This is a genomic window from Pseudomonas oryzae (assembly GCF_900104805.1).
GTDB lineage: Bacteria > Pseudomonadota > Gammaproteobacteria > Pseudomonadales > Pseudomonadaceae > Geopseudomonas > Geopseudomonas oryzae.
In genome coordinates, this window is the sequence record NZ_LT629751.1 from 4,559,345 (window position 1) to 4,614,763 (window position 55,419).

The 55,419-nt window shown below is 62.0% G+C and carries 55 protein-coding genes and 2 pseudogenes (1 of these 57 running past the window's edge); 36 read left to right on the forward strand and 21 right to left on the reverse strand.

Annotated features, from left to right (window positions below; all coding sequences use genetic code 11):
• Positions 1-15: 15 nt before the first annotated feature.
• The gene (locus BLT78_RS20810) at positions 16-342 is read left to right on the forward strand and encodes a DUF1820 family protein (protein WP_090351923.1); all 327 of its coding nucleotides are present in this window, start codon (positions 16-18) and stop codon (positions 340-342) included.
• 212 nt (positions 343-554) lie between these two features.
• Here BLT78_RS20810 and BLT78_RS20815 read toward each other — a convergent pair whose 3' ends face one another.
• The 4 genes from BLT78_RS20815 to BLT78_RS20830 form a co-directional block, all read right to left on the reverse strand.
• The gene (locus tag BLT78_RS20815) at positions 555-1,103 is read right to left on the reverse strand and encodes a tetratricopeptide repeat protein (protein WP_090351926.1); all 549 of its coding nucleotides are present in this window, start codon (positions 1,101-1,103) and stop codon (positions 555-557) included.
• A gap of 199 nt (positions 1,104-1,302) precedes the next feature.
• Positions 1,303-2,592 carry a glutamate-1-semialdehyde 2,1-aminomutase gene (gene hemL / locus BLT78_RS20820; RefSeq protein ID WP_090351928.1) on the reverse strand — a complete coding sequence of 430 codons (1,290 nt, stop codon included), beginning with the start codon at positions 2,590-2,592 and terminating at the stop codon, positions 1,303-1,305.
• A gap of 23 nt (positions 2,593-2,615) precedes the next feature.
• Positions 2,616-3,248: a thiamine phosphate synthase gene (gene thiE, locus BLT78_RS20825; protein ID WP_090351930.1), complete on the reverse strand. Its 633-nt coding sequence runs from the start codon at positions 3,246-3,248 to the stop codon at positions 2,616-2,618.
• Between the two features lie 26 nt (positions 3,249-3,274).
• Entirely contained in the window at positions 3,275-4,072 is a 798-nt protein-coding gene (locus tag BLT78_RS20830; protein ID WP_090351931.1) for a hydroxymethylpyrimidine/phosphomethylpyrimidine kinase, read from the reverse strand.
• Positions 4,073-4,177: 105 nt separating this feature from the next.
• On the opposite strand from BLT78_RS20830, the gene BLT78_RS20835 reads away from it, so the two are divergent.
• From BLT78_RS20835 to BLT78_RS20845, 3 genes are all read left to right on the forward strand, one after another.
• Entirely contained in the window at positions 4,178-5,830 is a 1,653-nt protein-coding gene (locus BLT78_RS20835) for an acyl-CoA dehydrogenase family protein (protein WP_090351932.1), read from the forward strand.
• Between the two features lie 105 nt (positions 5,831-5,935).
• Complete coding sequence (locus BLT78_RS20840; RefSeq protein WP_090351934.1) at positions 5,936-6,502, forward strand: SEC-C domain-containing protein; 567 nt, start codon at positions 5,936-5,938, stop codon at positions 6,500-6,502.
• On the forward strand, positions 6,502-7,161 hold the full coding sequence (locus BLT78_RS20845; protein ID WP_090351935.1) for a pseudouridine synthase: 660 nt from the start codon (positions 6,502-6,504) through the stop codon (positions 7,159-7,161). Before BLT78_RS20840 ends, BLT78_RS20845 begins: the two co-directional genes overlap by 1 nt.
• A 56-nt stretch (positions 7,162-7,217) precedes the next feature.
• Here the strand turns inward: BLT78_RS20845 and BLT78_RS20850 are convergent, their stop codons facing one another.
• The 5 genes from BLT78_RS20850 to BLT78_RS20870 form a co-directional block, all read right to left on the reverse strand.
• Positions 7,218-7,610: a globin gene (locus BLT78_RS20850; RefSeq protein WP_090351937.1), complete on the reverse strand. Its 393-nt coding sequence runs from the start codon at positions 7,608-7,610 to the stop codon at positions 7,218-7,220.
• A gap of 73 nt (positions 7,611-7,683) precedes the next feature.
• Positions 7,684-7,887, reverse strand: coding sequence for a DUF2788 domain-containing protein (locus tag BLT78_RS20855; protein ID WP_090351939.1), 204 nt, complete (start codon positions 7,885-7,887; stop codon positions 7,684-7,686).
• 161 nt (positions 7,888-8,048) lie between these two features.
• Complete coding sequence (locus BLT78_RS20860; protein WP_090351941.1) at positions 8,049-8,525, reverse strand: Lrp/AsnC family transcriptional regulator; 477 nt, start codon at positions 8,523-8,525, stop codon at positions 8,049-8,051.
• 329 nt (positions 8,526-8,854) lie between these two features.
• Complete coding sequence (locus BLT78_RS20865) at positions 8,855-9,727, reverse strand: cation diffusion facilitator family transporter (protein ID WP_090351943.1); 873 nt, start codon at positions 9,725-9,727, stop codon at positions 8,855-8,857.
• Positions 9,728-9,738: 11 nt separating this feature from the next.
• A complete protein-coding gene (locus BLT78_RS20870; RefSeq protein WP_090351945.1) occupies positions 9,739-10,155 on the reverse strand; it encodes a polyribonucleotide nucleotidyltransferase in 417 nt (138 codons plus the stop codon).
• Positions 10,156-10,597: 442 nt separating this feature from the next.
• On the opposite strand from BLT78_RS20870, the pseudogene BLT78_RS20875 reads away from it, so the two are divergent.
• A pseudogene (locus tag BLT78_RS20875) lies at positions 10,598-10,987 on the forward strand (DEAD/DEAH box helicase); the annotation flags it as partial.
• Between the two features lie 519 nt (positions 10,988-11,506).
• Complete coding sequence (locus BLT78_RS21490; RefSeq protein ID WP_157719560.1) at positions 11,507-12,112, forward strand: hypothetical protein; 606 nt, start codon at positions 11,507-11,509, stop codon at positions 12,110-12,112.
• Between the two features lie 92 nt (positions 12,113-12,204).
• Here the strand turns inward: BLT78_RS21490 and BLT78_RS20880 are convergent.
• Both BLT78_RS20880 and cadR read right to left on the reverse strand, forming a co-directional pair.
• Positions 12,205-13,361, reverse strand: a protein-coding gene (locus BLT78_RS20880) for an IS3 family transposase (RefSeq protein ID WP_090351948.1) whose coding sequence is annotated in 2 segments (ribosomal slippage) — positions 12,205-13,103 and positions 13,103-13,361 — 1,158 coding nt in all. Because the reading frame shifts where the segments join, the coding sequence is not laid out codon by codon here.
• Between the two features lie 223 nt (positions 13,362-13,584).
• The gene (cadR, locus tag BLT78_RS20885) at positions 13,585-14,049 is read right to left on the reverse strand and encodes a Cd(II)/Pb(II)-responsive transcriptional regulator (RefSeq protein ID WP_090351949.1); all 465 of its coding nucleotides are present in this window, start codon (positions 14,047-14,049) and stop codon (positions 13,585-13,587) included.
• Positions 14,050-14,160: 111 nt separating this feature from the next.
• Here cadR and BLT78_RS20890 point away from each other — a divergent pair, with 111 nt between their 5' ends.
• The 9 genes from BLT78_RS20890 to BLT78_RS20930 all read left to right on the forward strand — a co-directional run bounded on the left by BLT78_RS20890 (position 14,161) and on the right by BLT78_RS20930 (position 25,158).
• Positions 14,161-16,551 (forward strand): heavy metal translocating P-type ATPase, encoded by a 2,391-nt coding sequence (locus BLT78_RS20890; RefSeq protein WP_090351951.1) that lies wholly within the window; start codon positions 14,161-14,163, stop codon positions 16,549-16,551.
• Positions 16,552-16,699: 148 nt separating this feature from the next.
• Complete coding sequence (locus BLT78_RS20895) at positions 16,700-17,059, forward strand: DUF2946 domain-containing protein (protein WP_090351953.1); 360 nt, start codon at positions 16,700-16,702, stop codon at positions 17,057-17,059.
• Between the two features lie 133 nt (positions 17,060-17,192).
• A complete protein-coding gene (locus BLT78_RS20900) occupies positions 17,193-18,482 on the forward strand; it encodes a TolC family protein (protein ID WP_090351954.1) in 1,290 nt (429 codons plus the stop codon).
• 29 nt (positions 18,483-18,511) lie between these two features.
• Positions 18,512-19,057, forward strand: coding sequence for a hypothetical protein (locus BLT78_RS20905; protein WP_090351956.1), 546 nt, complete (start codon positions 18,512-18,514; stop codon positions 19,055-19,057).
• A gap of 9 nt (positions 19,058-19,066) precedes the next feature.
• Entirely contained in the window at positions 19,067-20,176 is a 1,110-nt protein-coding gene (locus tag BLT78_RS20910) for an efflux RND transporter periplasmic adaptor subunit (protein WP_090351958.1), read from the forward strand.
• A gap of 14 nt (positions 20,177-20,190) precedes the next feature.
• The gene (locus BLT78_RS20915; protein WP_090351959.1) at positions 20,191-23,310 is read left to right on the forward strand and encodes an efflux RND transporter permease subunit; all 3,120 of its coding nucleotides are present in this window, start codon (positions 20,191-20,193) and stop codon (positions 23,308-23,310) included.
• 146 nt (positions 23,311-23,456) lie between these two features.
• Positions 23,457-23,783, forward strand: coding sequence for a DUF2790 domain-containing protein (locus tag BLT78_RS20920; RefSeq protein ID WP_090351961.1), 327 nt, complete (start codon positions 23,457-23,459; stop codon positions 23,781-23,783).
• Positions 23,784-24,052: 269 nt separating this feature from the next.
• Positions 24,053-24,487 (forward strand): disulfide bond formation protein B, encoded by a 435-nt coding sequence (locus BLT78_RS20925; RefSeq protein WP_090351962.1) that lies wholly within the window; start codon positions 24,053-24,055, stop codon positions 24,485-24,487.
• On the forward strand, positions 24,484-25,158 hold the full coding sequence (locus tag BLT78_RS20930; protein ID WP_090351964.1) for a DsbA family protein: 675 nt from the start codon (positions 24,484-24,486) through the stop codon (positions 25,156-25,158). The genes BLT78_RS20925 and BLT78_RS20930 overlap by 4 nt, the downstream gene beginning before the upstream one ends.
• 143 nt (positions 25,159-25,301) lie before the next feature.
• Here BLT78_RS20930 and BLT78_RS20935 read toward each other — a convergent pair whose 3' ends face one another.
• Positions 25,302-26,261 (reverse strand): arsenic resistance protein, encoded by a 960-nt coding sequence (locus tag BLT78_RS20935; protein ID WP_090351965.1) that lies wholly within the window; start codon positions 26,259-26,261, stop codon positions 25,302-25,304.
• Positions 26,262-26,880: 619 nt separating this feature from the next.
• On the opposite strand from BLT78_RS20935, the gene BLT78_RS20945 reads away from it, so the two are divergent.
• A complete protein-coding gene (locus BLT78_RS20945) occupies positions 26,881-27,495 on the forward strand; it encodes a recombinase family protein (RefSeq protein ID WP_090351969.1) in 615 nt (204 codons plus the stop codon).
• Between the two features lie 32 nt (positions 27,496-27,527).
• Here BLT78_RS20945 and BLT78_RS20950 read toward each other — a convergent pair whose 3' ends face one another.
• Positions 27,528-28,310: a sulfite exporter TauE/SafE family protein gene (locus BLT78_RS20950; protein WP_090351971.1), complete on the reverse strand. Its 783-nt coding sequence runs from the start codon at positions 28,308-28,310 to the stop codon at positions 27,528-27,530.
• 81 nt (positions 28,311-28,391) lie between these two features.
• On the opposite strand from BLT78_RS20950, the gene chrA reads away from it, so the two are divergent.
• The 4 genes and pseudogenes from chrA to BLT78_RS20970 all read left to right on the forward strand — a co-directional run bounded on the left by chrA (position 28,392) and on the right by BLT78_RS20970 (position 30,620).
• Positions 28,392-29,597, forward strand: a complete 1,206-nt coding sequence (chrA, locus tag BLT78_RS20955; RefSeq protein WP_090351972.1) for a chromate efflux transporter — start codon at positions 28,392-28,394, stop codon at positions 29,595-29,597.
• 10 nt (positions 29,598-29,607) lie between these two features.
• A complete protein-coding gene (locus BLT78_RS20960) occupies positions 29,608-29,913 on the forward strand; it encodes a PadR family transcriptional regulator (RefSeq protein ID WP_090351974.1) in 306 nt (101 codons plus the stop codon).
• 59 nt (positions 29,914-29,972) lie between these two features.
• Positions 29,973-30,209, forward strand: a pseudogene (locus BLT78_RS20965) (recombinase family protein); the annotation flags it as partial.
• Positions 30,210-30,254: 45 nt separating this feature from the next.
• Positions 30,255-30,620, forward strand: coding sequence for a histone-like nucleoid-structuring protein, MvaT/MvaU family (locus BLT78_RS20970; protein ID WP_090351975.1), 366 nt, complete (start codon positions 30,255-30,257; stop codon positions 30,618-30,620).
• On the opposite strand, the gene BLT78_RS21845 is transcribed toward BLT78_RS20970, so the two are convergent.
• The 3 genes from BLT78_RS21845 to BLT78_RS20985 all read right to left on the reverse strand — a co-directional run bounded on the left by BLT78_RS21845 (position 30,611) and on the right by BLT78_RS20985 (position 33,814).
• Entirely contained in the window at positions 30,611-31,339 is a 729-nt protein-coding gene (locus tag BLT78_RS21845; RefSeq protein WP_331715154.1) for a type I restriction endonuclease, read from the reverse strand. The two genes, BLT78_RS20970 and BLT78_RS21845, sit on opposite strands and share 10 nt — an antisense overlap.
• A gap of 409 nt (positions 31,340-31,748) precedes the next feature.
• The gene (locus BLT78_RS20980) at positions 31,749-33,134 is read right to left on the reverse strand and encodes a heavy metal sensor histidine kinase (RefSeq protein WP_090351977.1); all 1,386 of its coding nucleotides are present in this window, start codon (positions 33,132-33,134) and stop codon (positions 31,749-31,751) included.
• Positions 33,131-33,814, reverse strand: coding sequence for a heavy metal response regulator transcription factor (locus tag BLT78_RS20985; RefSeq protein ID WP_090351979.1), 684 nt, complete (start codon positions 33,812-33,814; stop codon positions 33,131-33,133). Before BLT78_RS20985 ends, BLT78_RS20980 begins: the two co-directional genes overlap by 4 nt.
• A 202-nt stretch (positions 33,815-34,016) precedes the next feature.
• On the opposite strand from BLT78_RS20985, the gene BLT78_RS20990 reads away from it, so the two are divergent.
• The 9 genes from BLT78_RS20990 to tatA all read left to right on the forward strand — a co-directional run bounded on the left by BLT78_RS20990 (position 34,017) and on the right by tatA (position 40,838).
• The gene (locus BLT78_RS20990; RefSeq protein WP_090351981.1) at positions 34,017-34,376 is read left to right on the forward strand and encodes a co-regulatory protein PtrA N-terminal domain-containing protein; all 360 of its coding nucleotides are present in this window, start codon (positions 34,017-34,019) and stop codon (positions 34,374-34,376) included.
• A gap of 164 nt (positions 34,377-34,540) precedes the next feature.
• A complete protein-coding gene (locus BLT78_RS20995; RefSeq protein WP_157719561.1) occupies positions 34,541-35,104 on the forward strand; it encodes a cupredoxin domain-containing protein in 564 nt (187 codons plus the stop codon).
• Positions 35,105-35,251: 147 nt separating this feature from the next.
• Positions 35,252-35,758, forward strand: coding sequence for a cupredoxin domain-containing protein (locus BLT78_RS21000; RefSeq protein ID WP_090351983.1), 507 nt, complete (start codon positions 35,252-35,254; stop codon positions 35,756-35,758).
• A 341-nt stretch (positions 35,759-36,099) separates the two neighbouring features.
• Complete coding sequence (locus BLT78_RS21005) at positions 36,100-36,306, forward strand: co-regulatory protein PtrA N-terminal domain-containing protein (protein ID WP_090351985.1); 207 nt, start codon at positions 36,100-36,102, stop codon at positions 36,304-36,306.
• Positions 36,307-36,503: 197 nt separating this feature from the next.
• Entirely contained in the window at positions 36,504-38,360 is a 1,857-nt protein-coding gene (locus tag BLT78_RS21010) for a copper resistance system multicopper oxidase (protein WP_090351987.1), read from the forward strand.
• An 11-nt stretch (positions 38,361-38,371) separates the two neighbouring features.
• Positions 38,372-38,749 (forward strand): hypothetical protein, encoded by a 378-nt coding sequence (locus BLT78_RS21015; protein WP_090351989.1) that lies wholly within the window; start codon positions 38,372-38,374, stop codon positions 38,747-38,749.
• A complete protein-coding gene (locus tag BLT78_RS21020) occupies positions 38,739-39,788 on the forward strand; it encodes a copper resistance protein B (RefSeq protein WP_231975660.1) in 1,050 nt (349 codons plus the stop codon). The genes BLT78_RS21015 and BLT78_RS21020 overlap by 11 nt, the downstream gene beginning before the upstream one ends.
• 13 nt (positions 39,789-39,801) lie before the next feature.
• Complete coding sequence (locus tag BLT78_RS21025) at positions 39,802-40,539, forward strand: c-type cytochrome (protein WP_090351991.1); 738 nt, start codon at positions 39,802-39,804, stop codon at positions 40,537-40,539.
• Between the two features lie 80 nt (positions 40,540-40,619).
• Positions 40,620-40,838: a twin-arginine translocase TatA/TatE family subunit gene (gene tatA / locus BLT78_RS21030; RefSeq protein ID WP_090351993.1), complete on the forward strand. Its 219-nt coding sequence runs from the start codon at positions 40,620-40,622 to the stop codon at positions 40,836-40,838.
• Positions 40,839-40,916: 78 nt separating this feature from the next.
• On the opposite strand, the gene BLT78_RS21035 is transcribed toward tatA, so the two are convergent.
• Entirely contained in the window at positions 40,917-41,249 is a 333-nt protein-coding gene (locus BLT78_RS21035) for a DUF2790 domain-containing protein (protein ID WP_090351995.1), read from the reverse strand.
• Positions 41,250-41,560: 311 nt separating this feature from the next.
• Between BLT78_RS21035 and BLT78_RS21040 the strand changes: the two genes are divergently transcribed.
• Complete coding sequence (locus BLT78_RS21040) at positions 41,561-42,901, forward strand: type II restriction endonuclease (RefSeq protein ID WP_231975661.1); 1,341 nt, start codon at positions 41,561-41,563, stop codon at positions 42,899-42,901.
• Positions 42,902-42,946: 45 nt separating this feature from the next.
• On the opposite strand, the gene BLT78_RS21045 is transcribed toward BLT78_RS21040, so the two are convergent.
• The 4 genes from BLT78_RS21045 to BLT78_RS21060 all read right to left on the reverse strand — a co-directional run bounded on the left by BLT78_RS21045 (position 42,947) and on the right by BLT78_RS21060 (position 49,284).
• Positions 42,947-43,306 carry a copper-binding protein gene (locus BLT78_RS21045; RefSeq protein WP_090351997.1) on the reverse strand — a complete coding sequence of 120 codons (360 nt, stop codon included), beginning with the start codon at positions 43,304-43,306 and terminating at the stop codon, positions 42,947-42,949.
• A 133-nt stretch (positions 43,307-43,439) separates the two neighbouring features.
• A complete protein-coding gene (locus tag BLT78_RS21050) occupies positions 43,440-46,562 on the reverse strand; it encodes an efflux RND transporter permease subunit (protein WP_090351999.1) in 3,123 nt (1,040 codons plus the stop codon).
• Positions 46,559-48,025, reverse strand: a complete 1,467-nt coding sequence (locus BLT78_RS21055; RefSeq protein ID WP_090352001.1) for an efflux RND transporter periplasmic adaptor subunit — start codon at positions 48,023-48,025, stop codon at positions 46,559-46,561. The genes BLT78_RS21050 and BLT78_RS21055 overlap by 4 nt, the downstream gene beginning before the upstream one ends.
• Complete coding sequence (locus BLT78_RS21060; RefSeq protein ID WP_090352003.1) at positions 48,022-49,284, reverse strand: TolC family protein; 1,263 nt, start codon at positions 49,282-49,284, stop codon at positions 48,022-48,024. Before BLT78_RS21060 ends, BLT78_RS21055 begins: the two co-directional genes overlap by 4 nt.
• A 905-nt stretch (positions 49,285-50,189) precedes the next feature.
• On the opposite strand from BLT78_RS21060, the gene BLT78_RS21070 reads away from it, so the two are divergent.
• The 6 genes in view from BLT78_RS21070 to BLT78_RS21095 are tightly spaced (at most 29 nt apart) and all read left to right on the forward strand, a layout consistent with a single transcriptional unit that may run on beyond the window.
• Positions 50,190-50,846: a methyltransferase family protein gene (locus BLT78_RS21070; protein ID WP_090352005.1), complete on the forward strand. Its 657-nt coding sequence runs from the start codon at positions 50,190-50,192 to the stop codon at positions 50,844-50,846.
• 29 nt (positions 50,847-50,875) lie between these two features.
• Complete coding sequence (locus tag BLT78_RS21075; protein ID WP_090352007.1) at positions 50,876-53,293, forward strand: heavy metal translocating P-type ATPase; 2,418 nt, start codon at positions 50,876-50,878, stop codon at positions 53,291-53,293.
• 10 nt (positions 53,294-53,303) lie between these two features.
• Entirely contained in the window at positions 53,304-53,522 is a 219-nt protein-coding gene (locus BLT78_RS21080) for a hypothetical protein (protein WP_090352009.1), read from the forward strand.
• The gene (locus tag BLT78_RS21085; protein WP_090352011.1) at positions 53,519-54,028 is read left to right on the forward strand and encodes a hypothetical protein; all 510 of its coding nucleotides are present in this window, start codon (positions 53,519-53,521) and stop codon (positions 54,026-54,028) included. The genes BLT78_RS21080 and BLT78_RS21085 overlap by 4 nt, the downstream gene beginning before the upstream one ends.
• A gap of 19 nt (positions 54,029-54,047) precedes the next feature.
• The gene (locus BLT78_RS22000; RefSeq protein WP_090352013.1) at positions 54,048-54,413 is read left to right on the forward strand and encodes a DUF2933 domain-containing protein; all 366 of its coding nucleotides are present in this window, start codon (positions 54,048-54,050) and stop codon (positions 54,411-54,413) included.
• Positions 54,410-55,419: the 5' portion of an MBL fold metallo-hydrolase RNA specificity domain-containing protein gene (locus BLT78_RS21095; RefSeq protein WP_090352015.1), read on the forward strand. It continues 346 nt past the right edge of the window; 1,010 of the gene's 1,356 nt are visible here — the first part of the coding sequence; it begins with the start codon at positions 54,410-54,412; the stop codon falls past the right edge of the window. Before BLT78_RS22000 ends, BLT78_RS21095 begins: the two co-directional genes overlap by 4 nt.

The following is a 55,419-nucleotide window of genomic DNA, read 5'->3' on the forward strand; positions in this document are numbered from 1 at the left end:
TCGGACTGTCGAGTCATGAACAAGCCCGCCCCCATCTTCAAGGTGATCTTCCAGAACCAGGGCCAGGTGTACGAGATGTACGCCAAGGCCATCTACCAGAGCGACCTGTGGGGCTTCCTGGAGATCGAGGAGTTCATCTTCGGCGAGCGCACCCAGGTGGTGGTCGATCCCAGCGAGGAGAAGCTCAAGGCGCAGTTCGAGGGCGTGGTGCGCAGCTTCGTGCCGATGCACGCGATCATCCGCATCGACGAGGTGGAGCGCCTGGGCACGGCGAAGATCAGCGAGGCCAAGGGTGGCGGCAACGTCATGCCGTTCCCCATGCCGCCCATGCCGGAGCGCTGAGCTCCGGCAAGCCCGTAGGGTAGAAAACTCGCGCAGCGATTTTCTACCGGTTCTATGCCGTGCCACGGCTGGTGGACAATCGCTGGCGCGAGTTGTCCACCCTGCGCCCGTGCAGCCAGCAGCCAGTCCGTAGCGGCGAATTCATTCGCCCAACGCGCACCCACTGAGGCGAGTGAACTCGCCCCTACGCGATTGATCCTGCCACGCAGGACTCAGGGCAGTGGCGCGAAGGGCGAGCGCAGATCGCTGGCCTGCAGCTCCTGCAGGTAGTTGCGGAAGATCTCGCCGAGCACCCGGTTGGCCTGCTCCATCTGCTCGCGACTCATGCCCTCGGCCACCTCGTCGGCGCTGTCCAGCGCATCCTCGGCACCGTTGACCGCCGCCATCTTCAGCACGATGTAGGCCTGCACCTGATTGGCCGGCACGCCCTCGCCATGCCAGAACAGGGTGCCCAGGCGCAGCTGGGCCTCGGCATGGCCCTGCAGCGAGGCTTGCTCGTACCAGTGCACCGCCTGCGGCAGATCCTTAGCACGGCCCTGGCCGGCGTAGAAGAATTCGCCGAGCTCGAACTGTGCCTGCGCGTCGCCGCCGTCGGCCAGGTCGCGGCACTGGGCGAGCGCCTGCTCCAGATCTTCCGGGCGGGTATCGAGGACGCAGCGGCTGGTGGCCGGGATCAGCAGGGAGTTGCCACCGGCTAGGCCCGGCAGCGGGGTGGTCAGCAACAGGCAGCCCATCAGCAGGGTGCGGCCAGCACGGTTCATGGCGATCGGACATCTCCCGGGAAACGCGGGTAAACGACTACCCGTCCGGCGCACAGCGCCGGCGTCCACATTATGGGATAAGCCGCCGGGTCATGACAGGGGGAAAGCGGTTTTTCCTGCTGGCCTGGCGCCAGCATCCGGGGCTGGGTGCCGCCGGCGGGCGCATGCGGCCGGCGGACGGCCACATGCGCCGGGGCGGTCAGGCCTGCTTGAGGGCGGCGAAGGCGCGCTCGGCGGCGTCGAGGGTGATCGCCAGCTCGGCCTCGCCATGGGCGATCGAGGTGAAGCCGGCCTCGTAGGCGGACGGCGCCAGGTACACGCCGCCGTCGAGCATCAGGTGGAAGAACTTGTTGAAGCGCCCCGCATCGCTGGCCATCACGTCGGCGAAGGTGACGATGTCTGCGGCTGCGCTGAAGTACAGGCCGAACATGCCGCCCGCCTGGGTGGTGACGAACGGGATACCGGCGGCATCGGCGCGCTCCTGCAGGCCCTGCAGCATGCGGCTGGTGTAGTCGGTCAGCTCGGCGTGGAAGCCCGGACGGCTGATCAGGCGCAGGGTGGTCAGGCCGGCGGCCATCGCCAGCGGGTTGCCGGACAGGGTGCCGGCCTGGTAGACCGGGCCGAGCGGGGCGATGCACTCCATGATCGCGCGCTTGCCGCCGAAGGCGCCGACCGGCATGCCGCCGCCGACGATCTTGCCGAAGGTCGACAGGTCCGGGGTGATGCCGTAGTGGGCCTGGGCGCCGCCGAGGGCGACGCGGAAGCCGGTCATCACCTCGTCGAAGATCAGCACCACGCCGTGCTGGTCGCACAGCGCGCGCAGGCCCTCGAGGAAGCCCGGCGCCGGCGGCACGCAGTTCATGTTGCCGGCCACCGGCTCGACGATGATGCATGCCACGCTCTGGCCGACCTCGGCGAGGGTCTGCTCCACCGCGGCGATGTCGTTGTACGGCAGGGTCAGGGTGTGCTTGGCGAAGTCCGCCGGCACGCCGGCCGAGCTGGGTACGCCCTGGGTCAGCGCGCCGGAGCCGGCCTTGACCAGCAGGCTGTCGGAGTGGCCGTGGTAGCAGCCCTCGAACTTGATGATCGCGTCGCGCCCGGTGTAGCCACGGGCCAGGCGGATGGCGCTCATGGTCGCCTCGGTGCCGGAGCTGACCATGCGCACCAGCTCCATCGACGGCACCAGCTGGCAGACCAGCTCGGCCATCTCCACTTCCAGCGCGGTCGGCGCGCCGTAGGACAGACCGTGCTCGAGCTGCTTGCGCACCGCATCGAGCACCTCGGGGTGGCCGTGGCCGAGGATCATCGGGCCCCAGGAGCCGACGTAGTCGACGTAGCTCCGGTCGTCCTCGTCGATGACGTAGGCGCCTGCGGCGTGCTTGAAGAACAGCGGGGTGCCGCCGACGCTCTTGAAGGCGCGCACCGGCGAGTTGACGCCGCCGGGGATGTGCTTCTGGGCATTGCTGAAGAGGATTTCGGAGCGGGACATGGAGGGGTCTCTCGAAAGAAAGGTCAGATGTCGGCGAACAGTTGGCTGAAGGCGTGCGCGCGGCGCTCGACTTCGGCGGCATTCGGGGCGGCGAACAGGGCGTGGATCACGGCGACCATGCTGGCGCCGCGGGCGATCAGCCCGGGAGCGTTGTCGAGGGTCACGCCGCCGATGGCGACGATCGGCAGACGCAGGCGCGCGCGCGCCTCGTCGAGCAGCTCGGGGGTGGCGGCCGGGGCGCCGGGCTTGGTCTGCGAGTTGAAGAAGCGGCCAAAGGCGACATAGCTGGCGCCTTCGTTGCGCGCCTGCTCGGCCAGCTCCAGACGGGCGTGGCAGGTGGCGCCGATGATCGCGTGGCGGCCGAGCAGGGCACGGGCGGCGGACAGCGAACCGTCCTCCTGGCCCAGGTGCAGGCCGACGCCCAGCCGTGCGGCCAGCTCCAGGTCGTCGTTGATGATCAGCTGCGCGCCGTGGCGCAGGCACAGCTCGGCCAGCGCTTCGGCCTGGCGCAGGCGCAGCGCGGCGTCCGTGGACTTGTCACGGTACTGCAGCAGCTTGGCGCCGCCCTTGAGCGCGGCCTCGACGTAAGGCAGCAGGCGGCCGTCGGCCAGCAGCTGGCTGTCGGTAATGGCATAGAGTCCGCGCAGCGGCTTCATCGACAGGCTTCCTCGGCAACAGAATGTCAGGAACGGAAATCCAGCGGCAGGCGGCGCGGCACGTACTGGCCGTGGCCGGGCTGCTCGGCGTCGCGCAGGGTGCGCCAGGTGTAGTCGAGCGCCGAGCGCACCGCGCTGACCAGCTCCTCGCCCAGCGCCAGGCGGCCGGCCAGGGTGCTGGCCAGGGTGCAGCCGGAGCCGTGATAGCTGCCCGGCAGGCGCGCGCAGGTGAAGTCGTGGCGACTGCCGTCGCGCGAGTACAGGCGATTGTGCACCTCGCGCTCGTCGCCGTGGCCGCCGGTGATCAACAGGTGCTCGCACAGCGGCAGCAGCTTCGCGGCGCAGGCGTCGGCACTGCCCTCGGGCAGCTCGGCGAGGATGCGCGCCTCCGGCAGGTTGGGGGTGGCGATGCGGCACAGCGGCAGCAGGCGCTCGCGGATCGCGTAGCCGACCTCGTCCTTGCCCAGCGCGCCGCCACCGCCGGCGCGCAGTACCGGGTCGCAGACCAGCGGCACGCCGGGCAGGCGGGCCATGATCTCGACCACGGTGTCGACCATCTCCAGCGAGCCGAGCATGCCGAGCTTGACCGCGGCGACCGGCAGGTCGCGGATCACCGCATCGGCCTGGGCCAGTACCCAGGCGCGGTCGAGGACGCGGAAGTCGCTGACGTTGACGGTGTCCTGCACGGTCAGCGCGGTGACCGCCGGCGCGGCGTGGCAGCCCTGGGCGAGCAGGGCTTCGATGTCCGCCTGCAGGCCGGCGCCGCCACTGGGATCGTGGCCGGACAGACAGAGGACGACGGGACGGGAAGGGTATCGGTTCATGGCTGCCGAGCTTACCACCAAAGTCGGGTGGCTGCCTGCGTATGGCCGGGCAGCGCGCCGCGCTTCTGCTTCACTGCAAGAAATGCAGCGAACAGGAGGTGGACGATGAGCCTGGAGCAGTATGCGGAAACCCACCTAGTGACCAACCAGCCCGCGCCGCTGGACGGCGCCAACCTGTACCGCGGCGACCGCCCGCTGCAGGAGTGGCTGCTGCGCTTCGGCGCCGCCTGGGGCGAGGCGCGCCTGGTCGAGTACGGCGAACTGGCCGGTGGTCCGCTGCTGGCGGCGGGGTTCGCCGCCAACCGCCATGTCCCCGAGCTGCGCAGCCACGACCGCTACGGCTACCGCATCGATCAGGTCGAGTTCCATCCGGCTTGGCACCGGCTGCTGCAGGCCGGCATCGCGCACGGGCTGCACGCGCTGCCCTGGCGCGAGCCGCGCCCCGGCGCCCAGGTGCTGCGCGCCGGGCTGTTCTACCTGCACAACCAGGCCGAGGCCGGCAGCGCCTGCCCGCTGACCATGACTCACGCCGGCGTCGCCGTGCTGCGCCGCCAGGGCGAGCTGGCCGAGACCTGGCTGCCGAAGGTGCTCAGCCTCGACTACGACCCGCAGCCCTTGCCGATCGGCGACAAGCGCGGCCTGACCCTGGGCATGGCGCTGACCGAGAAGCAGGGCGGCACCGACCTGCGCGCCAACAGCACGCGCGCCTTCGCCGTCGGCGCGCGCGGGCCGGGCCAGCTGTACGAGCTGCTCGGGCACAAGTGGTTCTGCTCGGCGCCGATGTCCGACGGTTTCCTCACCCTGGCGCACAGCGAGGGTGGTCTGAGCTGCTTCCTGCTGCCGCGCCTGCGCCCGGACGGCGCGCATAACCGCATCCATATCCAGCGCCTCAAGGACAAGCTGGGCAACCGCAGCAACGCTTCGGCGGAACTCGAGTATCGCGGCGCGCTGGCCTGGATGGTCGGCGAGGAGGGCCGCGGCATCGCCACCGTGCTGGAGATGGTCGCGCTGACCCGCTTCGACTGCATGACCGGTTCGGCGGCGCTGATGCGCCAGGCGCTCAGCCAGGCCCTGCACCACTGCGCGCAGCGCCGCGTCGGCGACCGGGTGCTGGAGGCGCAGCCGCTGATGCAGAACGTGCTGGCCGACCTGGCGCTGGAGTCCGAGGCGGCGCTGGCCCTGAGCCTGCGCCTGGGCCACGCCCTGGAGCGCCCGGAGGACGAGCAGGAGCGCCATTTCGCCCGCCTGCTCACCGCGGTCGGCAAGTACTGGGTGTGCAAGCGCGCGCCGGCCTTCGTCAACGAGGCGCAGGAGTGCCTGGGCGGCGCCGGCTACGTCGAGGAGAGCATCCTGCCGCGGCTGTACCGCGAGGCGCCGGTCAACTCGATCTGGGAAGGCTCGGGCAACGTGCAGTGTCTCGACGTGCTGCGTGCGCTGGACAAGACGCCGGCGGTGGCGGAGGCGCTGTGTGCCGAACTGGCCGACGGCCACGGCGAGGCGCGCCTCAGGGCGCTGGTGCTGCGGATCAAGCACGCCCTGCGCGATCGCGACGGCCTCGAGTACCGCGCCCGCCAGCTGAGCGGCGAGATCGCCGTGGCGCTGCAGGCCAGCCTGCTGCTGCAGGGCGCGCCGCAGGTGGTCAGCGACGCCTTCCTCGCTGCGCGCCTGGATGCGCCGGCCAGGGGCTACGGCTGCCTGCCGCGCGGCGTGGAAGTGGCGGCGCTGCTGGCGCGCAGTCGCCTGCATGGGTTCGACTGAGCGGGCGCAGCGCAGGCGGGCGGCCTGCTAGAATGGCCGCCCCTGCCCATCGCGCTGTCGCGGCGGCTCCGGCGAGCCGCACGGGCGCCGTTCTGCGAAATCATCATGGCCTTTGTCGATCCCTCCCGCTTCAGCAACCCCCTGCGCCGTTTCGCCCGCACCCTGGTGGCCGATGCCAGTCCCGAGGTGGCGGCGCCCCTGCCGTTGCCGGAGAGCCTGGCCGACGAGCCCTGGTTTTCGGTGGGGCGCGCGCAGGCCAGCCTGGGCGGTGCGCGGGTGGATGGCTGGTGCCTGCAGGAGTGGCCGGGGCAGGCGCTGCGCGCCACCTTCAGCGCCTGCTGGCGGGACGGCGACGGCAGGCTGTGGAACGTGTTGCCCGGTGGCCGCACCTGGCTGTTCCTGCCCGATCCGCGCCGCCGCTACGCGGGCGTGCCGATCGCGCCGCGCTACCAGGCGCTGAGCCGCGACGTGCTGCTCGCCGACTTCCTCAGGGTCAGTGCCGAGCTGGCGCGCCTGGCGCCCGACAGCGTGGCGCGGCAGACCCTGCAGCAGACCGCAGAGCGCCTCGAGGGCTGGCTGGCGCTGGGCGGCAAGGGCGACGCCCCGTGTCCGTGCCAGAGCGGCAAGCGTTACCAGAACTGCTGCAGCCGCCGGCTGCGTGACAGCCTGTGATGGCTCGTCCGCCGCGTCCGTCGTCGCCCGCCCCGCGTGCCCGCAAGGGCGCGCGGGGGCCATCCGCCGCCCGCCCGCAGCCGCCGCGCCGCCAGGCCAAGGCACCGCCGGCCGAGCCGCGGCTGATCCTGCTCAACAAACCGTTCGACGTGCTGACCCAGTTCGCCGACGCTGATGGCCGCGCCACCCTCAAGGACTACGTGCCGGTGCCCGGCGTCTATCCGGCCGGGCGTCTGGATCGCGACAGCGAGGGCCTGCTGCTGCTGACCAACGACGGCCGCCTGCAGGCACGCATCGCCGATCCGAAGCACAAGCTGGCCAAGACCTACTGGGTGCAGGTGGAGGGAGAGGCGAGCGAGGAGCAACTGGCGCGTCTGCGCGCCGGGGTGGAGCTCAACGACGGACCGACCCTGCCGGCCGAGGCGCGGCGCATCGCGACGCCGGCGCTGTGGGAGCGCGATCCACCGGTGCGTTTTCGCAAGAACGTGCCGACCTGCTGGCTGGAGCTGGTGATCCGTGAGGGGCGCAACCGCCAGGTGCGCCGGATGACGGCGGCGGTGGGCTTGCCGACCCTGCGCCTGGTGCGGGTACGCATCGGGCCGTGGGGGCTGGACGGGCTGGCGCCCGGAGAGTGGCGGGACGTGCCGGCGCGGCTGTGAGCCGCCGTGTGCAATGAGGTTGCCCGGCGGGCTGGAGCAGCCCGCCGGGCACATGATCAGTAGAACGACTTGATCAGGTTGATGCCCTTGCCCAGCACTTCGCGCCAGGCGGCGAGGTCTTCGCCGTTGGCCTCCGGGTCGTGCTGCTTGACCGACAGCAGCAGCGAGTCCAGCCACAGGTCGTACAGTTCCGGGCGGATGTCGAAGCCTTCGCGGGAGTGGCTCTGGCCGAGCGCGCGCAGCTTGGTGTCGGACATGCCGCGGGCGTACAGCACCAGATTGAGGATGCCGGCGCGCAGCAGGTGTTTCTGCGCGGTCATGTCGGTCTTGACGAACTTCTCGCGAATCGCCGGCGAACTGGAGAGGAAGTGCTGGTAGAAGGTATCGAAAAAGCTCGGGCTGGCGCAGCAGCGGCCATAGCTTTGCATCACGCGGTTGGCGGGAGTCATGATTTTCCTTGGTTGGGCCAATAGCTGCGCGCTCCACCCTATCCTGCGGCAGAGTCTCGTGCAGCTTTGCGGATTACATGCCTTCGAGGCTACCGATCACCAGTGTCTTGATGACGAAGCCGAGTACGCCCAAACCGAGGGCAAAGAAGAGAACCATGGTGCCGAACTTGCCGGCATTGGATTTTTTCGCCAGATCCCAGACGATGAATGCCATGAAGCCGACCAGGGCAACGATCAGGCTGTTCATCATCCAGTGCTCGAAAACTTCGGGATCCATCATCCCTCCTGCAGGATAGAAAAAAGACGGTCAGGGGGCGGCGATATGTAGTTGTAGAGCGGCCACGCAGGCATGCGTCAAAACGCCGGCGATTATAGTCGCTACCTCTGGGTAAAAAAATGTTTGAGCGCGAAAACGTTAGACATTTGTCGCATAAATGTTCAGCGCAGATGTTCTAACGGCAGCTCGGTGCCGGCCAGCACTTGGTTGAGCACGAAACTGGAGCGCACGCTGGACACGCCGTCGATGCGGGTCAGGGTGCCGAGCAGGAACTGCTGGTAGTGGTCCATGTCCGGCACCACCACCTTGAGCTGGTAGTCCGCCTCCATGCCGGTGACCAGGCTGCACTCCAGCACCTGCGGGCACTGGCGGATCACCGATTCGAAGTGGGCGAAGCGCTCCGGGGTGTGGCGGTCCATGCCGACCAGCACATACACGGTGAGGGTCAGGCCGAGCTTCTTGCGGTCGAGCAGCGCCACTTGGCGCAGGATATAGCCGTCGTCCTCCAGTTGCCTGACTCGCCGCGAACAGGGCGAGGGCGACAGGCCGATGCGCTCGGCCAGCTCCTGGTTGGAGATCCGCGCATCGCGCTGCAGTTCGGCCAGGATACGAAGGTCGTAGCGGTCGAGTTTGCTCATGGTTGCCGGCTCTTCTGGTTGGATTGCGCTTCTTGCTTGTCGATTAGTGAATTATTGCGCAAGGGTGGCTTTGGTGGGCAATTTTCGCAAGCACCTGCTGCGCCGGTGAGCGTACAGTTTGAATCAGTTTCACGGCCCGGACGCTCTCCCGCGCGCAGCCCAATCAGGCAGCGCGCTGCCGACGACCCACAAGGTTACGGCCCCAGGCCCGCATCGCCCACGAGGCCGTGCGCACGAGCAAGCCGCCATCGCGGCTACAGTCCGGACGAAACAACTTGAAAGGGGCCGCGAGGCCCCTTTTTCTTGCCCGCAGGAAACCTGGCCGGCAGTCACTGCTGCGGGTCGGCGTGCACCAGCACCTCGGCGCGCGGGAACTCGGCAAGGATGGCGAATTCGACGGCCTCGCACAGGTCATGCGCCTCGTGCAGGGTCATGCTGGCCGGCAGGTCGAGGTGCAGCTGGACGAACCAGCGGGTGCCGGACATCCGCGTGCGCAGATCGTGGGCGCCGAGCACGCCGGGCACGCCGAGGGCCAGCTGCTGCATGCGTTCGCTGATCTCCAGCGGCAGCTCCTTGTCCATCAGCACCGCCGCCGACTCGCGCACGATGGTCAGCGCGCTCCACAGGATGTACAGGGCGATGGCGACGCCGAACAGCGCATCGGCGCGCGTCCAGCCCCAGGCGGCGAGCAGCAGGGCGGCGAGGATGCTGGTGTTGAGCAGCAGGTCCGAGGCGTAGTGCAGCGAGTCGGCGCGGATCGCCGTGGAGCCGGTGACCCTGACCACGTGGCGCTGGAACATCAGCAACAGCCCGGTGAGCGCCAGCGACAGCAGCATCACCGCCACGCCGATGTGGGTGGCGGCGATCGGCTGCGGGTCCTGCAGGCGTTCGAAGCCGCGGATGCCCACCAGTACCGCGCTGATGGCGATGAATACCGCCTGGCCGAGCCCGGCCAGTGCCTCGGCCTTGCCGTGGCCGTAGCGGTGGTCGGCGTCGGCCGGGCGCAGGGCGTAGTGCACCGCGATCAGGTTGATCAGCGAGGCGGCGCCGTCCAGCAGCGAGTCGGTCAGGCCGGCGAGCAGGCTCACCGAGCCGCTCAGCCACCAGGCGAAGGCCTTGGCGGCCACCAGGGTCAGTGCGGTGGCCAGGGCGGCAGCCGAGGCCAGACGCATCAGGCGGCCGTGTTCGCGGCTCAGGCTCATCGTGGTTCTCCTCAGGCAGCCGGGTGCAGGCCGAAGGCGGCGAGCTGCTCGAGGTTGCCGCCGTGGCGGATCAGGCGCGGATCGTCGAGCTGCAGGTCGCGAGCCAGCTCCTCGCGCAGGATGGCGCGCAGGCGGGCATGGTCGATGTGACCGTCGCTGCCGACCGCCTCCTGCAGACGTTCGGGGGCGACCGAGTAGCGGCCTTCGGGCAGGTAGATGGCGCCGGTGGCGAAATCGATGGCGAAGGCGATCAGGCCCGGCACCACGTAGAACAGGATACCGATGGCATTCAGGGCGGCGACGGCCGGATCGATCTGGCCGTTGAGCTGGCCGCGGCGCTCCGGATAGAACAGGGTGCCGCAGCCGGCGAGCTGGGCGAGCAGGGAGGCGGCGAGCACGCCGCCGACGATCCGCTGTGAGGTACGCATGCTTGTTCTCCTTGAGAGTGAGGGCGGGGCAGTTGCTTAGGCCCGCTCCGGCTGGCCGAGGTTCCGGCCGGCGGCGCGGCTCGCCATGACGGCAAGCGGCAGCGCCGCGGCCGGACTCCGTCGCCGCAGCCGATAAGGCGAGCCAGCCGATGGCCCGCTCGTGGCCTGTGCGGTTGGTTGGTCAGCTCAAGTGCGGATGGCCATGGTGCCGCGACAAGGCGCCGCGACGGGGCATAGCAGGGCTATGACGAGGCACGGCAACCCCGTATCGGGGCCACGGGCACCGAAATTGACTCACTGAACCAACCAGACAGGCCACTCGGTGCCGCAGCCCGGCTCCAGACAGTGGCGCACAGTTTAAGCGTTCGGCCATGACGGCCGGAAGGCGCCAGTGCTTCGCCGCTATAATCGCTGGCTTTGCCGTCAGCCGTTGCGAGTGCCCATGAGCCTGTCGTCCGCCCTGCCCATCGATGCCGTCCTGCCCGCACTGCGCGCGGCGCTCGCCGAGCGCCACGAGGTGGTGCTGGAGGCGCCGCCCGGCGCCGGCAAGACCACCCGCGTGCCGCTGGCGCTGCTCGACGAACCCTGGCTGGCCGGGCAGACCATCGTCATGCTCGAGCCGCGCCGCCTGGCCGCGCGCGCCGCCGCCGAGCGGCTGGCCAGCGAGCTGGGCGAGCAGGTCGGCGAGACGGTCGGCTACCGCATCCGCCTGGACAGCAGGGTCGGCCCGCGCACGCGCATCGAGGTGGTCACCGAGGGCATCCTCGCCCGCCGCCTGCAGGACGATCCGGGCCTCGAGGGCGTCGGCCTGGTGATCTTCGACGAATACCACGTTTTGCCATTTGCACGATAAATCACATTTCTTGTCAAAAATCATGAGGTGAGGAGTGACCCAGGCATGCCCTTCGATGTGTAGCTCCCGAAGCCTCAGCTTCCGCAGGCTAGAGATATCGCGTCCGGCTCACCACTCACCATGGTCATGCGGGGACTGATGCATAACGCATGTTCCTACGGGTCGTTGCCAGAGGGCAGTAGAACTCTTCATCCCTGAGGGAACCTGCGCCTACTCGTTGACGAGTTCGCGCCCCGTTGGGCTTCCAGGGCGTCGACCCAGCAAGGGGGCTGCGGCGTTTTCGTCGGGAGGAGACGCGCCCCGTCGCCGCCCCAGTCCTCGGCCAAATGACGGCATTCGGCCAAAAGCGGCCTGTTCCGCAGGACGCGGCAGACCTCCATTTAGGCCTGGAGGCGTCTACAAAACTAGGGGCGATTCAGTTATTACTAGCCAAAATCCGCGAGGTGCCTTAAAACTGCAGCCTCTGCTGAGTCGCCATGTTCAAAGGAGGAACTTGATTTGGTTGAGCCTGCGGTTGTTGAGCGCGTTCTCTGCGTAGTGGACAGATGTCTGAGAAGCCAGTTTCCTGACGACTACTACAAGCGCTGTTTGTACGCGTCGTTCGGGGTGCACAGGCTGCTGCAGGCCCAGGGTTACAGCCCTGTAATCGTGGGAGGTAATTTTGGGGCCTTTGTTGTATCACGAGATCAACGAACTGCTTCGATCCAAGGGTACGCATCCGGCTCTGGCGAGCATTCCCACTATTGGGTCGAGCTAGATGGCTCCATCATTGACCTGGCAACCTACTACTTGCCAATCGAGTCCAGCTTCCAGGCCTGCGAGGTGCCAGCGGTGTTTTGGAATGCGAGCTACCCGTTACCTAAGGGGCTGATCTATAACCCGGCTTTCCGCTCACCATCGTCGGATATCTCGCATCTGGCGCCGCATATCATCGAAAAGATGGAGCCTTTCCTTGCCGCCTGCCACGCCCGAATGGCGAAACCGCTGGCCAAGCCAAAAATTGGGAAGTGGCTCGTTACTACGCCCTCATCCATCCTAAAAGCGGCCAGCAAAGGTGATCCATGGGCACGAGCGGTGATTCGATATGAATCCATGCCTGCATAGCACCTCACCATAGGATGAGCGGATTATCCCGACGAGCTCAGCTTCGACCTGCCGGTGTATAGTGATCTTGCCCAGCAGCCGTGGACACGGGCTTAAGCACTCATCCGGGCCTCGAAGGCCTCCGGGCTGATGTGCCCCAGCGTGCTGTGCCGCCGCTGGCGGTTGTAGTCGATTTCGATGTATTCAAACACGGTTTCACGCATCTGGGAGCGGGTCACGAAGCGCTCGCCGTGGATGCATTCCACCTTCAGGCTGTGGAAGAAGCTCTCCGCGCAGGCATTGTCGTAGCAGTTGCCCTTCGCGCTCATGCTGCATTGCAAGTGATAGGTACGGATCAGCTCCTGATAGGCCGCCGAGCAGTACTGGCTGCCGCGGTCGCTGTGCACAATCACGCCCGTGGGCTGCTTGCGTCGCCACAGCGCCATGCGCAAAGCATCGCCGGCCAAGTCGGCCGTCATGCGCTCGCCCATGGCCCAGCCGATCACCATCCGTGAGTACAGATCGATAACCACCGCCAGATACAGCCAGCCTTCCTCTGTGTGCAGATAGGTGATGTCACCTACCCATTTCTGGTTCGGTGCCGATGCCGTGAAATCCTGCTTGAGCAGGTTCTCTGCCACCGGCAGCGAGTGTCGGGAGTTTGTCGTGGCCTTGAACTTCCTGGCGGCCCTGGCGCGCAGTCCTTGCCGTTGCATCGAGGCAGCAACCGTCTTGCGATTGCAGGACAGCCCAGCCTCCCGCAGATCGTGGCACAACCGTGGAGCTCCGCTGCGCCCCTTGCGTGTGCTGTATGCCTGCGCGACCTGCCGATCCAGTTCGGCCCTTCGCTGGTCGCGCATTGATGTTTTGCGTGAGCACCAAGCGTAGAAGCCACTGCGAGCGACGCCCAGCACTCGGCTCATGGTTTTCACCGGGAACTGCAAGACGTGCGCTCTCATGAAGGCGTACTTCACTTGAGGCTCTTGGCAAAGTACGCGGCGGCCTTTTTTACGATGGCCAGCTCCTCAGCTTGTTCAGCCAGCAGCCGCTTGAGCCGGGCGTTCTCGTCGGCCAGTGACTGCTCGCGCTCGCTGCTGGTCTGGGTATGCTGCTTCTTGCTCCGCCAGCCGTAGAGCTGGGAGGCATGGAGGCCAAGCTGTTCGGCAGCTTTACTGACACCGATTCGCTCGGCCAAAGCCAGCGCTTCGTCCTTGTAGGCTTGAGAATGGCGGGTGCGGGTTTGTTTCATTGAGCTTGCTTGTCTTGCCATGGTTCACCTCGTGCAGTGTATCGCTTAACGGGGTGTCCACTGGGGCTGGGCAAGATCACTGAGGCAGCGACCCCATGCGCAGCCAGCCTTGCAGGGTATCGGTATCAGAAGGGGTTAAAACAAAAGGAGCTGCTGGCCGGGGCATCTGCGCGCTCAATCCATGAGGAGAAAGCAGGCAGTATACCCACCTCATCGTAGATAAACGAACTATCAAGACACTCCACTAGCTCTGATGGGGGATACCTCTTGAATGCGTGCAGCGCATGTGATTGCTCTCGCTCGTTTCGTCTTCGCATAACGGCTGCGACAATTCGTGGAGGATGCCGCAGTGGGCAGCGGTACTCGGCTCGTTGCAGCATTCACGCAAGCTCTTGAGCTGTTGCTCCAGCTGGCGAAGCTCCTCGATGCGTGCGGTGACATGGCCGATGTGCGCGTCCAGCAGGGTGTTCACATCGGCGCAGTGTTCGCTGGGAGCATCCTTGAAGTGGAGCAGTCCCCGAATCTCGGCGTGTGTCATGTCCAACATGCGGCAACGGCGAATGAAGGACAGCCTTTCGACATGCGCTTCGGTGTAGATGCGAAAGTTGCCGTCGCTGCGGGCGGGCGAGGCGAGTAGCCCCTCGCGCTCGTAGTAGCGGATGGTTTCGACCTGGGTGCCCGTGGTTCTGGCCAGCTCACCGATTTTCACGTTGTTCTCCGATAGCCGGGTCTGGTGACTCCTGCTTGCAGCATAGGCTCTTGACTCTGTAGTCGCTACAGGTTGTTTACTCGTGCCCAACGTCAGGCTTGGGGGTACAGCATGGGTGAGTGCAACGCTGTTGGGTGCGGTTGTTCCACTACGTCGTTAGCGGAACCGAAGCACCTTGCCACCGGAGCGGGAAAGGTCGTGCAGTACCGCATCGACAACATGGACTGTCCCTCCGAGGAACGGCTGATTCGCGACAGGCTGGAGCCGCTCGCCGGAGTGACAGGGTTGGAGTTCAACCTGATGCAGCGCACGCTGACGGTGAACCATCAGCTCGATTCGTTGGAACCGGTCGAAGCTGGATTGCGCGCCATCGGCATGCAGGCCCAGCGTCTTGCCCTTCCAGCCGAGCAGGTGTGCACGATGTTGAGCATCGCGAAGATGGATTGCCCCACCGAGGAACGGCTGATTCGCGACAAGCTGACCGGAATGCCTGGCGTCGAGTCCCTGGACTTCAATCTGCTGCAACGCCGTTTGACGGTCACGCACAGTCCCGAGAGCCTGAATGCCATCTTGGGCGCGCTGACAGCCATCGGCCTCGAAGGCAGTGTCGAACCGAGCGTTGCCGCCGAGCCGTCTCCCGGCACCCACCATTGGTGGCCACTGGCCATGGCGGGCGTGAGTGCGACCCTGGCCGAGGTCGTGCACTGGTTGAACGGTGGCAATCACTGGCTGGTCGTGGCGCTTGCCGTGCTGGCGATTGGTGTAGGCGGACTCTCGACCTACAAGAAAGGCTGGATTGCCCTCAGGAACCGCAACCTGAACATCAACGCGCTGATGTCGATTGCCGTTACCGGAGCGATGCTCATCGGCGAGTGGCCGGAGGCGGCCATGGTGATGTTCCTGTTCGCCCTGGCCGAGGTGATCGAGGCCAGATCGCTCGACCGTGCGCGCAACGCGATTCGCGGCCTGATGGAACTCGCTCCGGAAACGGCCACCGTTCAGCAGCCGGATGGCAGTTGGCTGGGTGTGCCCGCCAGACAGGTGGCGGTGGGAGCCATGGTGCGTCTGCGTCCGGGCGAGCGAATCGCGCTGGATGGCGTGGTGACTCAGGGGCACTCGACCGTGAACCAGGCACCGATCACCGGCGAGAGTTTGCCGGTGGACAAGACCGTGGGTGACAGCGTGTTTGCCGGTACGATCAACGAGACGGGGTCGTTCGAATTTCGAGTGACGGCCGAAGCCAGTCACTCGACGTTATCCCTGATCATTCATGCCGTCGAATCCGCCCAAGGGAGTCGGGCGCCGACCCAGCGCTTCGTCGACCGCTTCGCACGGATCTATACGCCGGTAGTGTTCCTGATCGCCTTGCTGACAGCGGTGATACCGCCGTTGTTCTTGTCCGGCGAGTGGATGGACTGGATCTACAAGGCGCTGGTGCTGCTGGTGATTGCCTGCCCCTGTGCGCTGGTGATCTCCACGCCAGTATCCATCGTCAGCGGCCTGGCTGCGGCCGCCCGCAAGGGCATTCTCATCAAGGGCGGTGTGTACCTTGAGGAGGGGCGCAAGCTAGCCACGCTGGCACTCGACAAGACCGGCACCATCACCCATGGCAAACCGGTGCAGACGGACTTCATGTCTTTGCGCGGAGACGAGGCTCGGGTTCACTCCCTGGCGGCCAGCCTCGCTGCGCGCTCGGATCATCCGGTGTCGCAAGCCGTCGCCCGCGCGGCAAACGAAGCCGGCTTGACGTTATACCCGGTGGCCGATCTGGCTGCCATTCTGGGGCGTGGTGTGCGTGGTCGTATCGACGATCATCTGTACCAGCTGGGCAACCACCGACTGATCGAGGAGCTTGGGCTGTGCTCGGAAGCTATCGAGGCGCAGCTTTTTGCCCTGGAGCGTCAAGGCAAGTCGGTGGTGCTGCTGGTCAACCAGCACGAAGTCCTGGGCATGTTCGCGGTGGCCGACACGGTGCGAGAAACCAGTCGCGAAGCGATCAGCGAGCTGCACGCCCTCGGGGTGAAAACCCTGATGCTCAGCGGCGACAACATCCATACCGCCGAAACCATTGCCCGCTCGGTCGGCATCGACGAGGCTCGCGGTGGGCTGCTGCCGGAAGACAAGCTCAAGACCATCGAAGGGCTGATGACGAGCGACAAGGCCGGTGCGGTCGGCATGGTGGGGGACGGGATCAACGATGCGCCCGCGCTGGCCCGGGCGAGCATTGGCTTCGCCATGGGGGCGGCGGGTACGGATACCGCCATCGAGACGGCAGACGTTGCGCTGATGGACGACGACCTGCGCAAGATTCCCGCATTCATCCGGATTTCGCGGGCGACCACAACGGTGCTGCGTCAGAACATCGCTTTAGCCCTCGGAATCAAGGCGGTCTTCCTGCTGCTGACGTTCACCGGGCAGGCTACTCTGTGGATGGCGGTGTTTGCCGACATGGGGGCGAGTTTGCTGGTGGTAGCCAACGGGCTTCGGTTGCTGCGCAAGTAGAGGGTTTGCGTGCTCCTGCGCTCCACGAGTGCCGATCCATGGGTGCAAGCCAGGCTGGAAAATGCGGGCCGTCGGTCCCGTCAGGTTTTCTTGCCAGACTGCAGCTGTTAAGATTTCACATAACCAATCCATCTACGATCAAGTACTTATGCGCCGTTGGCTAACGATTCTCCTGCTGGTGATGTTGCCGCTGCAGCTCGGTTGGGCTGCATTGGGCAGCTATTGCCAGCACGAATCGGGTGACCAGACGAAGCATTTCGGCCACCACAGTCATCAGCACAAAAGCCAGGCGGGAAGCGAGGACGACGACGGCCCCGATCCCCAAGGCGGCAAGAACCCGCATGGCGATTGCAACGCCTGCGTTTCCGCTGGCGTCACGCCGATCTTTTCCGATGCCGCCCTGTTTGATGTGAACAGCTCGTCATCTGGCAAAACAGGGTTCCAGGCTCATCCGCTGTCCCGGCCATCCTCTCCGCCTGAGCGCCCTGCCTGGGCCCGCCTCGCCTGATCGGCGAGGCGACTCCTCTCTCCCTGCCCCGTCCAACGACCATCGTCACCGACGATGAGCGTTGGCGTGCCGCGAGCCAGCTGATGGCGTCTCGCCGATTCCCCGTGAGCTTTTTCATCACTGGAGAATCGGGATGTTCCCAAGCAAAACCAGAAAATGGCTGCCCTGTGCCTTGCTCGTGCTGGCCACCGGCAGTTCGTTGGCGCAGACAGCGCCAAGTGCTTCCAGCCTGCAGTCGGTCACTGCCGGCCCGTTATCGCTGAAGCAAGCCTTCGATACCGCGTGGGCGCGTCAGCCCGAAGCGGAGTCCTCGTCTGCGCGTCGTGAGGCGGCCACTGCCCGTCGAGCTGTCGCCGACAGCTGGACCGCCGAGCCCATGGCCCTGGAGCTGTCGAGCAAAGGCGACCAGCTCAATGGCAACGATGGCAGCCGCGAGCACAATGTCGGCCTCGCCATCCCCCTGTGGCTGCCTGGCGAGCGCTCGCGTACGGGAGCCGTGGCCGAGGCCGAGGCCCAGTCCACCGCCAGTCGCGCCTCGGCTGCGCAGCTGCGCACTGCGGCTGAAGTGCGCGAGGCGTACTGGCAGTGGCAACGCAGCCGGGTCGAAGCAAGCCTGGCCAGCGAGCGCGAGGGCAATGCCCGACAGCTCGCGGCCGATGTTGCCAAGCGGGTCAAGTCGGGCGAGCTGGCCCTGGCCGATCAGCACCAGGCCGAGGGGGCTGCGGCCTTGGCCGAGATCGAAGCGGCGCGAGCCAAGAGTGCGCTGGCGACGGCTGCGCAGCAGTTGCGCAGCCTGATTGGCACCCTGCCAAGTGGTCGCGAAGAGGCTGCACCTGGCGTAGTTACCGGTGAGCCGGTACCCGCGTTGCCCGCCGACTTCGCTGTGCTGGATGCCCAGCATCCGGCGGTGTCCGCACTGCTGGATCAGGCCGAGGTCGCTCGCCGCTCGGCCGAGCTGGCTCGCGTGCAGACCCGAGCCAATCCCGAGTTGACCTTGTCTACCAGCCGCGAACGCGAGCCGGGGGAGTCCTATGACGAAAGCCTCACCCTAGGCATTCGCATCCCCTTCGGTTCGGGCAGCCGCAATCGCGCCAAGCAAGCCACGGCCGAGGCCGAGGCCATCGAGGCCGAGGTGCAGGCGCGTCTGGCGCGTGAGCGCCTGCTCGGCGAGCTGGAGGCCGCCCGGCTGGCGTTCGAATCCGCCCGCGCCCAAATGACGGCTGCCGAGAAGCGTGCCCGGCTCGCCCAGGAGTCGCGTGGTTTCTTCGAAAAATCCTTCCGTCTCGGCGAAACCGATCTGCCGACGCGCCTGCGTATCGAACTCGAGGCGACCGACGCCAAGCGTCAGGCCGCCCTGGCCCGACTCGATCAGGCGGCGGCGATCTCCTCGCTGCGTCAGGCACTGGGTCTGCTGCCCGAATAAGGCCGGAACGAACCTACAGGACTGCAAAGATGACACTGTTTCCAAGGCTGACAGCCTTCACTGTAGCGATCTTGATCGCTGCCGCCCCCCTGGCCACTCAAGCCGGCGAGGGGCATGACCATGGCGAAGCACCGGCCACTCCGACAGGGTCGGCCCTGCCGCGTTTCGCAGCGACTTCCGACACCTTCGAGCTGGTCGGCGTGCTCGATGGCCACGACCTCACCCTGTGGCTCGACCATGCAGCCGACAACAGTCCGGTCGAGGGCGCAAGCCTCGAACTGGAGATTGGCGGCGTCAAGGTCGAGGCCGAGCAGCACGAAGCCGGCGAATTCGAGGCCGAGCTGGCGGAAGAGCCTGAGGAGGGCGAGATCGCCATCAAGGCCAAGGTCGTCGTCGGCCAGCGCACGGAGCTGCTGAGCGGTGATCTGGATATCCATCACGAAGAGCACGCCGAAGAGTCTGCATCTGGCGCGTCCTGGGGCACCTACGGTGCCTGGGGTGCCGGCGGGCTGGTTCTGCTCGCCCTGCTGGGTTGGGCTATGCGCCGCGCCCGTGTCGCTCCTCGTCATTCGTGAAGGTGTTCCATGAAAGCTAATTTTCTGATTTCCACGATGTGCCTGGCCCTGCTGTCCCTGAGCTCGCCCGCCTGGGCTGGCGAAGGGCATGACCATGGTGAAGAAGCGCCTGCAACCAACAGCAACGGCCCCCAGCGACTGCCCGACGGCAGCGTATTCCTGCCCAAGCCGGCGCAACGCCAGATCGGGGTGCGCACCTTGCCGCTCGAGACGGCCGAGTTGCCGCGCTCGCTGGAGTTGGCCGGCAAGGTGGTGATGGACCCCAATGCCGGCGGCATGGTGCAGGCCGTGCTGGCTGGGCGCCTCGTGGCCGGGCCGCGCGGCTTTCCCAGCGTCGGGCAGGCGGTGAAAAAAGGTGAGGTGCTGGCCTATGTCGTAGCGACCGGCGATGTCCTCGAACGGGCCAATCAGGCCGCGCAGCTGGCCCAACTGCGGGCGGCTAAGGGCCTTGCCGACCAGCGCCTGGCGCGCTTGCGCGAGCTGGCCGATACGGTGCCGCGCAAGGATATCGAGGCAGCGGCCAGCGAGGCCGCGAGTCTGGGGGCGCAAATCGCTGCGCTGAATTCGGGCGTCAATGCGCGGGACGCACTGGTTGCGCCGGTTTCCGGGGTGATTGCCTCGACCAATGCCGTTGCCGGCCAAGTGGTCGATGCCCGAGAACTGGTGTTCGAAGTGGTCGATCCCTCCCGTCTGCGTATCGAAGCGCTGGCCTACGACCTGAACCAGACCGCCGATGTGGCGGGAGCCACTCTGGCGGTGGGTAGTGAACGTGTGCCGCTGACCTTCATCGGCGCGGCCCGTAGCCTGCGCGAACAGGCCCTGCCGATGCTGTTCCAGGGTGAGGGCAGCGCCTTGTCCCGCCTTGCCGTGGGGCAGCCGGTGAAAGTCTTCGTGCAGACCGCCAGTCGTACCCAGGGCATCCGGGTTCCGGCAGCGTCGCTGATGAAGAATGCCGCCAACCAGAATGTCGTCTGGGTCAAGACCGCTCCGGAGCACTTCGTGCCGCGCCCGGTCACCTTTGCCGCGCTGGACGGGGTATCCGTGGTGGTGACCAGTGGGCTTGCCGCTGGGGATCGTGTCGTGACTCAGGCCGCCAGCCTGATCAACCAAATTCGCTGAAGGGAGCCTGACCCATGTTCAAGTGGCTCCTCGACAACAGCCTCGGCAACCGCCTGCTGGTGATCATCGCCAGCCTGGTGCTGATGGCTTACGGCGCATTCACGCTGTCACGCATGCCCGTGGACGTCTTTCCCGATCTGAACAAGCCCACGGTCACCATCATGACCGAGGCTGGCGGCATGGCCGCCGAAGAGGTCGAGCAACTGATCACCTTCCCGCTGGAGACCACGATGAACGGTCTACCCGGCGTGGAGAGCGTGCGCTCGGTCTCCAGCAGCGGGCTGTCGTTCATTTACGTCACCTTCGACTGGAGCACGGAGATTTTTCGGGCCCGACAGATGGTGTCGGAGCGGCTCTCCGCGATGGAGGAGGGCTTGCCACCGGGCGTGATCCCGCGCATGGGACCGATCAGCTCCATCATGGGCGAGATCATGCAGATCGCGATTCCCATCGATGCGGACAAGACCACCCCGATGCAGGTGCGCGAGTTCGCCGACTGGGTGCTGCGTCCGCGCCTGATGGCGATCCCCGGTGTGGCCCAGGTGATCCCGATTGGCGGTGAGGTCCGCCAGTTCCAGGTCCAGCCCGACACGGCGCGCATGGCCGAGCTGGGTATCAGTCATACGCAACTGGAGGAGGCGCTCAAGGGCTATTCGTCGAATACCTCCGGGGGCTTCCTCGAGCTCAATGGGCGCGAGTACCTGATTCGCAACCTGGGGCGGACGTCGAGTCTGGAGGATCTGTCGAACCTGGCCATCACGGCTCGTAACGGCCAGCCGATCCTGCTGCGGCAGATCGCCGAAGTGACCTTTGCCGCAGCCCTGAAGCGCGGCGATGCCGGCTTCGAAGGCAAGGCCGCGGTGATCCTCGGCATCCAGAAACAACCGACGGCCGATACCATCCAGCTGACCCGCTCCATCGAGGCGGCGCTGGGGGCAATGCGCAAGTCGCTGCCGACTGGCATGGAGGCCCCCCAGGTCACCTTCCGTCAGGCCAGTTTCATTGAGGCCTCGATCAGCACCCTGCAGGGCAAGCTGATCGGTGCCTCGGTGTTCGTCGCGGCGATCCTGTTCTTCTTCCTCGGCACGCTGCGGCCCACCATCATCGCGCTGACGGCCATTCCGGTGTCGATCTTCATCACCGGTCTGGTGTTCAAGTACTTCGGCCTGTCGATCAACACCATGACCCTCGGTGGCCTGGCCATCGCCATCGGTGGCTTGGTCGACGATGCCGTGGTGGGCGTGGAGAACGTGCTGCGCCGGCTGAAGGTGGAGCGGACCAAGCACCCCGAGCACCGCCTGCACCCGCTGGAACTGGTGGGGCACGCGACCATGGAGGTGCGTTCGGCCATCCTCTACGCCACCATCATCATCGTGTTGGTGTTCCTGCCGCTGTTCGCCCTGCCGGGTATGGAAGGGCGGCTGTTCGTACCGCTGGGGATCGCCTTCATCGTCTCGACCCTGGCCTCGCTGGTGGTTTCGGTGACCGTCACCCCGGTGCTGTCCTTCTATCTGCTGCCGCGGATGAAGTCGCTGGAGCATGGCGACACCAAACTGCTGGCCTGGCTGAAAAGCCGCTATCGCAGCAGCTTGCAAGCCGTCCTGCAGCGTCCTAAGGCAGCTGTAGTCGTAGCTGGCATTGCCGTGTTGGTCGCGGCTGCGAGCGTGCCGTTCTTCCCGAAGACCTTCCTGCCGCCGTTCAACGAGGGCACCTTGCTGATCGGCCTGCGTCTGAACCCCGGTGTGACTCTGGCGGAGTCCTCGGAGCTGGCCCAGCAGGCCGAGCAGCTGGTCATGCAGGTGCCGGAAGTGACCCACGTCGGCCGCCGCAGCGGCCGCGCGGAGCTGGATGAGCACGCCGAGGGTGTGCACGTCAGCGAGCTGGATGTCGGCCTCAAGCCGGCCGCCGAGCTGACCCGCTCGATGGATGAGATCACCGGCGACATCCGTTCGCGGCTGGTCAATCTGCCAGCGGCCATCGGCATCGGCCAGCCGATCTCGCACCGCATCGACCACATGCTGTCCGGCGTACGCTCGCAGATCGCCATCAAGATCTTCGGCGAGGATCTGGACACCCTGCGCGGCCAGGCGGATGCCCTGCGCAGCAGGCTGGCGGATATTCCCGGCATCGCCGACCTGGAAATCGAGAAGCAGGTGCTGGCTCCGCAGATCAAGGTGCGCATCGACTACGCCGCCGCCGCCCAGTACGGCGTGCCCGCGCCGCAGATCCTGTCGACGCTGGAGAGTCTGGTCGAGGGCGAAAAGGTCACCCAGATCGTCGAGGGTGGCCGGCGTTTCGCTCTGGTGGTGCGCCTGCCCGAGACGGCACGTTCGGCGGAGGGCCTGGGCAACATTCTGTTCGAGACCCCGACCGGTCGGGTGCCGCTGTCGCGGATCGCTAGCATCGAGGACGGCGACGGCCCGAACCAGATCAGTCGCGACGACGGCAAGCGTCGCATCGTGCTGTCGGCCAACGCCCAAGGGCGCCCGCTGTCGGAGATCGTTGAAGACATCCGCAAGGTGGTCGACGAGACCAAGCTGCCGGAAGGCTACTTCATCACCCTGGGCGGCCAGTTCCAGGCTCAGGAGGAAGCGTCGCGTCTGGTCGGCCTGCTGTCCATCGTCTCGCTGATCCTGATGTTCGTGGTGCTCTACAGCCGCTACAAATCGGCAATCCTGTCGGCGCTGATCATGGTCAACATCCCGCTGGCCCTGGTCGGCGCGGTGCTCGGCCTGTGGTTGTCGGGGCAGCCGCTGTCGATTGCTGCGCTGATCGGCTTCATCACCCTGGCCGGGATCTCGGTGCGCAACGGCATCCTCAAGGTCAGCCACTACATCAACCTGATGCGCATCGAGGGCGAGAACTTCGACCACGCGATGATCCTGCGTGGCTCCCTCGAGCGGCTGAGTCCGGTGCTGATGACCGCTCTGGTCACCGCCTTTGCCCTGGCGCCCCTGCTGTTCGAGGCCGAACGGCCGGGCACGGAAGTCCTTCACCCGGTGGCGGTGGTGATCTTCTCCGGCCTGATCAGCTCGACCCTGCTCGATACCTACCTGACTCCGGTGATGTTCTGGCTGTTCGGCCGCAAGGACACCGAGCGCCTGATGGCCGAGCGCGAAGTGGGGGCTTTCTGATGGATCACCTCATTTTTCATCGCAATCACAGCCCTCCGGGGCGGTATTGCGCACCACAACATAACCGTGTTTGCCGACAAATGATCCGGAAGCCGAAGTCGCTGAAGCAGCACTCGTCAAATTACCGAAGTGATAGAGGAATTCAAATGAAAACCCTGAAAGCAATTTTGGCCATCTCGATGTTTACCGTCTCTTCCTTCGCAATGTCGGCTGGTTTCGATAAAGATCCTGGCAGGCTCATCGAGGAGAACCAACGCGCCATGGAAGCGTATGCCGCAGAGCTCGGGAAACCCGCTCCGAAAGTGGAGAAGTATCGCTATGGCATGGAGCTCGATGTAGTCAAGGTGATCAGTGTGACACGCAAGGCCAAGGTCTGTGGCGTGGTGCCTGCTCGGATGACCTTCCTCGACTCGAAGGGCGAGCTCCAGACGGTTGAGTACCAAACAGTCGGAGGAGGATGCCCGCGCGGCTGAGCGAGGATCTGCTGACAAGCCGCCTACAAATGGCCCCACCTAATGTAAGGAGCGGCTAACTGCAGCCGTGTGGTTGAAAGTGTTTTCGTCTGGGCGTTGCCCCTTCCCAGACACTCGGCGTCCCAGTGGCGCCGATTTTTTTGGGAATCTCCTATGGGATTTATGATCCCGACAAGCCCTTCTGAAACCGCCAATCTGGGAGGAATCGTCATGTTTCAAGTCAATGGGATGGCTGTCCGCTGCTGTCCTCATTACATAAGGAGGGACCTATGAGTACGTCATCATCTTCCGGATCTTGGCCACTGCTTCTACTCGCCTGGCTGGTGGCGCTGCTGTCGAGCCTCTCCGCCCTATTTATCGGTGAGGTGATGGGTCATGCCCCCTGCGTACTGTGCTGGTTCCAGCGCACCTTCATGTTCCCACTGGCAGTGATCCTGGCCATTGCCTGCTACCGCTCGGACTTCGCCATCTGGCGTTACGCCCTGCCGCTGGCCGGCAGCGGCGTGGCACTGGCCTTCGTCCACACGCTGCTTTACGCGGGGCTGATTCCCCAGCCGATCCAGCCCTGCACGGCCACAGGACCATCCTGCTCGGGCGCCGGCATGACCATCTTCGGCGGTGTGCCGCTGCCGATGTTGGCCCTGTTCGCTTTCGTCCTGATCGCCATCCTGCTCCTTGTCATTCGCTGGAGAACTACCCCATGAACCGCCGTGCCCTGGTCCTGATCATCAGCGTGGCAATCCTGGCCATGTTTGCCGTGGCCGTTTTCCTCTACCCACAGGTCACGCCGTCGCAACCGCCGCAGCAGGCCCAGGGGCCTGCCCAGATGCCAATGGACGCGCCCAATGGAGGCAACCTGGTCCGCTTCCACTCGCCGGTATTCGGCCCGGCACAGGCGCCGGTGACCATCGTCGAGTTCTTCGACCCCTCCTGCGAGGCGTGCCGAGCCTTCTACCCGTATGTAAAGAAGATCCTCGCCGAGAACCCTAACGACGTGCGACTGGTGCTGCGCTACGTACTGTTCCACCAGGGCTCCGAGGAGGTGGCTCGCATGCTGGAGGCCGCGCGCAAGCAGAACCTTTACTCGCAGGTGTTGGAGGCCGTTCTCGCTGCCCAGCCGGACTGGCACGACGACCCCAGGGTGGCCGCAGCCTGGGCCGCCGCCGAGAGCTCCGGTCTGGATGTGGAGAAGGCCCGCGCAGACATGCATGCGCCCGGCGTCGACGCTGTGCTGGAGACGGACATGCAGGACGTCAAGGCAGTGGGTATCCGGGGCACCCCGACCTTCTTCGTCAATGGCCACGCGCTGGACAAATTCGGCCCCGAGCCACTGCGCGATCTGGTGCGCAGCGAAGTCGCCAAGGCCAGGAACTGACACCTAGGGTGCGCTGATAGAGCTTACAGTCCACCACCTGCCGGGAGTCGCGTCGGTATCCGGCGAGTGGTGCTGCCGGGATGGCACCGGCGCTCGCTGGAGTGCTGTTTACGTCCGCTACCAAACACAGGCAGGTACAGGTTCTAGATCCCCCTTACCAGCGCCGGGATGGTGCGCAGATAGATCAGCTCACCGACCAGCTCTACCAGGGTCTGGGTTATCACCGCGGCCGCCGCCAGCCCCCTGATCGGTTCGGGCAGGGCTAGCGCCAGTGGCAGTACCACCAGCGAGTTGCGAGTGGAGGCGCTGAAGGCCACCGCCCGCGCTGCCGGTGCCGCCAGACGGAACAGCCTGGCGCTGAACGCCCCGAGCGCAGGGGCGAACAACATGAACGCGGCGTAGACCGGTAGCAGAGGGGCCAGCACTTCCAGTTGCTGGGCCACCGCAGCAATCTGCGAACCGATCACGGTCACCAGTACCACGGCCATCGCCGGCACGGGCAGCCAGGCCCAACCGGCGCTCCAGATGCGCACCGCCGCGGAGCGTCTCGCACTCAGCTCGGTGGCGACGGCCAGTATCAAGGGCGAGACGATCAGCAACAGGAAGGCCTCGGCGAAGGGCCGGATGGATATCACCGTGTCCACCTGCGTACCGAGCATGAGCTGCAGATAGACCGGCAGCATTAGCAGCTGGAGTAGCAGCAGGAGGGGCGTGGTGGCCAGTACCAGTCGCGAGTCGCCTTTGCCCAGGTGGGTGAATACCACCACGTAGTCGATGCAGGGCGTCAGCAGAACCAGCAAGGCTCCGGCCAGCAGGGCTGTGTTGGCCGACAGCGGCAGGGTCAGAAGCCAGACCAGAAGCGGCACCAGCACGAAGTTGGCCAGCAGCAAGGCACCGACGAAGCGTCGGTTGGCGAAGGCTTGCTGAAGCTCAAGGAATGGAATCTGTAGGAACATGGCATACATCAGCACGGCAATTGCTGGTGTGATGGCCATTGCCGCCAGATCAGCCATGCCTTCAGAGGCCAGACCTGCGACAGCCGCGATGGCTACGGCGACAAAATACAAGCCTATCTGGTTATGCTCCAGCCAGTCTCGCAACATCCTCAATCCCCCTTTGTTTGTGGTGCAGACATTCTCGCACCTTGAAAGGCGTTATTTCTGGGCTGAGGTGTTTTCAAGCGCCAAGAGACAATTCAGATAAAACAGAAGATGAGCGTGACAGAGTTTCTGATCGATAACGGCCGCCACTCATCTGTTCGGATGAGTACACCCTATCAAGACAGTCAGGAAGCCTGCTCTCGCGCGGCTGGATAGGTGTCATTTTCAGAAGACGATTGCACCAACTGACTGGGTTTGACGGCTGTTGTGCAGGCGGCTCCTGACAGCCCAGTATCAGAAGTCGTCCGCACCAAGCTCGTTTATGCTCAATACTCGTGTGCACCGTAATGAGGTCTGAGCATGGAATCAGACACACCACGAATTACCGAGCGAGGAGTGGCGACCCTGCCCGGCGAGGCATGGGAACTGGCCCGCCTCCCTGGAGCAGTTGCGGGCTACGTTTGCCAAGGAGCAGATTCCCCTGGAGTTTCTGTCATATTAAGAGCCTAAAGAACCGTTTGCATGTCTTAGACTAGGTGACGGGTTAAGTGACAAATTTTGACGACCAGAGCTCCCTGAGTCACTCTGTCACATAATCGAACGTATATATGACAGGTGCGACATGCTGATTGGCTACATGCGGGTGTCGAAGGCGGACGGCTCCCAGGCCACCGACTTGCAGCGTGACGCGCTGATCGCGTCCGGCGTCGATCCGGCGCATCTTTATGAGGATCAGGCGTCCGGCAAGCGCGAGGATCGCCCCGGCCTCGCTGCCTGCCTGAAAGCACTGCGCGAAGGCGACACGCTGGTGGTGTGGAAGCTGGATCGGTTAGGCCGCGACCTGCGCCACCTGATCAACACCGTGCACGATCTGACCGGGCGTGGCGTCGGTCTCAAGGTGCTGACCGGCCACGGCGCGGCCATCGACACCACGACGGCCGCCGGCAAGCTGGTTTTTGGCATCTTCGCAGCGCTGGCCGAGTTCGAACGCGAACTGATTGCTGAGCGCACGATTGCAGGCTTGGCGTCGGCGCGAGCCCGCGGGCGAAAGGGCGGACGGCCGTTTAAGATGACGGCGGCCAAGTTGCGCCTGGCGATGGCTGCCATGGGGCAGCCTGAAACCAAGGTCGCCGATCTCTGCCAGGAACTTGGCATCACGCGGCAGACCCTGTACCGGCATATCTCGCCGAAGGGTGAGCTTCGTTCGGACGGCGAGAAACTGCTTAGCAAGCAATGATTCCTCGACCTCTAATCGAGGTCTGGGGGGCTCTAGAGCAAGCCGAGGGCCAGTCCCGCGCCTATGCCTAGCATGGCTATAGCAACAATGAACTGTACCGTGCGAAGCGTGACCTTCTGCAAGACACGCTTGCCTACGAAAGCGCCGATGAATGCGCAGATTGTCCCAACGGCAACAGGCAGTGCCAGTGCCTGAACCTGTGAGAATTGACCGGCAAGCATGGCGGTGCCGTACACCGCGAGGCGCACAGCATCGAGGATCACCGCCGAGACAACCCCCGTCGCCACGAACGCATCCTTGGACAAACCCGCTTTCAACAGAAACGCCGAGCGCAATGCACCCTGATTGCCCGAGAGCCCCCCGAAGAAGCCCGAGAGCGCTCCGCCGACTGGAAGCCAGCGCGGAGGAAAGGCCAGTGCTTGAAAACGCGGGGATAGTTCCAGCAGCGCGAACAGCACGATCAAACTGCCGATGACCGCCTTTACCGCAGTGATTTCGAAACTTGAGCTTGCGAGGGTGTAGCGCCAGAGAGTCGGCAACTGATCGAAGAACGCCAGGGAGCCTGCACCCAGGACTGCCGTGATGGCGGCGGGCACGCTGAACTTCGCCACGACTGGCCAATCGGCCTGCCGGGCCATCAGCCCGAACTTGAAGAGGTTGTTGGCGAAATGCACCACGGCCGTCGCTGCGATGGCGAGCGGCAAGGGGAAGAACAGGGCGAACACCGGCATCAGGATCGTTCCCAGACCGAAGCCTGAGAACAAGGTCAGCCCGGATGTCACCAGTGCCGCAAGGCCGATCAGAGCAAGCTCCATGATGTGCCCCTTTGACTATCGTATTTCGTTAACGAATCCCGATTATTATGGATCGACACTGTTGCAGATCAAGGTGCGAGCATGACCGATACCAGCCAGGCTGACCGCAGCCCCTGGGCTGTTTTTCTGATCTTTCTCCGGCTGGGGCTGACATCCTTCGGCGGCCCGATTGCCCACTTGGGCTACTTCCGCGCTGAATTCGTGACGCGGCGCCAGTGGTTGACCGAGCGTAGCTATGCGGATCTGGTCGCCCTCTGCCAATTCCTGCCGGGGCCGGCCAGCAGTCAGGTCGGCATCGCGCTCGGGCTGTCCCGGTCCGGTTATGCCGGAGCGTTGGCCGCGTGGGCGGGTTTCACGCTGCCGTCGGCGATTGCGCTGATCCTGTTTGCGCTGGGCATCGCCAGCTACGGCGACGCGTTGCCGGCTGGCGTGCTGCACGGCTTGAAGGTGGTGGCCGTGGCGGTGGTCGCGCAAGCGGTTTGGGGGATGGCTCGCAATCTCTGCCCAGACGCAGCGCGCATCACCATCATGGCGGCGGCGACCTGCTTCGTGCTGCTGGTGCCCTCCGCCTGGGGGCAGGTGGGGGTCATCGCCATTGCCGCGGTCATTGGCCTGTTGCTGTTCAAACCCCAGCAGGGGGCAGCGCATGACCCGTTGCCGATTGCCATCCGGCGTCGCGTCGGCCTGTTCTGGCTGACGCTGTTCTTTGCCCTCCTGATGGGTTTGCCCTTGTTGACGACCTTGTTCCCGGATCAGGCGCTGTCGATGGTGGACGCCTTCTACCGTGCCGGGTCACTGGTCTTTGGTGGCGGGCATGTCGTGCTGCCGCTGCTGCAAGCCGAGGTCGTGCCGACTGGCTGGGTCGGCAATGACGCATTCCTGGCCGGTTACGGTGCCGCGCAGGCCGTTCCCGGCCCGCTGTTCACCTTTGCGGCGTTTCTCGGCGCCTCGATGAACCAGGCGCCCACTGGCTGGCTTGGCGGCCTGATCTGCCTGCTGGCGATCTTCGCGCCATCCTTCCTGCTGGTCGTGGGCGCCTTGCCGTTCTGGGAACATCTGCGCCGTAACATCCGCACGCAAGCGGCGTTGTCTGGCATCAATGCGGCCGTGGTTGGCCTGCTGCTGGCGGCCCTCTATCAACCGGTGTGGACGAGCGCGATTCACGCGCCGCAAGACTTCGGCCTGGCCCTTGTGGCGCTGGTAGCCCTGATGTTCTGGAAGCTGCCGCCATGGCTGGTCGTGGTTGGCAGTGGTGTCGCGGGCGGGTTGTTGAGCTCGGTACTGTGAGGTTCTGAGAATGACCGACAAAGACCTGTACGGCGGGCTGATCCGTTTGCACATCCTGCACCACGCGGCCGAAGAGCCCATCTTCGGTCTCGGCATCATTGAGGAGCTGCGGCACCACGGCTACGAGATCAGTGCGGGCACCCTGTATCCGATGCTGCACGGTCTGGAAAAGAAAGGCTATCTCACCTCACGCCATGAGCGCACGGGGCACCGTGATCGGCGGGTGTATGAGATCACCGCACAAGGCCGCGTTGCGCTGACTGATGCCAAAGCCAAGGTCAAGGAACTGTTCGGCGAACTGATTGAAGGCAAATGATGCTGCCATGATCTGTAGTGCAGCTGAGTTCTGATGTTTCGTGCATTCGCCTTCCGAAAACGACAATGGGGGCCTTTGCCGAATTCGAGCGCGAGCTGATCCGCGAGCGGCAGCGTGAGGGGATTGCCCTGGCCAGGCAGCGCGGCGCCTACCGGGGCCGCAAGAGAGCCCTGAGCAGCGCCCAGGCCGCCGAGCTACGCCGTCGCGCGGAGGCCCGCGAGCCAAAGGCTGCCCTGGCTCGCGAGTTCGGTATCAGCCGGGCCACCCTCTACGAATACCTGCGTGTCGACGATTAATTGGCAATCCAGATTTGATTTCGTTACAAAACCAAAGGAGATGAAATGTCCAAACTTGCCGAATTTCGCCGCGCCGAGCGTGAGCTGCAGAAACAGATGGCTCTCTTGGAGCAGATGCAGGCCGACACCAGCCTCCAGCGCGAAATGGAGTTCGAGGAGAAGTTGAAGGCGCTGATGGCGGATTACGGCATGGATCTGGCGAAGGTGGTCGCCATCCTCAATCCGCAGCCGGTCGAGCTTGAGCCGGTTGCCCCGGCTGCCGTGAAGCAGCGCCGTCCCCGTCAGGTGAAGGTCTACGTGCAGCCGGTCACTGGCAAGCGCATCGAAACCAAGAGCGGGAACCATGCCCAGCTCAAGGCCTGGAAGGCGGAGTTCGGGGTTGAGGTAGTGGAGAAGTGGCGTCAGCCCTGATGGTGGGGCTTGGTGGGGTAAAAGGATGAGTTTGCCCCGCCAAGGCTTCTTGCTGCGTACAGCGCGGCCAACTGGTGCGCGGTCCAGGCGATGGAATTGGACTTGCCAGAGCCGGCGCAGTGCTGGATCAGGTAACGCTGACCGGAGCCTTCGCTGCGGGTGCTGTCGATCAGCGTGTTGACCACTTCCCACTGGTGAAAGCGCGGGAAGATCAGGGTTTCCCTGGTGGTCAGCTGGCCGTCGAAGCCCTCGCTGGTCTTGCGTTGCAGATGCAGGGAGCGGTTCAGCACCTTGAGCCAGGCATCCGGCTGGAACACCCGCTGCCACAGGTAGCCGGTGGCGTACTGGCTGTCGTCGGCCGGCAGCGGGTAGCCGGCGCCGCCTTCCTTGCTGCCCATGTTGAAGGGCAGGAAGAAGGTGTCCTTGCCGGCCAGCTGGGTGGTCATCGCCACCTCTTCCTGGCTGACGGCGAAATGCACCAGCGCGCCGCGCTTGACGGTCAGCCGCGGCTCGGGCTTGCGGGTCAGCGGGTCTTTCAGCGGGTGGTCGTGGCGGTACTGCTGCTTGGCCTTCTCCACCGACTGCTTGAGCTCGCTCTTCAGCTCCAGGGTCGCCACCGGCAGGCCGTTTACGAACAGCACCAGATCCCAGGCGCGGGTTGTACTTACCCTCCTGGAAGTGCGGCGAATAGGACACCTCTGCCACCACGCGCAGGCGATTGCACTGGTAGCGTCGCAGGGAGTCCGGGGTCATGCCATGGTCGGGCTGGAAGCTGCACAGCTCGACCTTCACCCCCGGCAGCTTGAAGCCGTGGCGCAGCACCTCCAGGGTGCCGTCCTGCTCCAAAGCGCGTACCACCTTCTGTACCAGCACGCCTTCCGGGTCGTTGGGGGTGGCCTTGGCGAACCTGTCCCAGCGCTCCGGCCAGACCTGCTTGAAGTAGGCCAGCAGTTCTTCAGTGTACAGCGCGCTGCGCCGGTCGTAACCGCTGGCCGGGCCGTTGAGCCAGCCTTGGGTGGTCATGCCTTGATGATGTCCTGCTGAAATTGAGCTTCCTTGCTGTTGGCCATTACGCGGTCTCTTGTTCGCGGATGGGGGAAGGCGTACTGGCTGCCGTCGATCAGCGACTCAAGAGCTTTGATTTTGTAACGGAAACTCCATGTGAAAAGCCGTAATCCCATTTTCTGAAGTACACCAAATTTTGCCTTTATGTGCTTCAATGATGGATCTTGTTATGGCCAATCCAAGTCCTACATTGCTCGGGTTTCCTTCGCGTCGGGCCGGGTCGGCGCGATAGAAGCGGTCGAAAAGTTTGTCTAGGTGATCTGGGCTTATGGTTTCTCCTGGATTTTCTACGGTCAGCGAGACGGCTTCACCGCTCGTGTGCATTTTAACTGAAATCCTCTCGCCTGCCGGCGTGTAGCGCAGAGCGTTAGATAGCAGATTAGAGATCGCGCGATCTAGCATAAGTCGGTCGCCAGAGATGGCTCCTGATCCCGACACGGTGATGGTGATGCCAGCTTCATCTGCAAGTGGGTGGTAGTATTCGACAAGCTTTGTTACGAGCTCTTTGAGTTCAATGCGAGTGTTTTCTGGTGTGATCAAGCCATTGTCGGATTTAGCCAAAAACAGCATGTCATCAATCATGCGCGACATGCGCTTGAGATCTTCGAGATTTGAGCAGAGATTCTCTTGGTAGTCTTCAATGGTGCGCTTTTGGGTGAGCACAACTTCAGTATGGGTCATCAGGTTGCTAACTGGCGTTCGCAGTTCATGTGCAATGTCGGCTGAAAAGTTAGAGAGCCTGACAAAGGCATCATCGAGCCTGGCTAGCATCTCATTGAATGATGCGACCAGCTGTTGAAGCTCAGGGGGGGCCGACTCTAGGGGGATTCTATCCTTCAGAGACCTCGCAGACATGGAAGCAACTACCTGAGTGATCTGTTGCAAGGGGGCGAGCCCACGCCTGGCTACCACCCATCCGAGGGCAGCGCTGGCAATGGCGCTTATGAGTAGTCCAATCCAGAACCATCGTTGCAGCGTCTCAAAAAAATGCGCATGAGTAGTTACATCAAGGATTAATAGCGCTGTCAGAGGGTCAGCTAGACCGGGTATCGAAATTATCTCAGTCATGCCGCGATACATGCGTTCGCCGTCCTGCCATTCCCACATGTCTCGTACAGCCGATGTTCGGTATCTTTCTGGAATATTGGCTGCTTTAGGGTCAGAAAACAGTACTGAGCCATCTCCGGCCAGGATAGAGGCTGCCATATCCTGGTGCGCCCCAAGCAAGGTTTGTAACTGCGGAAGCTCTTCCGATAGGCTTTCTCTATTAGATTTGCTTTTGAGGATGCGCTTGGTGGATTCGATTTTTTCGAGCAGGATCTGCTGGTCTAGTATCACGAAGTGATGCTGGCTTAGTATATTGACGCTCAATCCGGCGACCGTAAGAACGGCGATTGCCGCAGACATGAACATCAGGCTCATGCGAACGGTCAGGGAGAGTCGCTTCATTCCGGCTCCGGCGCGTCAAGCATATAACCCATGCCGCGAGCAGTATGGATCAGCTTGACCTCGAAGTCGTCATCTATCTTCGCGCGCAGTCGTCGAATGGCGACCTCAATGACGTTTGTATCACTGTCGAAGTTCATGTCCCAGATTTGAGAGGCAATCAGAGACTTCGGTAGCACTTCTCCGCGTCGTCGCAGCAAGAGCTCCAGCAAAGAGAACTCCTTAGCCGTAAGGTCTATTCGCTTTTCGCCGCGTCTGGCTCGGCGTTTCAGCAGGTCGACTTCAAGATCGGCAATTCTCATGGTGGATTGGGTGGCCGAGCTGTGACCCCTCCGTAGCAAGGTTCTGACTCTGGCCAGTAGCTCGGAAAAGGCGAATGGTTTGACCAGGTAATCGTCTGCACCCAGCTCCAATCCTTTGACCCGCTCATCAACCCCATCGCGTGCGGTCAGGAATAGCACGGGAACATCCTTGCCGGCTGCTCGTACCATGCGCAGAACCTCCCAGCCATCCAGCCCGGGCATCATCACGTCTAGGATCAAGAGGTCATAGGCTTCGCTCAACGCATGCTGAAGCGCATCGGTACCTGTCGTGACCCGGTCAACATTGAACCCGGCTTCGGAGAGGCCTTGCTGCAGGTATGTCCCGGTTTTGGGTTCATCTTCAGCTACCAGTAGTCTCATGTCGGCGGTTTCCTTGGATCAGGCCTACTCAGTTTGCAGGGAAATAGCTCGCCAGCCTTAACATTACGAAAATGTAATTCTGGCTTAAGTATTTCGTAAGGTGGCTTTGTCTAAGGTGAAGGTGTAGGCGTCATGCTCTCGCACTCCTGCATGAAAATAATCAGGGGTGCCAATTATGGCTTCTTTTAAAGGAAATTATGCCATGAAATCAATGAGGAATTTGCTCCTGATTGGCTCTCTGTTACTGTCTCCTGCGGTTTTGGCGGAGGGTGGCGGCGATCGTGTCTTTGAACGTATCGAGCAGATGCGAGATAAAGCTGAAGCTGCGCTGGTTCAAGCAGAAAAGGCTTCACCTGGCGAGCGCCATGTGCATATGAAAGAGCATATGCAAATGCTGGAAAGCATCATGAGCCAACTGCACAAAGAGCACCCGGCTCCCGACATGACGACCACAGAGCATCTGGCTTGGATGGAGAGGCACGACAAGCTGGTAGACGACGTGCTGGGTCAGATGATGCGTGAACACAAGCTGATGATGGCTGATAAGGAATGCCATCCGTAACGGTTATCCCATCTTGCAGGCCTTACACTCCTTGCCCCCTTGGCCTGACGGCGCCTCTACGGCGCCGTTTTTCAATCTGACCAAATTGTAGTTTTGGGGTCAGCTTCTTGGCAGGTAGCAGGGAATAGAATGAGATCTCCAAACACCATAAGCGAGGTCTCATCATGAACAGTTCAGGTTTAAAGCTCCTGGCTTTTGCGTTGCTGATCGGCACTGCTTCTCAGGTCTTCGCTGCCGTAAGCAGCGGCAGTGCTAATGACATCGGCCAGCAAGCAAAGCCCACGCCAACTACCCGCACTGTCTTCGTCAAGATGGAAGACATCGGTTATAGCCAGCAGGTGATTGAGGTGAAGCCTGGGGAAACCGTGCGCTTCGTGCTGAAAAACGAAGGGGCGTTGATGCATGAGTTCAACATCGGTAGATCCTCCACCCAGCTGGAACACCAGCGCGAGATGGCAGGCCTATTCAAGGATGGTACGCTGACGCCGACGGGGATGGCGAAGTCAATAGCATGGCGCGAGCGCTGGTCCGGATCAGGAGACTCCAGCCCTCCCGGATATCCGGAAGTTATTGAAGCCAAGCATGACGATCCAAATGCCATTCTCGTAGAGCCGGGAGCTACGAAGGAGTTCGTCTGGACTTTTGCCGAAGGCGATAGTTTGAAATTTGCTTGTACCCTGCCAGGTCACTATCAAGCTGGCATGGTTGGCGAGTTTGTAATGCGTTGATTCGGCGGTCGGTGCTTCACCTCATGCATCACGGGAGGAGCACCGATCCCCGCTAAATCTACACGCTTCTAGCTTCCGTGCTTGCTTTCAGTGAAATTTTAAAAATGGCAGAGGTGTTGCTAGCAGCGAAATCTGGAGGGTCTTACCATGCGAGCCAAGTCAGCATTACTATCCCCTCTCGTCGGTCTCGTTATTTCTTCTGTAGCTATTGCTAGCCCTGGCCAGGGTAATGCCGGCCGGCCAGGAGATATCACTACGATTGATCGTACCATTGAGGTGAAAATTGGAGACATGTTTTTCTTGCCAGGCAGTATTGAGGTAAAGGCGGGCGAAACCGTTCGCTTCTTGCTGAAAAATGATGGTGCGCTGCTTCACGAATTCAATATTGGTAGTCCTGAGTCCCATGTGGCTCACCAGAAGGAAATGGCTGCGATGTTTCAGAGTGGAGCCTTATCCTCAAGTGGCGCCCACGGTATGGAGGCGATGGGGCATATGGGCGGCATGAAACATGACGACGCTAATAGTGTCTTGGTCGAGCCGGGAGCCACTGCAGAGCTTGTGTGGCGATTTTCAAAAGCCAATGACTTAGAGTTCGCATGCAATGTCCCGGGGCATTACCAATCGGGAATGCTGGGAAAAGTCAACGTGCACTGAAGCTGGTTTGGTTGTTAATCGCCCCGGCGTGAATGTTTAATAGTGCCGGGGCGGTCAGCTTCAGAGCTATTTGGGTGGCTCTCTGGCCATGTCCCCATTCGCTTGGATGGGCGGCGATTTCGATGGTCGGGTCAGTTATGGAGCGGTCTGAAGGCCAGTTTGACTGGTTGGGCCGTGATCGGCACACATGCTTCAGATTGTCATATGCAAGCTGACGGAATTGTAATATTCATATCAGGTTTCTGACAGCCTCCCTGCGTTAAAGTTGCTTTATGTAAATGTTCGCCTCCCTGTAAGCATCCTGATTCAGGCGGGGCAATCCAACTGGCGAGGACTCCCAGATGAAAGCGCTCAAAACCCTGTTCGTAGTCACTGCATTGACCACCTCTTCTTTGGCGCTGGCCGAAGGTGGGGGAGACCGTACTTTTGCGCGTATGGAGCAAGCTCGCCAAGCCTCGATGGAGGCTTATCGGGTGGCTCAGCAACAGAACGACAAGCCCACCGTGGTTGGCGAGAAAGAAAAATCAGCCAAGCACACCAACTGCTGAGCGTCCAAAGTCTTACAAGAATGTAATCTTTCGATTGGATTAAGTGTGGTGAACTCATTAACCCGGCTGCCGAGCTGCACGGTGAGTTGACGACAGTAAATCTGGCAATGGGGGCTAGCCCCCAGAATAGCTGCCAACCACCGTCTCATGCGGATCAGGCAGCCCTAAGCCTCTTCGGATTGAGTGGACGTAACGGCATGCAAAGCAAAACTTCAAGACGAACCTTCATCAAAGGCTTGGCGGTAGGCGGGGTGCTCGCGGGCCTGGGTCTGTGGCGGCAACCCGTCTGGGCGTTGACAAGCCCGGGCCAGCCAACGGCCCTGAGCGGTACCCAGTTCGACCTGACCATCGACGCACTGCCGGTCAACATCACCGGTAAAGCGCGCACCGCCATGGCCATCAATGGCTCGATTCCCGGCCCGCTGCTGCGCTGGCGCGAGGGGGATACCGTGACCCTGCGGGTGCGCAACCGCCTGCCGCAGGACACCTCCATCCATTGGCACGGCATTCTGCTGCCGGCCAACATGGACGGCGTGCCGGGCTTCAGCTTCGCTGGCATCGCCCCGGATGGCCTGTATGAATACAAGTTCAAGGTTAAGCAGAATGGCACCTATTGGTACCACAGCCACTCCGGTTTCCAGGAGCAGCTCGGTGTCTATGGTCCGCTGGTGATCGACCCGCTGGAGCCCGAACCTTTCCAGTACGAGCGCGACTACGTGCTGATGCTCTCCGACTGGACCGACGAGAACCCGGCCAGCGTGCTGGCCAAACTGAAGAAGCGCTCCGACTACTACAACGAGCACCGCCGCACGGTTGGCGACTTCATCAACGACGTCTCCGACAAGGGCTGGAGCGAGACGGTCAGTGAGCGTTGGGCTTGGGCGAAAATGAACATGAGCCCCACTGACCTCGCCGACGTCAGCGGCGCCACCTACACCTACCTGCTCAACGGCCAAGCACCGGACGGCAACTGGACCGCGCTGTTCCAATCCGGCGAACGCATCCGCCTGCGTCTGATCAACGGCTCGGCGATGACCTACTTCGACTTCCGCATCCCTGGCCTCAAACTGACCGTAGTGGCCGTGGATGGCCAGTATGTCGACCCAGTGGAGGTTGACGAGCTGCGTCTTGCCGTGGCGGAAACCTACGACGTCATCGTCACCCCGGATGGGAGCCAGGAGGCCTACACCCTGTACGCTCAGTCCATGGACCGCAGCGGCTACGCACGCGGTACCCTGGCTGTTCGCGAGGGGCTGAGCGCCCCGGTGCCCACGCCAGATTCACGCCCGACGCTGAGCATGGATGACATGGGGCACGGTGGGCATGACGCTCATGGCGCCCAAGGCGACTCGGACATGAGCGGAATGGCCGGCATGGATCACGGAGCCGGTCGCTCCGCGGGGATGGACCATGCGAGCATGGCTGGTATGGATCACAGCCAAATGCCTGGGATGGATCATGGTCAAATGTCTGGAATGGATCATGGACAGATGGCCGGTATGCAGCATGGTGCTGCCGGAGCTATGGCTATGCAGAGCCACCCGAGCAGCGAGAACGGCAATCCGCTGGTGGACATGCAGACCATGATGCCGGTGGCCAAGCTGGACGATCCAGGCCTTGGCTTGCGCAACAATGGTCGTCGAGTCCTGACCTATGCCGATCTGCGCAGCCGTTTCGCCGATCCTGACGGCCGGGTGCCAAGTCGGACCATCGAGCTGCACCTGACCGGTCATATGGAGCGTTTCGCCTGGTCCATCGACGGTGTGGAATTCGCCCACGCCCAGCCGATCCGGCTGAAATATGGTGAAAGGCTGCGCATCGTGCTGGTCAACGACACCATGATGCACCACCCCATTCACCTCCATGGTCTGTGGAGTGACCTGGAAGATGAAAATGGCAACTTCCTGGTCCGCAAACACACCATCGACATGCCGCCTGGCTCGAAGCGCAGTTACCGCGTGACTGCCGATGCCTTGGGCCGCTGGGCCTACCACTGCCACCTGTTGATGCACATGGACCTCGGAATGTTCCGTGAAGTCCGCGTCGAAGAATGAGGAGAGCTGAGATGACCACCTTCCAATTGCGCAAAACCCTGTTCGCCAGCGCCTTGGCCTTTGGCCTGCTTGGCGCTCTGTCGAATGCGATGGCACAGAGTGAGCACGAAGGACATCACCCGCAGAATACCCAAACCGGCAAGCCGGCCGCTCAGAAGCCCCAGCCTGGCGAGATGAAGAGTCAGGGCAACATGAACATGGGAAGTGGCCAAATGCCGCAAGGCGGCATGATGGACCACAGCCAGATGATGGACCATGGTGGCATGGACCATGACCAGATGATGAAACAGATGCACGACCAGAACATGGGTCAAGGGCAGATGCATCATGACGGTATGTCCCCGGCAAAAGCCGCGTCTGGCGCCAAGGACGGGAAAAATGGGCAATAAGTTTCCCCTCGTATTCGCCCTGAGTCTCGGGATGGTCGGTGCCGCTCAAGCGGTCGAGGTCGAGGACCACTCGGCTCACGCTGGTCATGGCGGAAGCGCTTCGCCGTCGAACGGCCAACCTAGTGCACATAATCCACAAGCCGAGCCTCAAAAGGCTGCCACATCGGAACAAGGCATGCCGATGATGAATCACGGCAGCATGGACCATGGCCAGATGATGCAGCAGATGCATGGTGGCCAGATGAGCCATGAGCAGATGATGCAAATGCATCAGCAGCACATGGAGATGCGGTCGACGAGCCAAGCAAGTCAGCCTCAGCGTCGGTACCAGGGCGCTCCGGTGCCACCGCTGACTGACGCTGACCGCGCAGCAGCCTTTCCGCCGTTGCCACCACACGCCATGCACAAGGACGGGATCAACTACCTGTTTCTCGCCGATCAGTTGGAGTGGCAGGATGCCGACGACGGCAGCGCGCTGAGCTGGGATCTGAGTGGTTGGGTTGGTGGCAATATCGACCGCCTCGCCTTCCGCTCCGAAGGCGAGCGCCTCAACGGTCACACCGAAGAGGCCGAACTGCAGCTGCTGTGGAGCCACGCCATCGGTCCTTGGTGGGAAACCGTGGCCGGGGTACGGCAGGACTTCAAACCGGGTTCGCCGCAGACCTGGGCCGCCTTCGGCGTGCAGGGCATGCCGCTGTATGGGGTGGAAACCGAGGCGACCGCCTTCCTGGGCGAAGGGGGGCAGAGTGCTGCACGCCTGAGTGCCGAGTACGACATCCTGCTGACCAACCGCCTCATCCTGCAGCCAGTCGCTGAAGTCAATCTGTTCGGCCGCAATGATGAGGAGCGTGGCGTCGGCTCGGGCCTTAGCGACACTCAGCTTGGCCTGCGCCTGCGCTACGAGATTCGCCGCGAATTTGCTCCATACATTGGGGTGAACTGGACCCGCGCCTACGGCAACACCGCCGACCTGCTGCGTGAAGAGGACGAGGATGTCAGCGAGGCGCGTTTGGTGGCTGGTGTCCGAATCTGGTTCTGAGAGATCAAATGAAATGAAAAGAACTATAAAAACCCTGACGCTGGCCAGCCTTGTTGCAGCAGTAGTTGGTGCCGGCGTCGTGTATTCCGGCGTTATCAACGTGGGGGCTGATGACCCGCATTTCCCAGCAATTCATGCGCTGCTGAACACTGCGCGCGAGCGTTCGATTGCTGTGCGAGCCAGGGATGTCGAGGTTCCCAATCTCGCCGATGAAAAGATGATTCGATCAGGCGCCGGTAACTACAACTCGATGTGTGTCGGTTGCCACCTGGCTCCAGGGGTGAGTGAAACCGAACTCAGCCAGAGCCTTTATCCAGCTCCGCCCGACTTGAGTAAGGTGGGAGCTAATGGCAACCCTGCAGCCACATTCTGGATCATCAAGCATGGGATCAAGGCTTCGGGCATGCCTGCCTGGGGCAAGAGCATGGGCGATGAGTATATATGGGGAATGGTGGCCTTCCTGGAGCAGTTGCCGAAGCTTGATGCGCAGGAATACCAAGCATTGGTGGCGAGCAGCGCCGGTCACCAGCATGGCGGTGGCGAAACCATAATGCACGATCATGAAGGGCAGCATAACGCTCAGGATACAGGCGCCCCAGGGCATCATGAGGTAAGCCAGGAGAGGCATCATGCTGGAGAAATGACTGCTCCTCATCATGGCTCAGGGGATGCAAGCAGCTCTTCCGCCGCCATGCCTCCGCCAATGGTCCATACCCACGCCGATGGGAAAGAGCACGTCCATGGACACTAGCTGCCAGATCCAGTAACCGCTGGATCTGCCTTGGCGTTCCTACGAGGTATGTGAGAGTCCGTAATAGTGAGGGTTCGGCGATGGGTTTTGGGGGAATTAGTATTTGGCAGTTGCTGATTATTCTAGTGATTGTGGTAGTGCTTTTTGGGACGAAGCGCCTAAGAACCTTGGGAGGGGATCTTGGCGGAGCCATCCGATCTTTTCGGAGCTCGCTTGAGGAGGGGAAAGACCATCCCAGTGGCACATGTACCTCAACAGAGGCAGATGGCCAGAAGTTCCTGGATGTCAAAAAAGGCTAGAGGTTTTAACTTGAGAGCGGGGCAGCTATTTGCCCCGCTCTTTTTTGCTAATTACCAAAAGAATTCGGTAGACAAAACTCAGCCGTCGCTCCGGCAGCCCGTGCCCATGACTAGATACTCAATCGTGTTCAAGGAGCCCTGTGAGTCTTCGTAGGTGATTCTTGCCGGAACGACACGACAGACATCAGCTGGACGGCTTACGCTGACAACCTTGAAAATATCCATTTCCATACCGTATTTGTATTTTATTACTTGCGGGGCAGGCTTTCCATGGTCCTCCGCATACTTCTGAACCAGTGCCTGATTTTTATGCAGGACCCGGTCCGACTCCTTGTCGGTAAGATCGCTCGCCATGGCGAACGGCATTGCCATCGCTGCGGCTATAATCATAGCCAATTTTATATGTTTCATTTGACTTTTCCTCGTGGTGAGCACAGGGGTTATTGTGCTGCATGGATGCTGTCACAAATATGACCTGAAAATTAAATAACGGTAATTTTGTTGGTGGTTCTTGGTTGGCAAGGTTGTTGTTTGGGATGGTTGGTAATAAAAGGAAATGTGGTTTTGGGCGGTATTCAGCTGCGGCGGATAATTTTCCTCGGATCGACGGTTGAATCACATGCGTGGTCCGCGTCACTGCCAGCGACGCAGGCTGACCATGTTCTTCACAATTTCATGAGGCGGGCTGACGCTGAGAGGTTGATTGTTTCTACGTGTATCATATGCTGAATGGCCAGCAAGGGGCTGACCAGGTCCGGTTTGCAGACTTTCAGGATTTCCTCATGGCAGAGCACGGTGTGTCGTCCGCAAAGGTGCGGATCTTGATCGAGCAGTGGCGTGCCGACGCGGGAGGCACCTATCAGAGCTGGTTTCTATGGCCGGAGCGGATCAAGAACTTCCGCTCCATTCGGCGGGGGCTGGAGGCGGTGGTCGCTGAGATTGAGGCTGGCACCTTTGGCAATCAATACAAGCAGTCGTCCTTGGAAACCGTGGTGGGCTCCATTGCTGAGCAACGTCAGATCTTCAAGGGGGCCGATCATGCCTTTTTGTGGAAGCCAAAGCTGCGTATCCCGGATATCTATGAGAATCGGGAGAACCAGCTGGCCTTTGGGCGGTTCCTCGATCACTGTGCCTGCTGCATGAGTGAGGAGACGTTAGTCCAGGCCATCCGGACGTTGGACTCGCGGGCAATCAAAGGACTCGGCCCAGCTGCGGCAAACCTCTTGTACTTCCTTCACCCCACACTGATCCCGCCATTCAACACTGCGATAGTCAAGGGTTACAACCGCTTGACTGGTGCTGCTGTCAAGCTTGGTAGCTGGCAACAATATCTGGCTATGCGCCAAGGCATCATTGCACTTAACCGCGAGAGTCGAGACCTGCTTTCCAATGACCTGGGGGCTATCGGGGGCTTGCTGTTCGATATAGGTAGCGAGCGCTATTCCCTGCCGCCGGCAGAAAACTCTGCCGAGTCACTTGCGCTGTGGCGGTCGGAGCTCGATCGTATCCGTGAGGAATCAGCCAAGGCTCTCAAGGCTCTGGCTCGAGCTCAGGAGAGTGACGAGACCCATACCCAGATCCAGGGGTGGCTGCGTGATCTGGGCAAGTCTCTCGGCTTCAACGTATGGATTGCTTCCAATGACCGTTCCCGTCCCTACGCCAACGGCAAGCTTGCGGATGGTTGTCTGGATAACCTGCCAGGCGCGGTGGCGGCGGCGGATACGGTGCGGTTGATCGATGTGCTATGGCTGCATGCCGATTCTGGCCGCGTTGCGGCAGCATTCGAGGTTGAGCACAGCACCAGCATCCATTCAGGAATCGTCAGGATGCTGGATCTGGCACTGGCAGCTCCTGAACATGAAGAGGCCAGTTATTTCCTGGTCGCCCCGGACGAGCGCGAAGGGGAAGTCAGAGATCAGTTGCGCCGGCCTGCGTTCCGTCGCATTGGCCGGCTGGCCCCACGCTATCTGCCCTACAGCGAGCTGCGCACGCATCGTGAGGCCATCGCTCGGTTTGGTCAGGGTATACGCCCAATCGAGGCCATCGCCCGGCAGCTGACTTGAGGTGGCGGTCTGACCAAGCAGCTGCGTGCTGCCGGAGTGTCGGGTCTACTTCGATTTCTGGATTGAAACGATGACGGCCGCCATGCCCTGACTACGGAATTCGAAGTCCACCTTGTCGCCGACTGTCAGCCCTTTCAGCTGCTCGGGCTTGGCCTGGAAGCCCATGGTCATTGGGGGCCATTTCAGGCTGGGGACCGGACCGTGAGCCAGGGTGACGATTCCTTGGGCCGTATCGATAGCCTTGATCGTCCCGCTGGCCTTGGCGGTCGGGGCAGAGACGTCTTTTTGCTCCATTTTCATGGGTTGCTCCATCGGCATCTGGCCCATGGGCATCTCCTGGCTGCCCGCCGCCAGAGTGATCTGAGTGAAGGCAAGGGCCAGAGTGGCAGTGAGTGCATGCTTCATTGCAGGTTTCCTTCTTGACTTGATGGGTGACTGTGGTGAGGCGGTGTTGTCTGTGTTGCTCAAGGCGACCGCTCTGCTGGTGGCCGCCTTGAGCCGACTCCTAGTTCTGTCTGGTCTCAGCGCTCGTCGTCGATCACGGCGTTTTGCGCCGCATCAGCCAATACGCTGCCGGCAGGACCAGCATGGAGAGCAAGGGGGCGGTGATCATTCCTCCGACCATGGGCGCGGCGATCCGTTTCATCACCTCGGAGCCCGCGCCGCTGCCCCACAGGATAGGCACGAGGCCGGCAATGATCACCGCGACCGTCATGACCTTCGGTCTGACACGCAACACCGCGCCTTCGCGGATCGCCTCAAGCAAGGCGGGGTTGTCGGCGCGGCCGCTAGCGGTTCGCGCGTGCCAGGCGTTTCTGAGGTAGATCAGCATGATCACCCCGAACTCCGCGGATACCCCGGCCAGCGCGATGAAGCCGACCCCGGTGGCAATCGACAGATTGAAGCCGAACCAATAGAGCAGCCAGATGCCACCGGAGAGCGCAAACGGGAGGGTGACCATGATCAGCAAGGCTTCGCTGAGGCGGTTGAAGGTGAGGTAAAGCAACACGAAGATGATCAGTAATGTGGCCGGGACCACCCATGTCAGCCGTGCATTGGCGCGCTCCAGGTATTCGAACTGCCCGGAGTAGGACACCGTCATGCCGGCTCCCGGCTGCACCTTTTCGCCAACCTGCTGCTGCAGCTCGCGCACCGTCGACGCCAGGTCGCGCCCTCGGACGTCCACATACACCCAGCCGGAGAGGCGACCGTTCTCGCTACGCAGCATCGGCGGCCCTTCGCTCAGGCTGACGCTGGCCACCATGCCCAGGGTGATCTGCTGCCCCGCGGCGGTGAGTATCGGTAGTTGTCGCAGCGCCTCGGGACTGTCGCGCCATTCGCGCGGGTAGCGCAGGTTGATCGGAAAGCGTGCCAGACCCTCGACGGTTTCGCCGACATTGCTGCCGCCGATGGCCCCTGACACCACGGCCTGTACCTCGGCGATGCTCATTCCGTAGCGCGCCGCAGCGAGGCGATCAATCTGGATGTCGATGTAGCGCCCGCCGGTCAGCCTTTCCGCTAGGGCAGAGCTGACGCCCGGTATCTGCTTGGCTACGGCTTCTACCTCCTGAGCGACCCGCTCGATTTCGTCCAGGGAAGTCCCTGAAACTTTCACGCCAATCGGGCTCTTGATCCCGGTGGCGAGCATGTCGATACGGTTGCGGATCGGCGGCACCCAGATGTTCGAGAGGCCAGGGACTTTCACTGCACGATCCAGCTCCTCCACCAGTTTCTCCGGAGTCATGCCTGGACGCCATTGGTCGCGAGGCTTGAACTGGATCGTGGTTTCGAACATCTCCAAGGGGGCTGGGTCGGTGGCGCTTTCCGCGCGTCCAGCTTTACCGAAGACCCGTTTGACCTCGGGCACCTTGTGAATCATGCGGTTGGTTTGCTGCAGGAGCTGCGTCGCCTTGCTCGCCGGCAAACCGGGAAGCGCCGATGGCATATACAACAGGTCGCCTTCATCCATTTGTGGCAAGAACTCCCCTCCCAAGCGGCTCAACGGCCAGAGGCTGGACAGGAAGACCAACAAAGCCAAAGCTAGGGTGGCTTTCGGCCAGGCCAGTACCGCCTCCAGTACGGGTCGATAAGCCGCGATCAACCAGCGGTTCAACGGGTTCTGCTGCTCGCTGGGAATCCGCCCGCGAATCCAGTAGCCCATCAGTACCGGAACCAGAGTGACCGATAAGCCGGCGGCAGCCGCCATGGCATAGGTCTTGGTAAAGGCCAGGGGGCCAAACAAGCGGCCTTCCTGGGCTTCCAGGGTGAATACGGGGAGGAAAGACAAGGTGATGATCAGCAGGCTGAAGAACAGTGCCGGGCCGACTTCGGCGGCGGCTTCACCGATTACCCTCCAGTGCTGGTCGCCCTGCAGGGGCTCATTTGGGTACCGCTCCTTCCAGGCCTCGATGTGCTTGTGCGCGTTTTCGATCATCACCACGGCCGCATCGACCATGGCGCCAATCGCGATGGCGATTCCGCCCAAGGACATGATGTTTGCGTTGACACCTTGGTGGCGCATGATGATGAACGCCACGAGGATGCCTAGCGGCAAAGTGATGATCGCCACCAAGGACGAGCGCAGGTGCCAGAGGAAGATCAGGCACACCAGCGCGACCACCGCGAACTCCTCCAGCAGCTTGAAGCTGAGGTTGTCGATGGCGCGATCGATCAACTGGGAGCGGTCATAGGTCGTCACCACTTCGACATCGGCTGGCAAGCTCTCTTTAAGCGCTTCAAGTTTCTCTCGCACTGCACGGATGGTGTCGCGGGCGTTTTTGCCCGAGCGCAGAATGACCACGCCGCCGACCACTTCGCCTTCGCCATCCAGTTCGGCGATACCGCGGCGCATTTCCGGCCCCAGCTGGATGGTGGCAACCTGACCGAGCAGAACGGGCACCCCAGCGGGGGTGGCTCGCAGCGGCACATTACGGAAGTCCTCCAGGCTCTGCAGATAGCCCGAGGACCGCACCATGTATTCGCGCTCGGCCAGTTCGAGAACGGCACCGCCGGTTTCCTGGTTGGCGCTCTTCAGGGCTTCCTCAACTGCTTGCTGCGTAATGCCGTAGGCGACGAGCTTCTGCGGGTCGAGTACAACCTGGTATTGCTTGACCATTCCGCCAAGCGTGGCGACTTCCGCCACATTGGGCAAACTCTTGAGCTCGTACTTCAGGAACCAGTCCTGTAACGCACGGAGCTGTGAGAGATCATGCTGCCCACTGCGGTCGATCAGAGCATATTGATAGATCCAGCCCACCCCGGTGGCGTCGGGGCCCAGGGTTGTCGTGACACCTTCCGGTAACCGCTCCTGGGCCTGGTTGAGGTACTCCAGCACACGTGAGCGTGCCCAGTAGAGATCAGTGCCGTCTTCGAACAGCACGTAGACGAACGAGTCGCCAAAGAACGAATAGCCGCGCACTGTCTTGGCGCCGGGCACCGAGAGCATGGTGGTGGCTAGTGGGTAGGTCACCTGATTCTCGACGATCTGTGGTGCCTGGCCAGAGAAGCTGGTGCGGATGATCACCTGGGTGTCGGACAGATCCGGCAGCGCATCCAGCGGTGTGCTGCGCAGGGACCAGATGCCCCACGCGGTAATGAACAAGGTCGCCAACAGAACTAGAAAGCGGTTTCCGATCGACCAGTGGATCAGTCGCGCGATCATTGGCTATCCCCTTGCTTGCTGAGTCGTTCGATGATCAGCCCCGAATCGGTCAGTTGGGCGCCAATTCGCACGCGATCTCCAACCTTCAGTCCGGCTGCAACCTCGGGGTTTGCCAGGGGAAATGCCATGGTCATACCGGGCATGTTCAAGCTCTTGAACGGCCCGTGTTCCAAGGTGACCTCCTGTCCATCGAGCCCGCGGATCACCCCTTCCGACTCATGCAGCGGCGTGGGCGGCGGCATATCTTCAGCGGCTCGCGCCACCACCCCCTGCAGGCTTGCTTCGGAGTCGAGCAGGAACTGTCCGGAGACCACTATCTCTTGGCCTTCAGACAGCCCGGAGATTACCTCCACACGGCCCTCCGACTCGCGGCCGATTTGCACTTCAATGGGCTGGTAGCGGCCTTCGTGCTCGGCCAGCATGACCAGGGAGCGCTTGCCGGTACGGATGACCGCTTCACTGGGAACCAGCAGGGTGGGCTGCTCGATCCGGCTGCTCAGGCGTACCGCGGCGAACATGCCGGGGCGTAGCTTGCCATCAGGATTGGGCAGTTCGCTGCGCACCGTCAGCGTGCGGGTCTGCAGATCGGCGCTGGGCAGCAGGGCGATCACGCGCCCCTGCAGGGGCTGGCCAGGGAAGGCAGTCAAGTTGGCGCTTATTTCTGCCCCGACCTGAATGGTTGCCGCCTGGGCCTCTGGAATTGCGGCATCCAGCCAGACAGTGGAAAGCCCGTTGATGCGGGCTAGGTCCTGCCCGGCCGAAACGGCCATGCCGGCGCGAACTTCCAGCGACTGCAGCTCGCCCGCCATGGGGGTGGTTACGGTGTGCACGGCGTTTGGTTTGCGCGTGCGTTGCACGCGCTCGATCACCCCCAGCGGCATGCCCAGCAGACGCAGACGCTCCCGCGACGCCTCGATCAGGCGCGCATCGCCACTTTCAAGTACCGCGATGAACTCCAACTGGGCTGCTGACCACTCGGGTATCAGCAGATCTGCCAGAGGTGTTCCTGCGGGCAGGACATCACCGGGGGCATGCCCATACACGCGCTCGACGAATCCGCCCGAGCGGGCCTGCAGCGTGGCCACCTGCCGCTGGTTGTAGGCCAAGGAACCCACGGCTCCGATACCGGCTGGCAGCACCGCGCGGACCACCTTTGCGGTGCGCATGCCCAGGTTCTGCACAGCTTGCGCCGGCACGCTGAGCGTGGAGGAGTCCTGCTCCGCTCCAGCGTACTTCGGCACCAGTGGCATATCCATGTACGGCGACTTGCCTGGTTTGTCGAAGCGCTGCTCGGGCTTCATGGGGTCGTACCAGTAGAGAACCTGGCGATTGTCCTCAGTGGCATTGGTCGTGGGCGCATCGCCATGGCTGACACTGCGTTGCCCCAGCCAGAAACCGCCTGCAACGCCACCTGCCGCAATGGCTATGGCCAGAAGGGAATATCCGAGTACGGAGGTTTTCATTTCAGGGGCTCCACGTAGGCGTAATACAGGCTTGCGGAGAGCTGGCTCAGCTTGCGCTGTTGTTCGATCTGGCGAAGTTGCGCCTCGATCAGCTCGCGGCGTGCTGCGATGACCGTAGTCAGTTGGCTGTTCCCCGCTTTGTAGGCGGCGAGTTCCAGGTCGGCGCGTTTGCTCGCCAGTGGGATGAGGATGCGCTCTGTACGATCCAGCGCCCTGCGCAACTGCTCGAGTTCGGCCAAGCCGCTTTCCAGCTCCACCTGGTGTGTGCGGAGCAGCACTTCCTGTTCTGCCTCCATTTGGGCAACGCTGTGCTGTTTGGCATTGATCCGGGGGCCTTGGCGAGAGCCTACGAACATCGGCAAGTCGAAAGTGAACTGCAACATCGCCATGTCGCCGAACTGGTTGTCGCGGTTGTTGTAGGCGAGCTCGACGCTCCAGTCGGGCTGCTTTTCGGCGACAGCCTCGGCCAGTTCGGCATTGGCTTCGCCGACCCGCGCGGAAGCAGCGCGCAGCTCAGGGTGTTCGGCCAATCGATGCTGCAAGTCCGGAAGGTCCAGGCTCAGTGGGGGAAGTGTGCCCGCTAACGGCAGGCGAGCTGCATCGCCGATCCAGCGTCGCAGTTTGGCTCTGGCGACCGCTGCGTCGCGGCGCAGCTCATCGCGCCGATCCGCCAGCGTCAGGGCCTCCTGATCGGCCTGGAGCAGCTCGCCGGCCTGCGCCGAGCTGCCGGCGATCAGGGCCTGCACGGTCGACCGCAGGAGAGCGACCTGCTGATCCAACTGGTCGAGCAACGCCACGCTGCGCTCGGCGTAATGGACGTCGAGCCAGCTCTGGGCAGTTTGTCGCTTGGTTTCCAGCACCATAGCGCGTTGCTCAGCCTCGGCCCGGGTCAGCGTGGCGGTGGCCAGTTGTCGACGGGCCAGTCGCTTGTCCCCGTTGGGGACTTCCTGCATGAGGCCAATACGGCGCATGGTCATCGAGTCGCGGTTCAGGGTATAGCGATCCGGGCCTTCAATGGGCAGGTTATCGATGCCAAGGATCAACTTGGGATCTGGCAGAGCATCTGCCGGCAGCAGCGCTTGGTCAGCAGACGCAACCTGCGCCTGTTGGGAACGGTTTTCAGGGGCTGTGCGCTCGGCCAGAGTCAGAGCGCGCTCGAAGGTCAGGGTGGCTTCCGGCGCAGCGAGGGCGGAGTTTGCCCAAAGAACAACAGCCAGCACGCCAAGATAGCTGTTGCGAGTCAAAAGGAAAGCAGGCATGTGCGCCTCCAATGCGATTAATCGATGTCACTGAAGAAATGGCTGACAGCAACGGCTCCCAACATAGTTGGGGTGCCTCAGACCTAGGGCATCAGGCGACGCAGGGTGGGCGCCAGAGGGGCGTTGGTTCTCGCTGAATGGGTGGCTGGGCGAGCGGTGTGCCAGGGACGGGATGCTGAAGGGGGGCTGCCTTGATCTCGACAGCCTGGAGAAGCCCGCTGGTCTTGCATTCTTGTCCAGGCTTGCAGGGGGATTTGCTGAGCGAATCGACAGCATCCTCCATGTGCTCGCAGCAGGGCGCCTGCAAGGGGGAGGTGTGATCTTGGTGAGGCAATGAACTTTGCATCGGGCAGGGTTCGGTGGGCCGAGCCGAGGCCGTGCTGCCGAAATAAGGCAACACGAGGCTGAAAGTCAGCGCCAGAATCAATGAAAGCCGAAGCATCTAGGGTAACCCCACTCGAGTCTCTCAGAACGATAGCAGGGGAAATTTGTTGGCGGCAATTGCCTGTCGAGGCAGCTCAGCTTTTGCTTGATAGGAATTGACAGGGGTCAGTGTTTTTCGTGTGCCTTGCGCAATGTGTGGTTTTTCTCTTGACTGTAGTTGTCTGGGAGTTTGAGATTGTTATTTTGATCTTGCTGGCAAGGGGTTGTGCTTTTTGTCTTTGTCAACAAGATAGTGATTTCTGACAAAATTGTAATTTTGGGGTCAGTCCAATGTCAGCTTTTTAGGTCTAGCATCAAAGATAAGGGTTGCCACCGGCTTATTATCGAATGTCATAAAATGACATCCGTTACCCTCTTAGGGGTCTTAAGGGGGACGACGATAGTGATGGCATGTTGATTTTCTCGAAGGGTGGCAGGGCGCAGGTTTTGGACTTTACTGATAATTTCAAAGGAGAACCCTCATGACACACGACATGCCAGCCTATGGCCTGTGGGGATTGGTGATCATCAACTCATTGGTGTTTATCATCTTCGCGTTCAGCTTTTTCAAGCCAAAGTCAGCCCGTGATTGGCGAAGTTTTGGTGCTTTCAGCGCATTCTTGGTGGCGCTGTTCACCGAGATGTATGGCTTTCCGCTGACAATTTATCTGCTGTCGGGCTGGCTCGGCACCCGCTATCCCGGCATCGACTTTTTCTCGCACGATGCGGGGCATCTGCTTGAGGTCTTGTTCGGCTGGAAGGCCAACCCCCATCTGGGGCCGTTCCACATAGCCAGCAGCATCTTCCTTATTGCGGGTTTTTGGTTGTTGGCTTCTGCTTGGCGAGTTTTGTACGAGGCTCAAAGGGCCGGCAAGCTCGCAACCACCGGACCTTATGCGAAAATCCGTCATCCGCAATATATCGGTTTCGTGTTGATCATGTTCAGCTTTCTGTTGCAATGGCCGACATTGATAACAATTGCCATGTTTCCGATTCTCGTGTTCATGTATATGCGCCTGGCGAAATCGGAAGAGCGCGATGCGCTAGCTCAGTTTGGTGATGCTTATCGTCGATATATGAATGAGGTCCCCGCCTTCATTCCTCGTTTTGGTGGCCATAAAGTGCAAGTCAAATCGTAATTTCGACTTATTGAGATGAGTGATGAAATATGGAAAAGTATAACGGCATGCGCACGGAAGAGTCGGGGAAGTCGGGAGGGTCTATAAAGACGGTAACTGATCCCGTCTGTGGCATGGAGGTCAATCCCGAGCCAACAACGCTCAGTCAGGAGTACCAAGGGCGGCGTTTCTGGTTCTGCTCGAGTCGCTGCCAAGGGGCGTTCGCCAAGGCGCCAGAGCGCTATATGGGCAAGGTTGAGCATGAAGGTTGCAGTCACGAGCATACCCATGATGGTCCTCACGGAGGCAGCTCCTCGGTGGCAACCCCTCGCGCCAATGAACATGGTGTGGAGGGCAAAGCCAAGGATCCCATCTGCGGCATGTTGGTGAACAAGGCTACGGCCCTGAAGAGTGAGCGCGGCGGGCGCACTTACTATTTTTGCAGCGAGAGCTGTAAACAAACCTTCGAGTCCCCCGAGACTGAGCTCAAGCGGATGAAAACACGGGTGACCATTGCGCTCACCGGTGTGCTTGCTCTGGCCATCCTGCGCGCGGGCGCATTCATTGGTCTCGCTACCGGCGCCACCATCCTGACCTGGGTGCCGATTGACGCGCTGCCCTTCTTCACCTGGGGCGTATGGTTGTTCCTGCTGGTAACGCCGGTGCAATTCATCGGTGGCTGGGGCTTCTACAAGGGAGCGTGGAACGCCATTCGCACCCGCAGCATCAACATGGACTTCCTGATCGCGCTCGGCACCACGGTTGCATACTCCTATAGCGTCGCCGTGTTGTTCTTCCCGGATGTCCTGCCGATCAAGGTCGACGAGCGAGACGTCTACTTCGAGGTTTCGGCCGTGATCATCGCCTTCGTGCTGCTGGGCAAGTACATGGAGGAGATCATCAAGAAGAAATCCTCTGCTGCCGTGCGGCGGCTACTGGACCTGAAGCCGGCTACGGCCCACGTGCTACGCGACGGCAAAGAAGAGGAGATCCCGGCCGAAAGCATCATGGTCGGTGAGATCGTGGTAGTGAGGCCGGGCGAGAAGATCCCCACCGATGGTCAAGTCACCGACGGTGAAACGAGCATTGATGAGTCGATGCTGACCGGTGAGTCGATGCCGGTGGCAAAGAAGCCTGGCGCAGCGGTGATTGGCGGCACGCTCAACCGCTCGGGGCTGTTCCGCTTCAAGGCTACCAAGATCGGTAAGGAAACCGCTCTGGCGCAGATCATCAAGATGGTGGAAGACGCCCAGGCGAGTACGGCGCAGATCCAGCGGCTCGCGGACAAGGTCACCGGCTATTTCGTCCCGGTAGTGGTTGTGGTTGCACTGCTGGCTTTTTTCGGTTGGTGGGCCTTTGGCTTCTTCCCCCAGGGCCTGCTCGCCTTCATTGCCGTACTGATCATTTCCTGTCCGTGCGCTCTCGGCGTTGCAACGCCGGCGGCATTGATGGTCGGTGTCGGCAAAGGGGCGGACATGGGCATCTTGATCCGAGGCGGCGAGGTGTTGGAGCGGGCAGAAAAACTCTCGACCGTGGTCTTCGACAAGACCGGTACGATCACCCGTGGCGAGCCGACCGTGACCGATATAGTGCCACTTAAAGACATCGATGAAGCGGGTGTTTTGGCACTCGCCGCCGCCGTGGAGGTTGGCTCCGAGCATCCCCTTGGCGAAGCCATCGTGCGCGCAGCTCAGCATCGCGGCCTGGAACTCGAGGCCGCACATGGCATCAAGGGCATCGCAGGTCACGGCATCAAAGGCGAGCTGCATGGCAGCTTGGTGTGGCTCGGCAATCGGCGTCTATTCCAGCAGCAGGGCATCGCGATCAGCCATGCAGAGCAAGCCATGACTGAGTTGGAAGCCCAAGGCAAAACCGCAATGCTGGTTGGCCGTGAGCGCGACCTGCTGGGCATCATCGCGGTTGCCGATACACTGAAGCCAGAAGCCGCCGAAGCCATTAGTGAACTCAAATCGCGTGGTATTCAGGTGGTTCTTTTGACTGGTGACAATCAACGTACGGCCAAGGCGATTGCTCAACAGGTTGGAATCGATCGTGTCATCGCCGAAGTATTGCCCGAAGACAAGGTCTCAGTGATCCAGAAGTTGCAGCAGGAAGGTCAGGTCGTAGCGATGGTTGGCGATGGCGTAAACGATGCGCCAGCGCTCGCCACTGCCGATATTGGTATCGCCATCGGCTCCGGCTCCGATGTGGCCAAGGAAACCGGGGGCATCATCTTGATCAAGAATGATGTCCGAGATGTGGTCACGGCAATCCTGCTTTCCCGTGCGACCATGCTCAAGATCAAGCAGAATCTTTTCTGGGCGTTCATTTACAACACTATTGGCATCCCTGTTGCGGCCTTCGGGCTGCTCAATCCGATCATCGCCGCTGCTGCCATGGCGCTCAGCTCGCTGTCGGTGATCGTCAACTCCGCACTGCTCAAACGCGCCCGTATAGGCGCAAGGTAGGGGTGAGATCATGAAACGCAACATTCTGACCATTTGCACTGTGGTCAGTGCCATTGGTATCGCGACAGTACTTTACCTGTACGGGGTGAGCGTCAAGTCGCTGCTTGTTTCCCTGATCTTCTTGCTATGCCCGGTCTTGGTCCTGATCCAGACCGCACGTGGTGTCCGACAGTTCGATAAGGATATTGGCGAAGCTGGCCGTAAACTGCAGAGGAAGGATTTGCCATGATGACGCATGTGGTTTTGAATCATAGGGTGTCAGCTTCATGGATGCGTGTGCACTTCTTCTGGCTTGCAATGCTGGTAATGCTTTCCGGTTACTCGAACGCGTATGCCGAGGTTCCTGGGCAACCGGTGCGTAAGGACGGACTGACGATCTACTATGGCGTATTGCCGGCTGAAATGGTTGCCCAGCAAGAGCATAAGTCCGGCAAGCACATGCAGCCCACTAATGCAGCGGGGGGCGATACTCATCACTTGGTGGTGGCCATTTTTGAAGAGCAGACGGGCAAACGCCTTTCGGAAGCATCAGTGCGAGCGAGAGTTGAGCCTCTCGGAGGCGCATCTCAGGAAAAGCTTCTGGAACCCATGAAAATTGCCGACACCGTGACCTTCGGTAATTTCTTCCGCATGGAGGGGGATATGCCTTATGTCATTCATTTGCGCATCCGTCGCAATGAGGGAGGGCCATCCGATGTGGAAGTAGCCTTGCCCTATCGTCACCCATCCCGCTAATCGCCAGGGAGCGCATACCATGCCCAGACACGACAGTCGATTTAGCAACGCAGGCCGTGCCAATTGGTTCTTTCTTGGATTTCTTGCCATCGCCGGCTATTTCCTGTTCACCGAGCATCGGGCCCACGCCATACCCTACCTCCCATTTTTGTTGTTGTTGGCCTGTCCCTTGATGCACCTGTTCATGCATGGCGGTCATGGTCATGGAGGGCATGAAGGACATGAGGGTGGACGGCGCGAAGGGCATGGTGCGCACGGTGGTTGTGGCGGCCATCGGCACACCAGTACAAGCGATAAGCAACAGCAGGCGCACAAGCACGGGCAAGAAGAAAAATCAGGTGGCGAAACTTCGCAGCAAGATCAATCTCAGGAGCGAAGGTCGTGAAACTACAGTTTCTTGGCGCCACCGGCACGGTGACCGGCTCTCGGTATCTTGTCACGGAGGGGGATACACGAGTGCTGGTCGACTGCGGTCTCTTCCAGGGAGTGAAAGCTCTGCGTCAGCGTAACTGGAAGCCCTTTCCAATCGCTCCGGCCGAGATCGACGCTGTCGTGTTGACGCACGCTCATCTTGATCACAGCGGCTACCTGCCTCGACTCATTCAAGAAGGATTCAGCGGGCCGGTTTATTGCACGCCAGCGACACGCGCCCTGGCAGAAATCTTGTTGCCGGACAGCGGCAAGCTGCAGGAGGAGGACGCTCTGCGTGCCAATCGTTACGGCTACAGCAAACATAATCCGGCCGAGCCGTTATATACGGCTCAGCAGGCAGAGCGGGCGCTGAAGGCGTTCGATGCACGTGATTTCCATGATGCCTTCGAGATTGGAGGATTGCGCGTGCATTTCACTCCAGCCGGGCACATTCTCGGTGCCGCATGCGTGCATATTGACAATGGCACTCGCACATTGTCCTTTAGTGGCGATCTGGGCCGGCCGAATGATCCGGTGATGAAGCCCCCGTTGCCGGTCAGGCATGCGGACTACCTTGTTCTCGAGTCCACCTATGGTGACCGACGCCATACGGTCGTCGACGTAGCCGAGCAGCTAGCGAAGATCGTCAACACAACGGTCAGCAGAGGCGGGACGGTCATGTTGCCGGCTTTCGCCGTCGGGCGCGCGCAGACTCTCATGCATCTGCTGACGCAGTTGCGAGCAGTAGGGCGTATTCCGGATGTGCCGTTTTACCTGGATAGCCCCATGGCTATCAATGTGTCACGTGTGTTCTGTCACTTCCGGGCCCAGCATCAGCTAAGCGACGCAGAGTGTCATGCCATGTGCGAAGGCGTGACCTATGTCCATACCAGGCAGGATTCGGAGGCGCTCAGTGCAGACTCATATCCGAAGGTGATTATTGCCGGCGCCGGCATGCTTACCGGTGGGCGAATTCTGCA

Excerpts from the sequence above, each read along its gene's own strand:
- BLT78_RS20810 (WP_090351923.1), top strand. The coding sequence starts at position 16 with ATGAACAAGCCCGCCCCCATCTTCAAGGTGATCTTCCAGAACCAGGGC.
- BLT78_RS20815 (WP_090351926.1), bottom strand. The coding sequence starts at position 1,103 with ATGAACCGTGCTGGCCGCACCCTGCTGATGGGCTGCCTGTTGCTGACC.
- hemL (WP_090351928.1), bottom strand. The coding sequence starts at position 2,592 with ATGTCCCGCTCCGAAATCCTCTTCAGCAATGCCCAGAAGCACATCCCC.
- thiE (WP_090351930.1), bottom strand. The coding sequence starts at position 3,248 with ATGAAGCCGCTGCGCGGACTCTATGCCATTACCGACAGCCAGCTGCTG.
- BLT78_RS20830 (WP_090351931.1), bottom strand. The coding sequence starts at position 4,072 with ATGAACCGATACCCTTCCCGTCCCGTCGTCCTCTGTCTGTCCGGCCAC.
- BLT78_RS20835 (WP_090351932.1), top strand. The coding sequence starts at position 4,178 with ATGAGCCTGGAGCAGTATGCGGAAACCCACCTAGTGACCAACCAGCCC.
- BLT78_RS20840 (WP_090351934.1), top strand. The coding sequence starts at position 5,936 with ATGGCCTTTGTCGATCCCTCCCGCTTCAGCAACCCCCTGCGCCGTTTC.
- BLT78_RS20845 (WP_090351935.1), top strand. The coding sequence starts at position 6,502 with ATGGCTCGTCCGCCGCGTCCGTCGTCGCCCGCCCCGCGTGCCCGCAAG.
- BLT78_RS20850 (WP_090351937.1), bottom strand. The coding sequence starts at position 7,610 with ATGACTCCCGCCAACCGCGTGATGCAAAGCTATGGCCGCTGCTGCGCC.
- BLT78_RS20855 (WP_090351939.1), bottom strand. The coding sequence starts at position 7,887 with ATGGATCCCGAAGTTTTCGAGCACTGGATGATGAACAGCCTGATCGTT.
- BLT78_RS20860 (WP_090351941.1), bottom strand. The coding sequence starts at position 8,525 with ATGAGCAAACTCGACCGCTACGACCTTCGTATCCTGGCCGAACTGCAG.
- BLT78_RS20865 (WP_090351943.1), bottom strand. The coding sequence starts at position 9,727 with ATGAGCCTGAGCCGCGAACACGGCCGCCTGATGCGTCTGGCCTCGGCT.
- BLT78_RS20870 (WP_090351945.1), bottom strand. The coding sequence starts at position 10,155 with ATGCGTACCTCACAGCGGATCGTCGGCGGCGTGCTCGCCGCCTCCCTG.
- BLT78_RS20890 (WP_090351951.1), top strand. The coding sequence starts at position 14,161 with ATGGGTGAGTGCAACGCTGTTGGGTGCGGTTGTTCCACTACGTCGTTA.
- BLT78_RS20895 (WP_090351953.1), top strand. The coding sequence starts at position 16,700 with ATGCGCCGTTGGCTAACGATTCTCCTGCTGGTGATGTTGCCGCTGCAG.
- BLT78_RS20900 (WP_090351954.1), top strand. The coding sequence starts at position 17,193 with ATGTTCCCAAGCAAAACCAGAAAATGGCTGCCCTGTGCCTTGCTCGTG.
- BLT78_RS20905 (WP_090351956.1), top strand. The coding sequence starts at position 18,512 with ATGACACTGTTTCCAAGGCTGACAGCCTTCACTGTAGCGATCTTGATC.
- BLT78_RS20910 (WP_090351958.1), top strand. The coding sequence starts at position 19,067 with ATGAAAGCTAATTTTCTGATTTCCACGATGTGCCTGGCCCTGCTGTCC.
- BLT78_RS20915 (WP_090351959.1), top strand. The coding sequence starts at position 20,191 with ATGTTCAAGTGGCTCCTCGACAACAGCCTCGGCAACCGCCTGCTGGTG.
- BLT78_RS20920 (WP_090351961.1), top strand. The coding sequence starts at position 23,457 with ATGAAAACCCTGAAAGCAATTTTGGCCATCTCGATGTTTACCGTCTCT.
- BLT78_RS20925 (WP_090351962.1), top strand. The coding sequence starts at position 24,053 with ATGAGTACGTCATCATCTTCCGGATCTTGGCCACTGCTTCTACTCGCC.
- BLT78_RS20930 (WP_090351964.1), top strand. The coding sequence starts at position 24,484 with ATGAACCGCCGTGCCCTGGTCCTGATCATCAGCGTGGCAATCCTGGCC.
- BLT78_RS20935 (WP_090351965.1), bottom strand. The coding sequence starts at position 26,261 with ATGTTGCGAGACTGGCTGGAGCATAACCAGATAGGCTTGTATTTTGTC.
- BLT78_RS20945 (WP_090351969.1), top strand. The coding sequence starts at position 26,881 with ATGCTGATTGGCTACATGCGGGTGTCGAAGGCGGACGGCTCCCAGGCC.
- BLT78_RS20950 (WP_090351971.1), bottom strand. The coding sequence starts at position 28,310 with ATGGAGCTTGCTCTGATCGGCCTTGCGGCACTGGTGACATCCGGGCTG.
- chrA (WP_090351972.1), top strand. The coding sequence starts at position 28,392 with ATGACCGATACCAGCCAGGCTGACCGCAGCCCCTGGGCTGTTTTTCTG.
- BLT78_RS20960 (WP_090351974.1), top strand. The coding sequence starts at position 29,608 with ATGACCGACAAAGACCTGTACGGCGGGCTGATCCGTTTGCACATCCTG.
- BLT78_RS20970 (WP_090351975.1), top strand. The coding sequence starts at position 30,255 with ATGTCCAAACTTGCCGAATTTCGCCGCGCCGAGCGTGAGCTGCAGAAA.
- BLT78_RS20980 (WP_090351977.1), bottom strand. The coding sequence starts at position 33,134 with ATGAAGCGACTCTCCCTGACCGTTCGCATGAGCCTGATGTTCATGTCT.
- BLT78_RS20985 (WP_090351979.1), bottom strand. The coding sequence starts at position 33,814 with ATGAGACTACTGGTAGCTGAAGATGAACCCAAAACCGGGACATACCTG.
- BLT78_RS20990 (WP_090351981.1), top strand. The coding sequence starts at position 34,017 with ATGAAATCAATGAGGAATTTGCTCCTGATTGGCTCTCTGTTACTGTCT.
- BLT78_RS20995 (WP_157719561.1), top strand. The coding sequence starts at position 34,541 with ATGAACAGTTCAGGTTTAAAGCTCCTGGCTTTTGCGTTGCTGATCGGC.
- BLT78_RS21000 (WP_090351983.1), top strand. The coding sequence starts at position 35,252 with ATGCGAGCCAAGTCAGCATTACTATCCCCTCTCGTCGGTCTCGTTATT.
- BLT78_RS21005 (WP_090351985.1), top strand. The coding sequence starts at position 36,100 with ATGAAAGCGCTCAAAACCCTGTTCGTAGTCACTGCATTGACCACCTCT.
- BLT78_RS21010 (WP_090351987.1), top strand. The coding sequence starts at position 36,504 with ATGCAAAGCAAAACTTCAAGACGAACCTTCATCAAAGGCTTGGCGGTA.
- BLT78_RS21015 (WP_090351989.1), top strand. The coding sequence starts at position 38,372 with ATGACCACCTTCCAATTGCGCAAAACCCTGTTCGCCAGCGCCTTGGCC.
- BLT78_RS21020 (WP_231975660.1), top strand. The coding sequence starts at position 38,739 with ATGGGCAATAAGTTTCCCCTCGTATTCGCCCTGAGTCTCGGGATGGTC.
- BLT78_RS21025 (WP_090351991.1), top strand. The coding sequence starts at position 39,802 with ATGAAAAGAACTATAAAAACCCTGACGCTGGCCAGCCTTGTTGCAGCA.
- tatA (WP_090351993.1), top strand. The coding sequence starts at position 40,620 with ATGGGTTTTGGGGGAATTAGTATTTGGCAGTTGCTGATTATTCTAGTG.
- BLT78_RS21035 (WP_090351995.1), bottom strand. The coding sequence starts at position 41,249 with ATGAAACATATAAAATTGGCTATGATTATAGCCGCAGCGATGGCAATG.
- BLT78_RS21040 (WP_231975661.1), top strand. The coding sequence starts at position 41,561 with ATGCTGAATGGCCAGCAAGGGGCTGACCAGGTCCGGTTTGCAGACTTT.
- BLT78_RS21045 (WP_090351997.1), bottom strand. The coding sequence starts at position 43,306 with ATGAAGCATGCACTCACTGCCACTCTGGCCCTTGCCTTCACTCAGATC.
- BLT78_RS21050 (WP_090351999.1), bottom strand. The coding sequence starts at position 46,562 with ATGATCGCGCGACTGATCCACTGGTCGATCGGAAACCGCTTTCTAGTT.
- BLT78_RS21055 (WP_090352001.1), bottom strand. The coding sequence starts at position 48,025 with ATGAAAACCTCCGTACTCGGATATTCCCTTCTGGCCATAGCCATTGCG.
- BLT78_RS21060 (WP_090352003.1), bottom strand. The coding sequence starts at position 49,284 with ATGCCTGCTTTCCTTTTGACTCGCAACAGCTATCTTGGCGTGCTGGCT.
- BLT78_RS21070 (WP_090352005.1), top strand. The coding sequence starts at position 50,190 with ATGACACACGACATGCCAGCCTATGGCCTGTGGGGATTGGTGATCATC.
- BLT78_RS21075 (WP_090352007.1), top strand. The coding sequence starts at position 50,876 with ATGGAAAAGTATAACGGCATGCGCACGGAAGAGTCGGGGAAGTCGGGA.
- BLT78_RS21080 (WP_090352009.1), top strand. The coding sequence starts at position 53,304 with ATGAAACGCAACATTCTGACCATTTGCACTGTGGTCAGTGCCATTGGT.
- BLT78_RS21085 (WP_090352011.1), top strand. The coding sequence starts at position 53,519 with ATGATGACGCATGTGGTTTTGAATCATAGGGTGTCAGCTTCATGGATG.
- BLT78_RS22000 (WP_090352013.1), top strand. The coding sequence starts at position 54,048 with ATGCCCAGACACGACAGTCGATTTAGCAACGCAGGCCGTGCCAATTGG.